Origin of the sequence: Vogesella oryzagri (assembly GCF_040148885.1) — a bacterium.
Taxonomy (GTDB): domain Bacteria; phylum Pseudomonadota; class Gammaproteobacteria; order Burkholderiales; family Chromobacteriaceae; genus Vogesella; species Vogesella oryzagri.
This window is the reverse complement of record NZ_JBEFLD010000001.1, coordinates 457,096-514,766: the sequence shown is the minus strand read 5'-3', so window position 1 is coordinate 514,766 and position 57,671 is coordinate 457,096. Positions and strand designations below refer to the sequence as shown.

Genomic DNA, 57,671 nt, shown 5'->3' with positions numbered 1-57,671 from the left:
CCACCGACATCACCCGCGTGGTGGCGGTGGGCCAGCCCAGCGACGCGCAGCGTCGCGATTTCACCCTGGTGCTCAAGGGCATGATCGCGCTGAGCATGGCGCATTTCCCGGTGGGCACGCCGTCGCCGATGCTGGATGCGCTGGCGCGCTCGCCAATCTGGCAGGCAGACATCGACTTCGGCCACGGCGTGGGCCATGGCGTGGGCTACTTCCTGAATGTGCACGAAGGCCCGCAGAGTATTTCCCGCTCGCAGCCGGAGGCCACCATGGCGATGCAGCCGGGCATGATCACCTCCAACGAGCCGGGCATCTACCGCCCGGGCCAGTGGGGCGTGCGCATCGAGAACCTGCTGCTGAACGTGCCGGCCGCCGACAACAGCTTCGGCAGCTTCCTGAAGTTTGAAACGCTGACGCTGTGCCCGATCGACAGCCGCTGCATCGTGCACGAGCTGCTGAGCCCGGCCGAGCTGGCCTGGCTCAACGATTACCACGCCGAAGTGCGCGAGCGCATCGCCCCGCTGGTCAGCGGTGAGGCGCTGGCCTGGCTGCAGCAAGCCACTCAGCCGATCTGAGTGTCGCCAGCACCAGCAAAAAGCCCGGCTTGTGCCGGGCTTTTTGTTGCTTTGCCACGCAACAGCTCAGACCGCCTGCTCTTGCTGCCATTGCGCCACGATATGACTGATGGCGCGCTGCCAATCGGCCTTTTGCGCCGGCGCCAGCCAGCTGGCTTCGAAGCTGTTGCGCACCAACTGCACGATCTCGTCGGCGCCCAAGTCCAGCGCACGGCGGCAGGCCAGCAGGTTATCGCCCAAGTAGCCACCAAAATAGGCCGGATCGTCGGAGTTCACCATCGCCACCAGCCCGGCCTGCAGCATGCTGCGCAGCGGGTGCTGGCTCAGATCGGCAAACACTTTCAGCTTGATATTGGACAGCGGGCACACCGTCAGCGGCATGCGCTCTGCGGCCAAGCGGTACACCAGCGCCGCGTCCTCCAGGCTGCGCACGCCGTGGTCGATGCGACACACCTGCAGCAAGTCCAGCGCCTCACACACATAGGCGGCCGGGCCTTCCTCGCCGGCATGGGCGACGCAGGGCAGCTCCAGCTGGCGGCAGCGGGCGAACAGGCGCTGGAACTTGGACGGCGGGTGGCCGGCCTCGCTGGAGTCCAGCCCGAAGCCATCGATGCCGGACAGGTAGGGCATCGCCTGCTCCAGCACGGCAAAGCCGTCTTCCTCGCTGAGGTGGCGCAGAAAGCTCATGATCAGCCGCGAAGTCATGCCCCACTCTGCCTCGGCCTCTTCCAGCGCGCGACTGATGCCGTGGTAGACGGTAGCAAAGGCAATGCCGCGCGCGGTGTGGGTCTGCGGATCGAAGAAAATCTCGGTGTGCACGATGCCGTCGGCGTGAGCACGCTGCAGATAGGCCCAGGTCAGATCGTAGAAATCCTGCTCAGTCTGCAGCACGCCGGCACCGGCGTAGTACAGATCGAGGAAGGACTGCAGATTGCTGAAGTCGTAGGCGGCGCGCAGGCTGGCGATGTCGGCATACGGCAAGGTGATGCCGTTGCGCGCGGCCAGGGCGAACATCAGTTCCGGTTCCAGCGTGCCTTCGATATGCAGGTGCAGCTCGGTCTTGGGCAGTTGCGCGATCAGCGCGTCGATGGGGTGCAGGGCAGACATGGATAACTCCGAGCAGGTTGGCCGCAGCGGCGGGGTGCTTTGAGCATGGCGCAAAGCGGCGGGCAAAAAAAGCAAAAAGCCCCAATTGCTCGGGGCTTTTTGAGAGTATTGACCAAGTTCTTTCGCTACGCGGAAGGACTTGGTTTTGTAAACGGAAAGGCTGCCGATGCAAGCACTTGGCTGGAGCGGCCCGGCTTTGCCGGGTCCGGTGATGCATAAATGGGTAGTTTCCCAGCAGCCAGCAAAAAGCCCCGATTGCTCGGGGCTTTTCACATTCTGGCGGAGAGGGGGGGATTCGAACCCCCGTCAGGGTATTACCCTGAACACGCTTTCCAGGCGTGCGACTTAAACCACTCATCCACCTCTCCAGAATTCTATAAAACCGGAATTTGATAAAGCAGGCGTTGAACCGGCTTTATGAGGCAATTTGGCGGAGAGGGGGGGATTCGAACCCCCGTCAGGGTATTACCCTGAACACGCTTTCCAGGCGTGCGACTTAAACCACTCATCCACCTCTCCAGATGGCTTTGACAACGGCGCTAGGCGTTTCGTCGTCAGAGGCTGCGCATTTTAGGGGACGTACCCTGTATTGGCAAGCTTTTTTGCAGAAAAAAGTACAGCATGCGGCAACTTGCGGCCAACCCTGCGCCGTGCCGGCAACAGCGACGGCGGCAAGCGCTTGATCCGGCAGGCAAAGCGCCAATGATCATGCCCTGCCCGCCGCAGCAGCGCCGCCACATGGGCCGGCGCAGGCTGGCGGCCGATCAGGTAGAATCCCCCCGTTAACTTACAACAAGCTGTCTTTAGCCATGCGTATTGCTCTAGCCCAGTTCAACCCGGTGGTGGGTGACATCCCCGGCAACACCCAGAAGATTCTCGAACTCGCCCGCACGGCCATGGCGCAAGGCGCCGACGTGCTGGTTACCCCGGAGCTGGCGCTGACCGGCTACAGCCCGGAAGACCTGCTGCTGCGCGACCAGTTCTATCGCGACATCGCCCACGGCATCGACGAACTGGAGATGCTGGACGGCATCACCCTGGTGATCGGCCACCCGGTCAAGCTGGGCAACGAGCGCTTCAACGCCGCTACCGTGCTGCGGGATGGTCATAGGTTGGGCCAGTACCACAAGATGCTGCTGCCGAATAACGAAGTATTCGACGAATGCCGCTACTTCACCCCCGGCGCCGCGCCGCTGGTATTCGAGCAGAATGGCGTGCAGGTGGGCGTGCTGATCTGCGAGGACGTATGGTCGGTGGAGCCGGCGGCGGAAACCGCCGACGCCGGTGCACAGGTGATCGTGTCGCTGAACGCCTCGCCGTTCCATCGCAACAAGATCGCCACCCGCCACGAAGTGCTGCGCTACCGGGTGGAAGAAACCGGCGTGCCGATGGCCTACGTCAACCTGACCGGCGGTCAGGACGAACTGGTGTTCGACGGTGGCTCCTTCGCCGTGAACCGGGCTGGCGAGGTAGTGGCACAGGCCGCCGCCTACGACGACGAGCTGCTGCTGCTGGATGTGGTGGACGGCGACATCGCCGCGGCCAACATTACCCCCCTGCCGGACGAGCTGGAAAGTATCTACCGCGCGCTGGTGGTGGGCGTGCGCGACTATATAGGTAAAAACCGCTTCCCCGGCGCCCTGCTCGGCCTGTCCGGCGGCATCGACTCCGCGCTGACGCTGGCGGTGGCAGTGGATGCGCTGGGCGCCGACAAGGTACACGCGGTAATGATGCCGTCGCGCTACACCGCCGACATCAGCGTGCTGGACAGCCGCGACATGATTGGCCGCCTGGGCGTGAAGTACGACGAAATCGAAATCTGGCCGATGTACGAAAGCTTCATGGCGGCACTGGCGCCCTCCTTTGCCGGCCTGGATGCCGACACCACCGAGGAAAACCTGCAGGCGCGCATTCGCGGCACGCTGCTGATGGCACTGTCCAACAAGAGCGGCAAACTGGTGCTGACCACTGGCAACAAGTCGGAGATGACCACCGGCTACTGCACGCTGTACGGCGACATGGCCGGCGGCTTTGCGGTGCTGAAGGATGTGGCCAAGACCCTGGTGTTCGCGCTGTGCCGCTGGCGTAACAGCGTCGGCGAAGTGATTCCGGAACGCATCATCACCCGCCCGCCCTCCGCCGAGCTGCGCCCGGACCAGAAAGACCAGGACAGCCTGCCACCGTACGAGGTGCTGGACGCCATCATGGAACGCTACGTGGAAGGCAACCAGTCCGCCGCCGATATCGTCAAGGCCGGCTTTGCCGAGGCGGACGTGAACAAGGTGGTGCGGCTGCTGAAGATCAACGAATACAAGCGCCGCCAGGCGCCGGTAGGCCCGCGCATCACCCACCGCGGCTTCGGCAAGGACTGGCGCTACCCGATCACCAACCGCTTCATGTAAGCACTGGCAACAAGGTTGGCCGCAGGCTGGCGGCCAACGGTACGCATTCGTTAACAGAATCACACGAACAGTCACCGCGAGGCATGGTCTGATCGGCCATCCCCTCACTGACAGGAACCCCATGAAAGCATTCGCCAGTTTCGCACTGTGCTGCGCGCTGATCGCCCCGGCCAACGCCGCCGCCATCGCCCAGCTCAAGGCCTTTGTCGCCGGCACCAAGACCCTGTCCGCCAGCTTCAGCCAGACCGTGACCAACAAGAACGGCCAGGAAAAAGCCAGCGGCCAGATGGAGATCCAGCGCCCGGGCAAGCTGCGCTGGAGCTACACCCAGCCGTACGAGCAACTGATCGTCGGCGATGGCAAGACGCTGTGGGTGTACGACAAGGAACTGGCACAGATCACCAAGCGCAACCAGGCCGGCACGCTGGGCAGCAGCCCGGCGGCACTGCTGGCTGGCAGCAATGCCATCGAGCGCGACTACCTGCTGCGCGAGGTTGGCCGCCAGGGGCAGGTGGAATGGCTGGCTGCCACGCCGAAAAAATCCGACAACACCTTCGACGCCATCAAGATGGGCTTTAGCGCCAACCAGCTGGTGGCCATGGAGCTGACCGACAGCTTCGGCAATACCACCCGCATCAGCTTCAGCAACATCAAGAAGAACCCGCCGCTGGGTGCCGAACACTTCAGCTTTACCCCGCCCAAGGGCGTGGATGTGGTCAGCGAGTAAGCCATGGACCTGTTTGCGCGCGAGCCGATAAAACCGCTGGCCGAGGCCATGCGGCCAACCTCGCTGGACGAGGTTATCGGCCAGCAACATTTGATCGGTGCCGACAAGCCGCTGCGGCTGGCGGTGGATGCACAGGTGCCGCACTCCATGATCCTGTGGGGGCCGCCCGGCGTGGGCAAAACCACGCTGGCGCGCATCCTGGCCAATGCGTTTGACGCCGAGTTCATCCCGCTGTCGGCAGTTTTGTCCGGGGTAAAGGAAATCCGCGAGGCGGTGGAACGCGCCCATGCCACGCTGCAGCAGAGCGGGCGGCGCACCATCCTGTTCGTCGATGAAGTGCACCGTTTCAACAAGAGCCAGCAGGATGCGTTCCTGCCGTTCGTGGAATCCGGCCTGCTCACCTTCATCGGCGCCACCACCGAGAACCCGTCGTTCGAAGTCAACGCCGCCCTGCTGTCGCGCGCCCAGGTTTACGTACTGAAATCGCTGCAGAACAATGATCTGCTGGCACTGCTGCAACGAGTGCAGACCAGCGGCCGGCTGGACGGCATCAGCTTTGCCGACGGCGCCGCCGAGGCGTTGGCCGGCTATGCCGACGGTGACGCGCGTCGCTTCCTCAACCTGCTGGAACAGACCATCACCGCGGCGCGCGCACGCAAGGTCGCCAGTGTCGATGCCATGTTTCTGGCCGAGGTGCTCACCGTCAGCGCCCGCCGCTTCGACAAGGGTGGCGACAACTTCTACGACCAGATCTCCGCACTGCACAAATCGGTGCGCGGCTCCAACCCGGATGCCGCGCTGTACTGGCTGACGCGCATGCTGGATGGCGGCGCCGATGCACGCTACCTGGCACGGCGCATCGTGCGCATGGCGTGGGAAGACATCGGTCTGGCCGACCCACGCGCGATGCAGATCGCCAACGACGCCGCCGCCACCTACGAGCGGCTGGGCAGCCCGGAAGGCGAGCTGGCACTGGCGCAGGCGGTGATCTATCTGGCCATCGCCGCCAAAAGCAATGCCGGCTACATGGCCTACAACCAGGCCAAAGCCTTCGTGCAGCAGGACAAGAGCCGCGAGGTGCCGGTGCACCTGCGCAACGCCCCCACCAAGCTGATGAAAGAGCTGGGCTACGGCCACGACTACCGCTACGCCCACGATGAGCCGCACGCCTACGCCGCCGGCGAGACCTATTTCCCCGACGGCATGGCCGAACCCGGCTGGTACCAGCCGGTACCCCGCGGGCTGGAAAGCAAGATTGCCGACAAACTGGCCTTCCTGCGCCAGCTGGACGAGGACGCCGGCAAGAAATGACGCCGTCGGCTTGGCCGCAGCCCTGCCATGCGGCCAACCATGGCGCCGCAAATCGCCATCCCGGCATTGCCGGACAGGACAAACCCCACAGCTAGCCAGTACACTTGCGGTTTGCGTCGCCCGCCCCATGTCGGCGGCACTACCCGGCCAGCAACCACTGCCATGTCGGGTACCGCAAGTACAAGATGACGGACCCGCTCGCGCCGGGCGCGGGTGTAATCGACAAGCCAATTCAAAAAAAACAGGATTGAACCATGCTGGACATTCAACTGCTGCGCAGCAATATCGAAGAAGTGGCCGCCAGTCTGGCGAGCCGTGGCTACACCCTGGACGTGGACGCCTTCAATGCGCTGGAAGCCGAGCGCAAATTCCTGCAGACCCGCATGCAGGAGCTGCAATCCAAGCGCAACACCGTGTCCAAGCAGATCGGCATCGCCAAGAAAAACGGTGAAGACGTGTCCGCCATCATGGCCGAAGTCGCCACCCTGGGTGACGAGCTGAAAGCGGCGGAAGACGGCTTCGCCGCCGTACAGAAGCAGCTGGATGGCTGGCTGATGAGCATCCCCAACCTGCCGCACGAATCGGTGCCGGCCGGCAATGACGAAAGCGGCAACGTGGAAGTGCGTCGCTGGGGCACCCCGCGCAGCTTCGACTTCGCGGTCAAAGACCACGTGGACGTGGGCGCGCCGCTGGGGCTGGATTTCGACACCGGCGCCAAGCTGTCCGGCGCCCGCTTCACCGTGCTGAAAGGCGACATCGCCCGCCTGCACCGTGCGCTGGCGCAGTTCATGCTGAACACCCACACCGGCGAGCATGGCTACGTTGAGCATTACACCCCGTACATCGTCAACGACACCGCACTGCTGGGCACCGGCCAGCTGCCCAAGTTTGCCGAGGACATGTTCAAGGTGACCCGTGGCGGCGAAGAAGGCAATGTCGACCAGTACCTGATCTCCACCTCGGAAATCACCCTCACCAACACCGTGGCCGACAGCATCCTGAAACTGGAAGAGCTGCCGCTGAAGATGACCGCGCACTCACCATGTTTCCGCTCCGAAGCTGGCAGCTACGGTCGCGACACCCGCGGCATGATCCGCCAGCACCAGTTCGACAAAGTGGAAATGGTGCGCATCGAGCACCCGGACAACTCGTTTGCCGCGCTGGACGAGATGGTGAACCACGCCGAAAACATCCTGAAAGCGCTGGGCCTGCCCTACCGCGTGATCACCCTGTGCACTGGCGATATGGGCTTTGGCTCACACAAGACCTTCGACCTGGAAGTGTGGCTGCCGGCGCAGAACACCTACCGCGAGATCAGCTCCTGCTCCAATATGGGCGACTTCCAGGCACGCCGCATGATGGCCCGCTTCAAGGATGCCGATGGCAAGAACCGTTACGTGCATACCCTGAACGGCTCCGGCCTGGCAGTTGGCCGCACCCTGGTGGCAGTGCTGGAGAACTACCAGAACGCCGACGGCAGCGTAACCGTGCCGGAAGTGCTGCGTCCGTACCTGGGCGGCAAGGACAAGATCGGCGCCTGATGACCGCCAGGTTGGCCGCATGCGGCCAACTCCTGATGACAAAGCCCTTGCGCAATGCGCAAGGGCTTTGTTGTATGGGCAGGGAAGCGACCAACGCAATCACCTGACCACGGTGGCCGATAAGCGTGCGTAGTCATGCCGGCAGATTGTAGAGCGAAGCCGCCGTTCAAATAACAACTCAGCCAGACTCCGAACGGCACCGGCTGGCCAGCCGCTGCTAACCACCCCGTGGCAACAGCCGACCCGAAGAAGCCATAGCCTGACATTAGAAGCAGAAATTCACAACGTCAAATTTACGGAAATCAGTTTGACAAGAATTCTTTTATTACTACGTAGCCTGAATCCGTTCCAACTGCGAATTTTCGACCACTGCCATCGAATGAAATTGAATTAGCACTTTTGGGCAAGGCGCTTTCTTCTAGCAATACTTTCGAAATTGCATCAAATATGAAAAGTCGATTAGAAGCGGCGACAATGTAACGACCATCTGGTGAATATGTTGCCAACCGAATGTTTTTACTCTCAATTGGCAAGGTGAACGTTTGAATCCCAGTCGCTGCACTGTGGATTTTTGCCCCTTTCTCGTTAACAACCAAAAGCTCAGAGCCATCGTTAGAAAATGCCAACTTCATAAACGGATCAAAAGTGCCGCGGTTTTTTTTATTTTGTAAGGTTTGCTCCCATTCTGCCCCCCCTCCGGTCGCAGACCATATTTGCAGTCCACCAAATCCCCCAGACACGATTCGTCGACCATTTCGAGAGTAACTTACAGAATATGATAAAGAGGTTCCGAAGCCACTTATGCTTTTCTTTTCTAATTTAATAAGAAATAGGTAGCAGCATTTTTTATACGGATGGAGTGAATACATTGATACAAGAAGATTTTTACCGTTGGGAGAAAAAACTAAATCGTTAACGTCATTTTCTGCGCTTTTCCCGGCAATGAAGCCAGCCGGCTCCCATAGCAGCGCACCAGTGTCCGAATTCCAAAGGCGTATGCTATTGCGATTCTCTATTAGTCTTGAAAATTCACTACCAGCCGCTAATGTCTTGCCGTCAGGTGCGAATGAAATTGCACTCACGCCCCCTTGTTTTTTAATGATTCTGAGCAGATCAAAACTTGGCACGGAGAAGATGCGAATTTCATTACTTAATACGTTGGCTACCGCTAGGCGTGTACTATCGCGATTAAGTGCAACAATTGCCGGGTGATTCGGCTTGGGTTGCCATTGTTTCAAGGTTTTTGTTAGTGCGGGGTGATCGTTGGCGAAAAAATAGTATGAAGCGCATAGGCTAATAAAAACTGGCAGCGCTGAAATTTTTACCATTGTCGAGAGTTGTATTTTCATGGTATGCCTAATTTTTTAATAGGTGGCCAGTAAATTAATTTGGCGAATTTCTGTGCGAGTACTGAGTGTTTATAATCACCAACATTGAATTAATGGGTCTGACTTGAATTATCAAAATGACCGCTTTATGAACACAACTTTTGCCGACCGCTCCTGGCCGAAAGCTGCCCCTGAGCGAAAGTTGGTTACTGGCTATGGCAGCAATGATACTACCCACCTATTAGGTATACCCGCCACATGATCTTGCAATCTATCCTGCAGATGTAATGCCGACCATACAGCAGCCGACTCAAGTCCAATGCATTGCTCTTTTGTAGCTGGGCTTTCGACACCATCTATGTAAATTGTGTACTGACCCGAAATTTTATCCTTTTTGAAGCGAGGAGTTGCCTGCAGGAGATTTTTTGGAATGTCTGTCACTACCGCTATAGGCTGCCAGCCCGGCTCTTTTGACACATGTTTCATGACCCAGAGCCGCCACAATACACCTGATTTCAATATCTCTTGGATGGTGGCATCTGGATTAAAGCAATTGAAAAATGCGAACTCGGGAAACTCTAAAGCCAAAGCAAAGGCAGCCCCCCCATTGCTCAATTTAATTTTGAACAGCCTTCCTGTTTTCCAGCGCATCTCAAAGAATCCCGTGTTAAATAGCCAGAGCCAAACTGTTGGTTTAACGGCCGCTTTGCGGTGATGTTTCCAAGTGTCGGCTCCTAGCCGATAACAGCCATGCTAACACATTGACATGATAAGCTGCTTTGGCCCGCCCAGCACGCAGGCGGCAGATATTGAGCCGGCTCTTGGTCTACCGCCCGAAAGGTTGGCCGCATGCGGCCAACCTTGGCACAAACAAAACAGGCCTCTGCATGCAGAGGCCCGTTGTCATGGCTGCAACAGCCTGCGGCCTTACGCCGACTTCAGCGTGTTGTGCGGGTCGATCACGAATTTCTTCGGCGCGCCGCCATCAAACGCGCGGTAGCCTTCCGGCGCCTGATCCAGCGAAATCACTTCCACGTTGACGATGTCGGCGATCGGCAGGCGGTCCCACAGAATCGCCTGCATAAGGTTACGGTTGTACTTCATCACCGGGGTCTGCCCGGTGTGGAAGCTGTGCGACTTGGCCCAGCCAAGGCCGAAGCGGATGCTCAGGCTGCCCTTCCTGGCTGCAGCATCCACCGCGCCCGGATCGTCGGTCACGTACAGGCCGGGGATGCCGATGCCGCCGGCTACCTTGGTGATTTCCATCAGCGAGTTCAGCACCGTGGCCGGGGCTTCTTCGTGGCTGCCGGCACCGTGGCCGCGTGCTTCGAAGCCTACGCAATCCACCGCGCAGTCCACTTCCGGCACGCCCAGCAGCGCGGCGATCTGCTCGCCCAGCGAGGCATCCAGCGACAGGTCCACGGTTTCGAAGCCCACGGCGCGGGCGTGCGCCAGGCGGTCGGCGTTCATGTCGCCCACGATCACCACCGCGGCGCCCAGCAGGCGGGCGGAAGCGGCTGCCGCCAGGCCTACCGGGCCGGCACCGGCGACGTATACGGACGAGCCCGGCTTGACGCCGGCCATCACCGCACCGTGGTAGCCGGTAGGCAGAATGTCGGACAGGCAGGTCAGGTCGCGGATCTTGGCCATGGCGCGATCCTTGTCCGGGAACTTCAGCAGGTTGAAGTCGGCGTACGGCACCATTACGTATTCGGACTGGCCGCCGATCCAGCCGCCCATGTCCACGTAGCCGTAGGCGCCACCGGCACGCGCCGGGTTCACGTTCAGGCACACGCCGGTATGCTGCTCCTTGCAGCTGGTGCAACGGCCACAGGCCACGTTGAACGGCACCGATACCAGGTCGCCCACTTGCAGGGTTTCCACGTCGCGGCCAACCTCGATCACCTCGCCGGTGATCTCGTGGCCCAGCACCAGGCCGATCGGCGCGGTGGTCCGGCCACGCACCATGTGCTGGTCGGAACCGCAGATATTGGTCGTTACTACTTTCAGGATCACACCGTGACCGATTGCGCGCCCGCTGGGGTCGATCATGCGCGGAGATTCGATCTCCCGCACTTCGACCTTGCCCGGCCCCATGTACACCACACCGCGATTGTCACTCATTGCTTGTCTCCGCCTTGTTGGATGGGCTGTGATTGTTTGCAACGGCGCCACCCGGGACGGGCCACGCCAACACGGCCTGGAAGCTGCCGTGCCCGCGAGAATACGCGCCCAACATGGGCTGCCAACGAAAGGGAAACGGTCTGAATCGGCCCGATTGCGACATCTGCGGTGCGGCCGGCCGCCAGACACGGTACCGCGGCAAAAATACTGCAAAATCAAGCCGCAACCGACGACAAAAAAAGCGACACCCGGTCGCAGCGGCGGCCGCCTGCAGCCGGCAATCCGTCGCGCAGCGCCGGCTGCGGGCGACTGCCGCCATACACGGCACAAACGCCAGAGTCGGTGTCAATGACACCGACTCTGTGGTCTGCGGCCAACGTTATACCGCCTGCACTACCCCTGCGCCTCGAACGTCTGCACATAGCGGCGAAACGCCTCAGCCGGCATCGGCTTGCCGTACAGATAACCCTGCGCCATATGACAGCCCTGCGCGCGCAGGAAGTCGCGGTGCGCCGGCAGCTCTACCCCTTCGGCCACAATGGACAGGCCCAGGCTGCGGCCCATGGAGATCACCGCCGAGGCGATCGCCGCGTCGTCCTTGTCCTGATGCAGATCGGCGATAAAGGAGCGGTCGATCTTCAACACCTGTACCGGCAGGCTCTTGAGGTAGGCCAGCGAGGAGTAACCGGTGCCGAAATCGTCGATCGCCAGCGTCACGCCCATGCTGCGCAAACCTTCCAGCGCGCGGCCAACCTCCTGGTCGCTGTCCATCGCCGTGCTTTCGGTGATTTCCAGCTCCAGGCAGCTGGCCGGCAGGCCGCTGTCCTGCAGGATCTGCTGCACGGTATCCACGATATTGCCAAACTTGAGCTGGCGGCCGGACAGGTTCACCGCCACGCGGCCGCTAAAGTCGTAATCCGCCTGCAGTTGACGGGTAAAGCGGCAAGCCTCGCTCAGCACCCACGCGCCCAGCGGCACGATCAGCGCACACTCTTCCGCCACCGGGATGAAATCCACCGGCGACACCAGCCCCATCTCCGGATGCTGCCAGCGCACCAGCGCCTCCATGCCCTCCAGCCGGCCGCTGGCCAGATCCACCTTGGGCTGGTACCAGACCTGGAATTCGTCGCGCGTCAGCGCCCGGTGCAGGCCGTACTCCAGCTTCAACCGTGCCATGGCGCTGGCATTCATGTCGGCGGTGTAGAACTGGAAGGTGTTCTTGCCGCGGTTCTTGGCGCGGTACATGGCGGCATCGGCGTTGACCAGCAAGGAATCGGCCGTGGTGCCATCTTCCGGATACATGGCAATGCCGAGGCTGGCGGAAATGAACACCTTACTGCTACCAGCCAGCACCACCTCACCGGCTATGCCGTCCAGCACGTCCTGCGCCAGGCTGGCGACACTGTTGAGCGAACCGACATTGGGCAGCAGCAGGGTGAATTCGTCGCCGGCCAGACGTGCCACGGTACTGCCGGCCGGGGCTTCCGTCTGCAACCGGGCGGCGATCTTGACCAGTAGTTCGTCGCCGGCCTGATGGCCGAGGGTGTCGTTGATCAGCTTGAAGCGATCCAGGTCGATGAACATCAGCGCCAAACGTTGGCCGTGTTCCTGTGCCTGCTCGATGGCACTTTGCAGTTTTTCGCCGAACAGCGTGCGGTTGGGCAGCCCGGTCAATGCATCGTGGTTGGCCAGAAAGTGCAGCCGCTCCTCCGCCTGCTTGCGCTGGGTGATGTCGGAGAACACCGCGACGTAGTGGCGGATACCGCCAAAGCCATCCGGGATGCCGGTAATGGTGAGGTGCTCGGTATACAGCAGGCCGCTCTTGCGGCGATTCACCACCTCGCCCTGCCAGTAGCCGTCGTTTTTCAGCTGCCGCCACATGTGTTCGTAAAAATCCGCCGACTGGCGGCCGGATTTCAGGATCGCCGGTGTCTTGCCCAGCACTTCCTCCCGGCTGTAGCCGGTGATGCGGCTAAAGGCCGGATTTACCGACTGGATCACCCCGTAGTGATCGGTAATGACAATGCCTTCCAGCGTGGACTCGAACACCTTGTCGGCCAGCTGCAGGCTCTGACGCGACTGCAGCAGCGCCTCATCGCGCTCACGCAGCGCCGAGCGCAGCTCGATCAGGAACTCCTGCTCCATGGTGGCAAGGATGTCGGACATGCCGATGATGGCCACCAGTTGGCCATCGTCACCATCCACCCCCAGGTGGCGGGTACGCCCTTCCTGCAGCATGCGGCGGGCGTTGAGCAGGGTCATCTGCCGCGGCACCGTGCGCAGCGGGTGGCTGGCCAGCGCCGCCACCGGCAACGCACTGTCGCCGCCGGCGACAAAGCGCACCACGTCACTCTGGGTCAGGATGCCCCAGCTGCCGTCCGGGTAGCGCACCCCCAGTGCTTCCACCGTGAAATCGCGCATCTGGTGCATGGCCTCGACCACCGGCTGGTCGGCATTCACGATCACCAGTGGCCGGTGCAGCATGCTGTCCAGCCGCTTCAGGCGCAGGAAGAACTCGGCATCCTGATTGACCACGATATCGGTGGCCGACACCAAGCCCAGCAACTGATGGCTGACCGGGCTGGTCACCAGCAGGTGGCGCACCCTGTTATCGTGCATGTGCGCAGTGGCCTCCTGTACCGACATATCCGCCGGGATGCTCAGCACCGGAGAACTCATGAACTGCCGTACCGGACACCGCGCCACATCCGGATGGAACAGGTCCAGCTTGACCACATCGCTTTCGGTCCAGATGCCCAGCGGGCTCCCCTGCGCATCCACTACCACGATGGAGCCGCAATGTGCACGGCACATCGCCTGTGCGGCTTCGCTCACCGGAGTGTCCGGGGTACACGTCAGCACATTGCGGGAAATGATCGATTCAACGACATGGGGAAACGTCACACCCTACTCCAGACAGTATTCAAATCAGAAAGCTTTATATTTCACATATTGATTTGATAGGCATTGATAAAAGACAAATCGGATAACACTTGTCATTTGCATTATTCGATAATGCACGCCCATTGATCAAGCGTTTGGTTCCATAGCAAAAACCTTAAAATAAGACGCTTGACCCATTTGCCATGGCGGCGTTTACCTGGCCGCAACAAGCCGCCGCAAATCATATCGCCGAAACGGCATTCAGACCTGCAAAAAACCGGGGCTTGGCCGATAAAGAACTATCCCCTTTTTTGCCCCGGAGCCATCCATGGACATCTCGCGTATCAATGCCCCACCTATTACCCCGCCAGGCCGCCAGGTCAGCAGCGATGCCCACGCCCGTGCCGACGCCAAGCAGGCCGAGCAGCGCGAAAAGCAGCAAGAAAAAGTGACGCTGGGCCAGCAGGATGACACCGCGGCGCTGACCTACGACAAGCCGCGCAAGAGCGACGCGCCGCAGCAGGTGGACTTGGCCGCCATGCTGGAAGAATCCGACCGCAAGGCCGGTGAAATGTTGCAATTGCTGGGCAACCTGATTCAAACGCAGGGCTTGGAATGGAAGAAGGTGGTTAGCGGCGAACAAAAACTGACCGCCGACCCGGAAACCATCAAGGCGGCACAGGCCGCCATTGCCGAGGATGGCGAATTCGGCGTGCGCAAGACCGCCGAGCGCATCCTGAGCTTTGCCCGCTCAATGATTGGCGACGACCCATCGCGGCTGCAAGCCGTGCGCGATGCCGTCAGCCAGGGCTTTGATCAAGCCAAGGAGGCGCTGGGCGGCGCCTTGCCGGACATCAGCAACCAGACCTACGACACGATCATGGCCGAGTTCGACCGCTGGGCCAAGGATGGCCTGCCCAGCGCTACCACCATCAGCCTCAAGCCCGCGGAACAGGCAAGCGATAACGCCTGATCCGGCCACCGCCCACGCCGGCCGCCGTCTGCCCATTGCGGCCAACCTCAAGGTTGGCCGCAATGCGTTGCCGGGCTGGCGATAGCCCTCTGCTATACTGCCCGCCTTGTCGAATTCCGTGCTCTTTCCCGCCGCATGACCACCCCCACCCTGCCCGAACTCAAAGCCGCCCTTGCCACCTGCCTGATCCGCGACCGCCATGGCCTCAAGCGCAAGCTGCAGGACATCGAACAGCGCCTGCGCAAGAACCAGCCATCCGACCGCCTGCTGGCCGACATCGCCGCCCACATTGCCCGCTCCGCCAGCCGTGCCGCCGTGCGCGCCCAGCACCTGCCGCGGCCAACCTTTGACGATGCGCTGCCGGTCAACCAGAAGCTGGACGACATCAAGGCAACGATCGCGGCCCACCAGGTGGTGATCATCTGCGGCGAAACCGGCTCCGGCAAAACCACGCAGATTCCCAAGATCTGCCTGGAACTGGGCCGCGGCGTGTACGGGCTGATCGGCCACACCCAGCCGCGCCGCTTGGCCGCACGCTCGGTAGCCACCCGCATCGCGCAGGAGCTGGGCAGCGAGCTGGGCAACCATGTTGGCTTCAAGGTGCGCTTCAACGACAAGCTGTCGGAGCGCAGCGTCATCAAGCTGATGACCGACGGCATCCTGCTGGCGGAAACCCAAACCGACCGCCACCTGGAAGCCTACGACACCATCATCATCGACGAGGCGCACGAGCGCAGCCTCAACATCGATTTCCTGCTGGGCTACCTGAAGCAGCTGCTGCCGCGCCGGCCGGACCTGAAGGTGATCATCACCTCGGCCACCATCGATGCCGACCGCTTTGCCCGCCACTTCAACAACGCACCGGTGATCGAAGTCTCCGGCCGCACCTACCCGGTGGAAGTGCGCTACCGCCCGCTGAAGCAGCGCGACGAAGACGAGCGCGAGATGGAGATGGAAGACGCCATCGTCGAGGCGGTGAGCGAGATTTCGCGCCACGGCCCCGGCGACATCCTGGTGTTCCTGCCGGGCGAGCGCGAGATCCGCGATACCGCCGACAAGCTGCGCCGCAGCGGCATCCGCCACTACGAGGTGCTACCGCTGTTCGCGCGGCTGAGCAACGAGGACCAGCAGAAAATCTTCAAGCCGTCCGGCGGCCGCCGCATCGTGCTGGCCACCAACGTGGCGGAAACCTCGCTGACCGTACCCGGCATCAAGTACGTGATCGACACCGGCCAGGCGCGCATCAAGCGCTACAGCCCGCGCGCCAAGGTGGAACAGTTGCAGGTGGAGAAAATCTCGCAGGCCGCCGCGCGGCAGCGGGCCGGCCGTTGCGGCCGGGTGGAGGCCGGGGTGTGCATCCGGCTGTACGACGAGGCCGATTTCAACGCCCGCAGCGCCTTTACCGATCCGGAAATCGTGCGCAGCAGCCTGGCGGCGGTGATTCTGCGCATGGCCGCGCTGCGGCTGGGCCAGGTAGACCAATTCCCCTTCATCGAGCCGCCATCCAGCCGCCTGATCGCCGATGGCTACCAGGTGCTGCAGGAGCTGGGCGCGGTGGACGAGGCGCTGCAGCTCACCACGGTGGGCAAGGAGCTGGCGCGCATTCCGGTAGACCCCAAGGTTGGCCGCATGCTGCTGGCCGGCCGCGACTACCACTGCGTGCGCGAGGTGCTGATCATCGCCGCTGCACTGTCGGTGCAGGACCCGCGCGAGCGGCCGTTCGAGGCGCGCGAGGCCGCCGACCGCGCCCATGCCCGCTTCAACGACGAGAAATCGGATTTCCTGTCCTTCCTGCACCTGTGGGATTTCTTTGCCGCCGCGCTGGCCAGCAAGAGCAGCAACCGCCAGCTGGTGAACCTGTGCCACGAGCATTTCCTGTCGCACCTGCGCATGCGCGAGTGGCGCGAGCTGCACGCGCAGCTGGCCGAGATTGCCTCGGACCTGAACCTGATCGAGAAAGAACTGGCGCATGCGCCGGCGGCTGCGGCTAACCCCGAAGCCACGCCGAAGAAGCGCGCCCAGGCCGAGGCGCTGGCCTACGAGAAGCTGCACAAAGCGCTGCTTACCGGCCTGATCGGCAATATCGGGATGAAATCGCAGGAAGGCGACGACTACACCGGCGCCCGCGGCGGCAGCTTTCTGGTGTTTCCGGGCTCCGGCCTGAAAAAGGCCAAGCCGAAATGGCTGATCGCCGCCGAGCTGGTGGAAACCACCAAGCTGTACGCGCGCTGCGTGGCCAAGATCGAGCCGGACTGGGTGGAGGACGTGGCGCCGCACCTGGTCAAGCTGCATCACTTCGAGCCGCACTGGGAGAAGTCGCGCGGTGAAGTGGTGGCCAGCGAGCGCGTGACGCTGTTCGGCCTGACGCTGATCGCGCGCCGCCCGGTGAGCTACGGCCGCATCGCGCCGCAGGAAGCGCGCGAGCTGTTCATCCGCGGGGCGCTGGTGGCGATGGAATACGTCAGCAATGCGCCGTTCTTCCAGCGCAACCAGCAGCTGATCCGCGAGGTGGAACAGCTGGAGCACAAGGCGCGCCGCCAGGACGTGCTGGTAGACGAGGAGGCGCTGTTTTCCTTCTACGCCGAGCGCATCGGTAATGAGGTGGTGGATGCTGCTAGCTTCGAAGCCTGGCGCAAGGAAGCCGAGGCGGCCAACGCCAAGCTGCTGTTCCTCACCCGCGAGGAGCTAATGCGCCATGCCGCCGAGCATGTGTCGGAAAACCAGTTTCCGGAGTACCGCGAGATCGCCGGCAGCCGTTGCCGCCTGCGCTACCGCTTCGAGCCGAACCATCCGCTGGATGGCGTCACCATCGACCTGCCGCTGGCGGCACTGAACACGCTGGAGCCGGCCGAGTTCGAATGGCTGGTGCCGGGCATGATCCGCGACAAGCTGCAGGCGCTGATCAAGGGGCTGCCCAAGCAGATTCGCCGCAGCTGCGTGCCGGTACCGGACTTCGTCACCCAGTTTCTGCTCAGCGGCCCGGACCAGTTCAAGCCGATCGGGCCGCAGCTGGCGCATTTCATCCTGCGCCACACCGGCGGCGTGAAGGTGGACCCGCTGGAATTCGACACCCTGGAGCTGCCACCGCACCTGCTGTTCAACTTCCGCATCATCGACGACGGCAAGCAGGAAATCGGCATGGGCCGCGACCTGGTGGTGCTGCAGAAGCAGTTCGGCCAGGCGGCACAGCTGACCTTCCGCGACACCAGCGCCGAGTTCGAGCGCGATCAGGTAGAAGCGTGGGACTTTGGCGAGCTGCCGCAGGCGATCCAGTTCGCGCGCGGCCGCCAGCAGCTCACCGGTTTCCCGGCTCTGACGCTGGAAACCGATGCCAAGGGCGAGCAGGTGGCCATTCGCCTGTTCGACACCGAGGGTGCGGCCCACCATGCCCACCGCCAGGGCGTGGTACGGCTGCTGCAATACCAGCTGAAGGAGCACATGAAGCAGCTGAACAAGGGCCTGCCGGGCATGACCCAGCTGGGGCTGCAGCTACGCACGGTGTGCAATGTGGACGAGCTGCTGCAGGACGCCATCGCTGCCATCTGCGACCGTGCCTTCATCGGCGACGACGAGCTACCGCGCACGGAAAAAGCCTTCAACGAACAGAAGGCCCGCGCCCGCACCCGCCTGCCGGCCGTCACCCAGGCGGTGACCAGCTATCTGAACCAGATCGCCGCCGAATACCAGGCGCTGGCGCCGCGACTGCAAAAACACAAGCTGGGCTTCGAATTGACCCAGCAGCTGGGCCGCCTGGTGTACAAGGGTTTCCTGGCCGCCACACCATGGCCGCAGCTGCCGCAGCTGCCGCGCTACATGAAGGCGATGGGGCTGCGCATGGACAAGCAGCCGACCAATGCCCAGCGCGACGGCCAGCGCGGCGCGGAGATCCGCGAGCTGTGGGCCAAGTGGGAGGCACGCATGGCGGAAGAAGCCGAACGCGGCCAACCTTCGGACGCGCTGCAGGCTTTCCGCTGGCACATCGAGGAATTGCGCGTGAGTTTGTTTGCGCAGGAACTCAAGACCCCGTATCCGGTGTCGATGAAACGTCTGCAAAAGCTATGGGATGAACTGCCCCGCAACTATTGATGCTGGACTCGCCCCGCCCTAGCCGGGATTTGTGCCACAATCAAATGAGTATTGTTGCAGCTACTTACATATGGGTGCCATGGGGAAATCCGATAACACGCCGCCGCTGGCGCAGGTCCTGAAAGTCGGCGAAGCATTGCCGACGGACATCTATGCCCGCAACGGCCTGCTATTGCTGAAAAAAGGCCATTACGTGCTGAACGAGCGGCAGCGCGAACGGCTGGTCAGCATGGGTGTGACCCAGCCCGCCGGCCGCCTGCCGCCGCTGGAAAGCGACCTGACGCGCATCGGCGACTTCAGTCCGTTTGAGGAAGTCCGGCACGCCACGCGGCATCTGGATTTTCTGCTCGGCACCGGCCTGTCGGCCGCGGGCTTCGAGCAGCGGGTACGCGCGCTGGTCAGCCGCCTCACCGCCTTTACCCTGCGCGCGCCGGACGGCATGTTGGCCGCAGTGCTGTTGGTGCCGATGAGCAAGTACGCGTCGGCGCACAGCATCCACGTCGCCATCATCCTGGCCGTACTGGCCGAGAAGCTGGAGCTGCCGGCCGAGGTCAGGGGCAGCCTGCTGTGTGCCGCACTGACCATGAACCTGTCAATTGCCAGCCTGATGGACAGCCTGCACCACCAGAGCAGCCCGTTGACCGACGAACAGCGGCAGCAGATTGAAGCCCATCCGCTGCTGTCTTCGGCCATGCTGCGTGAGCTGGGCGTCCATGACGAGGTGTGGCACCAGCTGGTGCAGACCCATCACGAGCAATGGAATGGCAGCGGCTACCCGTATGGGCTGAACCGCGAGCATATCGAGCCGCTGTCGCACTTGCTGCACTTGGCCGATGTCACCGCCGCAAAACTGGCGCCGCGTGGCTACCGCGCGGCACTGAAGCCCAACAAGGCGCTGGCGCATGTGTTTCTGGAAGCCGACCGCTCGTTCGATTACCGCTTTACCGCCTTACTGGTGAAAGAGCTGGGCATCTACCCGCCCGGCTGTTTTGTACAGCTGGCCAATCACGAGATGGGGGTAGTACTGCAACGCCGCAGCCGCGCCAATGAGCCCTGCGTTGCGGTGCTGCGCAGCAACAACGGCAGCTCCTATAACAAACCGCAACTGCGCGAGGCCAATAATTCGCAGTACAAGATATTGCAGGCCCTGGACCAGCAGCAGATCGGCATCCGCCCCCAGTATCTGGCAGACCTGTGGAAGCGCCTGCGCACCAGCGCCCCACTGATTCGCTAACGCGTCCCACACTGCCGCATCGCGCTTTAAGGCAAGACCACCATGAGCAAGCCCACCACCCCGCTGCCACCCAACATGATCACCATCGGTGCCGAATTGCCGACCGATGTGTTTGCCAAGAACGGCATGTTGTTCATCAAGCGGGGCCACTACGTCCTGACTGAAGCACAAAAGCAGCGCCTGCTGGATCATGGCCTGATCACCGGGCATGATCGCGCAGCGCAGATAGAAAAGGAGCTGCGCGAGCGTCGGGAGAAACACGAACAGGAACGCCGCGAGCACGCCAATCGGCAGAACAATCCCATCATCGAGATGGATCGTCTAGCGCACAAGATGGGTGGTCTGCTGAACCGCTTTTTCCAGTTCCGCAATTTTGGCGAAGAAATCGAGCATGTTGCCGAGCAACTGATCCGGCTGGCGCAGCAGCACCCGGATGGGCTGATTGCCGCCTGTCTGCTGGTGCCATACAAAGACTATGGCAGTATGCACAGCCTGCATACCGCCGCCATTCTGGCGGTGCTGGGCCGCCGCCTGAACCTGCCAGCGGCCGAGCAACAGATCCTGCTGTGTGCCGCACTGACCATGAACATCTCGACCACCGCGATGCACAGCGAGCTGAGCCGGCAGGAACAGCCGCTGGATGATGCACAGCGCTCCGAGATGTACGCACACCCGCTGCTGTCGTCGGCCATCCTACGTGATCTGAAAATCGAGGATGAGCGCTGGCACCTGCTGATACAGCAGCACCATGAAGAATGGAATGGCAGCGGCTACCCCTATGGGCTGAAGAAAGAACAGATCGACCCCGGCGCCCACCTGATTCGCCTCACCGACGTGCTGACCTCGCTCCTGACCACCCACGCCCATCGCCCCGGCCACCTGCCGTCCATTGCGCTGGGCAAGCTGTACCGGGGCGACTTCAGCGAGTTCGATGCCCGCTTTGTCGCCATGCTGATCAAGGAAATCGGCATCTACCCACCCGGCAGCTTTGTCCGCCTGGGCAATGGCGAGATCGCCGTGGTGGTACAGCGCCCCGCCGAAGGCAGGGGCAACACGCCGCGCGTGGCCGCGGTACGTGCCGGCAGCGGCGATATGTACGGCGAGCCGTTACCACGCAATACTGCACTTGCCGAATACACCATCACTGGCCCCGTCTCGTTGAAAGACGCCGGCATCCGCCCCGGATTTCTGGTCAAACAATGGGGATGAATAAAAAAAACCTGCCGCTTGGCAGGTTTTTTTATCAGCTGAAACTTTCTTCCGGCGACAAGTAACGCCACTGTCCGGTTGGCAGATCGCCGAGCATGATGTTGCCGATCCGAATCCGCTTGAGGCCCACGACCCGCAAGCCGACCAGCTCGCACATGCGGCGGATCTGCCGCTTCTTGCCTTCGCGCAGAATAAAGCGCAATTGATCCTCGTTCTGCCACCACACCTTGGCCGGCTGCAGCGGCTGGCCATCTAGCGCCAGGCCATGATTGAGCAGGCGCAGGCCTTCGGCATCCAGCTCGCCAGCAACCCGTACCAGGTACTCTTTTTCCACGTCGGAGTTTTCGCCAATGATCTCTTTGGCTACCCGACCATCCTGCGTCAATACCAGCAAGCCGACCGAATCGATGTCCAACCGCCCTGCCGGCGCCAGACCTTTCAGATGCTCGCGCGAGAAACTGATATTGGCCTGATCCGCGCTCCAGTGGTTCTCCGGCCGCACCAGCACCACGGCGGGCTGGTAGCCGTCCTCAGCCTGCCCGGACACATAACCCACCGGCTTGTTCAGCAGAATGGTAACGCGCTGCGACTGCGCCGCCAGTGCCTGCTTTTCCACCACGATGTGGTCTTCCGGCCCCACCTTCTGCCCCAGCACGGCGGCAACACCGTTTACCTTTACCCAGCCTTTTTCAATGTAAACATCCGCTTCGCGGCGCGAGCAGACGCCCATTTCTGCCAGGCGCTTGGACAAACGCATTGTTTCCATATCATTCCCACCGCCATGCCGACAAAGGGCGGCATCATACCACTAAGTCACACCGATCACAGATAGTTGAAGAGCGACAGCTTGCTGATGCTGGAGAACGTCTGCTGCGATGCCTGTAGCGCCGTCAGCGCCTGCTGGTAGGAGGAAATGGCTTTTACGTAACCATCTTCATCCAGCCCCACCAGCTGCTGGATACGCTTGGTGTAGTTGATATCCAGTTCGGTACCGATATCCTTTACCGTTTGCGCCGCATTCATGCGCGAACCGATCACGGTATTCACCGACACCACCTGTTCAAAACCGGCATCCAGCCCCTTCAACACCTCGGCCATACCCTTGGAGTAATAGGCGCTGCCACTATCCGGAGTGGGCGGATTGGGAATGTTCCAGTCCGGGGTGGCGGCAAAGTCTTCATAAGCCTTGTACGGATTCGGTGTGGTGCCAGCGGCAGTCAGCTGTCTCGATTCATACAGCATGCGATCGAACTCTGCCGTACTCGCTGGGTCATTGGGACCAACGCGCAGCAGCACGTCCAAGCGGGAAATGGCCTGAAACAATTCATTGCCGGCAGTGAAGGCATCCGGGTCCTTGCTGACCGCGGGCAAATTACCGGGAATCGCCGGCGGCGCGGCTGGTACCGCCGCCAGTGCGGTCGTCAGCAGCGGCACGGTACTGGTCTGCCCGGCCACCAGGTTACCCGGCTCGGTCAGCGCCAGCGTGCGCGAGGTACCGACAGCCACCTCCTGACGCTGCATATTGCCCTGGTAATCCACCTGGATGACGGGCTCCCACGACAGCTCAAACGGCTTCGAGCCAGTCGCGGTACCGCCAAAGATGTAATTGCCTTCGGCACTGGTGGTATTGAACAGCCCCACCAGGTTCTTGGTCACTTCCACCAGCTCGCTACGCATCGCCGCACGGTCGGTCTGCGACAGCGCCGGTTTGCCGGCCTGTACCGCCAGTTCGCGCACCCGGGTAATCACGTCCGACACGTTCTGCAAAGTGGTATCCGTCGTCGCCAGTTGGTCGTATGCCAGGCTGGCATTGCTGACAAAGCGACTGCTGCGATCGGCAATCGCGGTGACTTCAATCGCCAGCGAGGCGGCGGCAGGATCATCGGACGAGGTGATAACCCGCTGCTTGGAGGAAATCTGTTCATACAGCTTCTGCAGGCTCTGCTGCTTCTGCTGCATGTAAAACACCCCCAGACCGAATTGTGTGGCGTTGGTAACTCGCATGACTCAGTCCTTTACTTACGCTACGGCATCCAGGATAGCCTGGAAGGTTTCCTGGGCAACCTGGATCACCTTGCTGGATGCCTGATAGGCCTGCTGGAACTTCACAAGGTTGGCCGCTTCTTCATCCAGATCCACCCCCGACAGCCCCTGCTTTTTCTTGGTGACTTCCAGGTTGAGGTTTTGTTGCGCCTTCAACTGCACATCGGTAATGCTGCCGCGGCTACCCACATAGCTGACTGTCTGCGCAAAAAACACCTCCATGGTCGACGTGCGGGTGAAGCCCGGATCAGTGATCTTGGCGAGCAAGGAGGTTGTCCCGGTCTTGGTACTGGCCAGAATCGGCTTGGACTGCAGGCTGTTGATGGCCAGCATATTGCTGTTATCCATGCCGTTTACGCCGTCGGTGGCCGGATCGCGGGCGCGAATCGTCAGGCTCTGGGTACCGGTCAGCGGCAACGACTCCGCCTTGAATGCCAGCTTCACCGTCTGCGACGGAGCCGCGGTACTGGTCAGCTCGAACTCCCACACCCCCTGCTGGGTAGTCGACTTGCTGATCGCCGTGGCGGTATAGCCGGCAACCGATACGGTGGGCGTGCCGAACACTGGGTTGGTACTGGCATCGAACGGAATCTGCACGGTAGCCGGCGGGGGCAACACGTCGAACAGCCGCGCGTTGGGTTCCTTGCCGACAAACGGCGTGGTGTTGTCCTGGTGTAGATAGGCCTCCTGCCACACCGAACTGATCACCGGCTTGGTGATGGAACCATCGGCACTGACCTGCGAAGTGGCAATCACGCCAGAAGACATCGCCAGCTGCGCCGGGTTGCCGACTTTCACCGCCATGTGTGCAACCGCCAGCTGCATTGCCAGCGCTTCGTCGGTGATGTTGGTGGCGTTTTCCGCCGTCAGCCGCTCCTGGCTCAAGTCCTGGAACAAACCACCATCCTGCGCCATGTACGGGCCAGAAGGCGTGGCCGGATCAAGATAATGCTGCGTGGCCGCCTGCTGGTACTGGCCGGTCAGATCCACCCCCAGCGCATGCTGGCGGTTCACCGCATCGGTAAATTCGACAGCCAGGTTGCCCAGGTCGATCTGCACGCGCGGAATATCCTGCTCCAGCAGCTGCAGATAGCCTTGCAGTGCACCGCCCCGGATATCCGTGTAACTGATCTGGGTATCCGGTGTGAACTGGTTATCCAGCATCACCTTGGTCGAGCTCTGCGTGGTCTGGGTATACAGTTTGGACGAGCTCGGCCCCACCACCAGCGCCTGGCCGCTGTCGAGGAAGACGTTGTAGTTGCCGTCATCCGACTGCACCACGTTGACGTTAACCAGCTTGCCAAGATCGACCACCAGCTTGTCGCGCTGGTCCAGCAGATCGTTCGGCACCTTGGCAGAGCCATCCGACAGGATGGTGATCTGGCGATTGATCTTGGCCAGATTCTCGGTCAGGGTATTGATCTGGTTGACCGACACATCCACCGAGCTGCGCAGGTTCTGGCGCAATTCCTCAATCTGGCTGTTGGTGGTCTGAAAGCGGTCCACCAGCGCCTGCGCCTCGCTCAGCACTACCTGGCGGGTGGCAATCGAGGTCGGGTTGGCCGCCGCAGTCTGCATGGCGGTAAAGAACTGCTGCACCGAGGCCATGATGCCGGTGGAGCTGTCGGTCAGCATATTGTCGATGGTGCCCAGCGCATTCTGCTGCGCCTGCAGCGAGCTGATGGTGGAGGTGGAGGTACGCAGCTCCACCTCGACAAACTGGTCGAACATGCGGCTGACGCTGGCGATGTCGGCGCCCTGCCCCAGAAAGCCGAAACCGTTGTACTGTGGCAAGGCAGCTTTTTGTGACACCACCTGACGCGAATAACCATCGGTATTCACGTTGCTGATGTTATGGCTGGTGGTTTCCAGGTTCACCCTGGCCGCAGATACGCCGCTCGCACCCAGATTCAACAGATTCATCTTGCTCTCCTTACTACTTTATATCGGCAGCGTGGCCGTAAATTGAAGCCTTACAGGGCGACAACACTCTTGGCCACTGCCTGCAGCTTGGCGGCGTAAGCCGGATCCGTGGCATAACCGCCACGCTGTAGCGCTTGCGCATAAGCGCCGAAATCATTGCCTTGATTCAATGCCGACCGATAGCGCGGGCTGGTTTCGATCAGCTGCGCGTAGTCGTCGAAGGCCTGGCCATAGGACTGGTAGGCACGGAAACTTTCCACCTGCTTTTTCGCCTTGCCCGACTCGTACTCGGTAGTCAGCGCCGCCACCGAGCCCCCCTGCCAGTTACCAGCAGCCTTGATACCAAACAAATTGAAGCTGTTCTGGCCATCCGGCTGTCGCAGCATGCGCCGTCCCCAGCCGGACTCCAGAGCAGCGTGCGCCACCAGCACTTCCGGCGCTACCCCCAACCGTTCCGCCGCACGGCGGGCATGCGGCAGCATGGCCGCCACAAAGCCATCCTTATCGCCGGGCAGCGGATCGCCCGCAGCAAGTTGTGCCGTGGTGGCTGCCGCGGCAGCACCCGCATTGACACTCTCACCATAGGCCTGGCGCAGCTGCGCCTGGGATACCACCGGCGGCAATTGCACGGCAACCGGCGGCAGATCTTGCTGGCCGTCGGACAGATTTGCCGCTCGCATCAGCTGCTGCGTCAGCACATTGGCCAAGCCCATACCGCCGGACTGGATCATGCCCTGCACCAGCTGCTGGTCATACATGCCGCGGAACGTGTCCATCTCGCCGGAATCCTCATCACCGCCCAGCGAGTTCTCCCGCATGGCCGACATCAGCTGGCTCAGCAGCAGGCCCTCGAATTGCCCAGCCACCGCCCGCATCGCCGCCTTGGGGTCTTTGCGCGTCAGCTCGGCAATGCCCTGCGTTGAGGCAGGGTCCATTACCAATCGGTTGGGAAGTGTGGGCAGGGCCATACGAAGGTGCTCCGGTAACAGTCACCCGTTTACAGCAAAAAGCGGGCCAACAAAAAACAGCACCCGCAGGTGCTGTTTTTTGTTGGCCGCAAGCCGTGTCAGATGATCTGCAGATCGGCCTTCAGCGCGCCGGAGGATTTCATCGCCTGCAGGATGGAAACCAGGTCCTGCGGCGTCGCCCCCACGGTGTTGAGCGCGTTCACCACCTGCGACAGCGAGGCACCGCCCGGCAGGTTGATGACCTTGCCGGCATCCGCCTTGATCGCGACATTGGCCTGGTTGGTGGTGACGGTATTGCCACCACTCAGCGGCGGCGGCTGGCTGACCCCGGGAGTATTGCTCACGGTGACAGACAAATTGCCGTGCGCAATGGCACACGGCTCCAGCTTCACCGCCTTGTTCATCACGATGGAGCCGGTACGGGCGTTGATAATCACCAGCGGCGTATCCTCGCCCGGCTCCACGTTAATGTTTTCTAGCCGAGACAAAAACTGGATGCGGCTGTTGCTGTCCTGCGGCGCCCGCACCTCTACCGAGGCGCCATCCAGCGCGCGGGCGGTGTTGGCACCAAACTCGCGGTTCACCGCCATCACCACGCGGTTGGCGGTGGTGAAATCCGACTCCTGCAGGTTCAGCATCACCACTTCGCTGCTGGCAAAGGCATTCGGCACTTCGCGCTCGATGGTGGCACCCGCCGGGATGCGGCCAACGCTCAGGTGGTTGACCTGCGCCTTGCTACCGCCCGAGGCGGCACCGGCGCCGCCCACCACCACATTACCCTGCGCCAGCGCATAGATCTGACCATCCGCGCCCTTTAGCGGCGACAGCAGCAGCGTGCCGCCCTTCAGGCTCTTGGCATCGCCAATCGACGATACCGTGACATCCAAAGGTTGGCCGCGCCGGCCAAACGGCGGCAGCACGGAGGTCAGCGACACCGCGGCCACATTCTTGGGGTCGAGCTTGGTACCAACCGGCACCTGAACCCCCAGCTGGTTGAGCATATTGGCCAGCGACTGGGTGGTGAACGGCGACGAGCCGGACTTGTCACCACTGCCATCCAGCCCCACCACCAGACCGTAGCCAAGCAGCGGGTTGGAACGCACCCCCGCCACACTGCTAATTTCCTTCAGCCGCTGCGCCGCCTGTGCATTGACACACAGCAGGCTTGCCAGCAACAGCACCAGCCATCGTTTCATGTTTGTTTTCCGCCTCAGAACGGCATCACCGCCAGGAAGATCTTCTGCAGCCAGCCCACATCGTTGTAAGAGCGGCTGCGCCCCTGGTTGATCTGCTCGATGCGCGCATCGGCCAGCCGCGTCGATTCAATCGTGCGGTTCTGGGCAATGTCACGCGGATTCACCACCCCGGACAAACGCACGAACTCGTGCTCGCTGTTGACCTTGACCTGTTTTTCACCACTGACCAGCAAATTGCCATTCGGGTAGACATCGATCACCGTCACCGTAATCGTGGCCTGGAAGCGGCTGCTATTGGAGCTGCTGGTCTTGCCAGATTCACTGGCCGAGCCGCTGCCCGTCAGCGAGGTACCGGCCAGTTTTTTCTCCAGCGCACCCGGCACAAACGGCAGCGACAGCGAGGCACCGACGGAGCCATCGATGCTGGATTGGCGGTTGCCGGCCGAATCTTCCTTGTTCGAGGAGGTCGAGCTTTCGCTGATGGTAACGGTCAGGATGTCGCCGACACGCAATGGTACCTTGTCCTCGAAAAACGGCTGAAAACTGCCGGACTGGAAGATGGAGCCTTGCGGAAGAACCGCCGCCGGCTGCCCCTGCGGGCGCAGCGACATCGGTTGCTGGGTAATGGGTGGCGCCTGGGTACTGCATGCCGTCAGCACCAGCAGAGACAACAACAACGGCAGCAGTTTTTTCATCACCATCCCCCTAATCGATTACAGCTGCGTCAGGCGCTGCAGCATTTCATCCGACGTCTTGATGGCACGCGAGTTCATTTCGTACGCCCGCTGCGCCTGAATCATGCCCACCAGCTCCTCGGCCACGTTGACGTTGGATTCCTCGAGAAAACCGGATTTGATTGCGCCAAAGCCCAGCAAGCCGCCGGTACCGGCAACCGGCGCACCCGATGCGGTGGTTTCGCGGTAAAGATTGCCGCCCAGGCTTTCCAGCCCGGCCGGATTGATGAAGTCCGCCAGCTCCAGCTGGCCGGCATCCACTCGCGTGGTATCACCCGCCGGGATATAGGAAATCGTGCCGTCGGCAGCCACCTGGAAGCCGGTGCCGTCCGGCACCGTGATTTCCGGCTGCAGCGGGTAACCTTCCGCCGTTTCCAGCCGGCCGGTGGGGCCGCGCTGGAACTGGCCATTGCGGGTGTAGGCGGTTTCGCCATCCGGGGTGGTGACCTTGAAGAAGCCGCGGCCATTCACCGCCAGATCGAACACATTGTCGGTAGTCGACAGGCCACCCTGGGTATGCACCCGCGCCGTGGCCGTGGCCGCCGAGCCCAGACCGACATGCAGGCCGGTCGGCAGCTCTTCGCCAGTCTGCAAACGCGAGCCGGGTTCACGCAGCGTCTGGTACATCAGGTCTTCGAACACGGCATTGCTGCGCTTGAAGCCCTTGGTGCCTACGTTGGCCAGGTTGTTGGAAATCACGTCCAGCCGAAACTGGCTGGATTCCATACCGGTCTTGGCGATGTAGAGCGAACGCATCATGGTGTCGTTACCTGGCAATTTTTATCGTTACGCGTTCAGCGACAGAATCTGTGTCGCCTGGCGAGCATCCTGATCCGCGGTTTGCATCATGCGGACATTCAGGTCGTATTGTTTGGCGTGGCTGATCATCTGTACCAGGCTATCAACGGCATTGACGTTGCTGGCCTCCAGAAAACCGCTCTTTACCCGCACCGCCGGATCGGCATCGGCATCCTCGCCGTTGCTCTGGCGGAACAGGCCGTCGTCGCCTTTGTACATGGTGTTGGCCGGCGGGTTGACCAGCTTGATGCGGCCAACCTCCTGCGGTGCGCCGCCGTTGGCGGGGATGGCATAGACATAGCCGTCCTGACGCACATCCACCTTGTAGCCTTCCGGAATCTGCAGCGGGCCGGTTTCACCAGCAATTGCCATGCCAGTGCGCGTACGCATGGTTCCGGTCGCATCCAGCTCAAAACCGCCATTACGGGTGTAGGCTTCGCCGCCATCCGGCAACTGCACGGCAAAAAAACCCGGTGTGGTCACGGCAAAATCGAAATCATTGCCGGTTTGCTGCAACACACCCTGCGACATGTCATGGCCGATGGTGTTGTCCACCTGATAGATGCGGGTCGGCGCGCCATCGCCAACGACTGGCAGCGCGCGGAACGAGGCGAGGTCGGCCTTGAAGCCATTGGTGTGAACGTTGGCAAGGTTGTTGGCCGTGGTTGCCTGTTGCAAATCCACGTGCTTGGCACCATTCATTGCCAGATACAGCATCTTGTCCATTTAGTTCACACCCGTCAGATCAGTGGTTAGCGGAGGTTCAGCAGTGTCTGCAGCACCGAGTCCTGCGTCTTGATGGTCTGCGCGTTGGCCTGGTAGTAACGCTGTGCCACGATCATGTTGACCAGTTCCTGCGTGGTATCCACGTTGGAGTCTTCCAGCGCGCCGGACTGCAACGCGCCCAGGCCAGCGGAGTCGGGGCTGCCGACGGTCTTGGCACCGGCGCTGTCGGTGTACAGCCAGCGGTTGTCACCCACCGGGCGCAACCCCTGAGGATTGACGAAGTTGTACAGCTTGATGTGGCCAACGTTCTGTACATAACCGTTGGAGAAACGTGCACTCACCAGGCCGTCACCGCCGACGTTAACGCTGGCCAGACTACCCAGCGGGTAACCGTCATTATTCAGGCCGGTCACCGCAAACTCGCCAGCATATTGCGTGGTTTTGCTCAAATCGATGGTAATCGGGTTGGCCAACGTCACACCTTCAGCGACACCAATCTGGAAGGTCGGTGGCGTCGGGCTATTTAATTGCCCCAACGAATCGAAGGTGATCTGGTATGGCGCAGTAGCCGGTGCGGCAGTGCCATCAGCGTTGGTAACGGTACCACCATCAAGCTGGCGATACACATCCCAGGTATTGGTCCCGGCATTACGCTTCACGAAGAACACCGTCACTTCATGTGGCGAGCCGAAGTTGTCATAGAACTTGCTGGTATTGGTGTAGGAGTAGGAGCCACGCACCGTCACATCCGGCACATCGTAACCACCACCAGCCGTATAGGCGATTGCCGGGGTGCGGGTACTGTCGGCGTCCAGGTTGAAGCTCCAGTCGATATTGGTGGTGGCCTTGGCCACGCCCTGCGCCAGGTTGGAAATGCTCAACGGCCCTTCGGCGCCGATTTCGTTGCCGAAGGAGTCCAGCTGGTAACCAGTCAGGAAGTAACCGTTGTTTTCAAAGTAGCCATCCTTGTTCAGCTTGAACTGGCCGTTACGGGTATAGGCAGACACACCATCACCCGATTCGGCGGAATTCACCTGGAAAAAGCCCGGGCCGGAAATCGCCAGATCCAGCGGGTTTTGCGTGGTGGTGACGTTACCCTGGAAAAAACTCTGCGCCACGTTCACCGTCTGCACACCAATACCCACCTGGGTATTGCTGATCGCCGACAGGCTGTTGGCGTAGATATCGGCAAACTCGGCACGCGATTGCTTGAAACCAACCGTATTGGCGTTGGCAACGTTGTTACCGATCACATCCAGCGATTTACTGGCTGCATTCAGACCACTCAGACCTTGCTGAAAACCCATGATTCTCTCCTCGAACGCTTAAGCCGTAATCAATTCCACATCCGACAGGCCAACTCGCTGTCCGGAAGAAAGAACCAACTGGGGTTGTCCACTTTCAAATGCCACCGCACTGACCATATAACCTTGCAACGACGTTGCCTCCACTGCCGCACCGGCGTTGCTGGCGCTCACCTGCACGCTGTAGCTGCCGTCCGCTACCGTCGCGCCATTCATGTCCTTGCCATCCCAGCTGTAGCTGAGCATGCCGGCATCGCCACCCGCGATATCCATCGAGCGCAGCAACTTGCCATTGCTGTCGCGGATATCGATCGACACCTTGTCCGCCGGAGCCGACAGCTTCAGCAAGCCGGGCGCCGCACCATCCTTCAAGTTGAGCGCATTACCCTCCGCCAGCACCTTCTTGCCGATGACGCTGACCGCCGCCATCGACTGGCTGGCCAGCTGCGAATCCATCATCACCTTCAGCGTCGAATTGAGCTTTTCCAGGCCGGACACGGTGCTGATCTGCGACATCTGCGTCGTCATCTGGCTGTTGTCCATCGGATTGAGCGGATCCTGCGACTTCATCTGGGTGGTCAGCAGCTTCAGGAAGCGGTTCTGGATCTCTTCGGCGGAGGTCACGTTGGCCGCATTGTTCGACTGGCTACTGCCGCCGTTGATCTGGTCCAGAACCGTCTGGTTGTACTTGGTATTAGCAATGGTGGACATCACACTCTCCCGGCATCAGCTTACTGCCCCAGCTGCAAAGTCTTTTGCAGCAGGGTCTTGGCGGTATTCACAATTTCGACGTTGGTCTGGTAGGAGCGCGAGGCGGAAATCATGTCTGCCATTTCTTCCACCAGATTGACGTTGGACATCTTCACGTAGCCGTTCTCGTCTGCCAGCGGGTGGCCCGGCTGGTACTTCATGCGGAACGGCGAGGTATCTTCCTCTACCGCAGTGACACGCACACCAGCCACCTGCGGCACGTCGGCCTTTACCGGCGTGGCGGTAAACACCGCATGGCGCGCACGATAGGGTTCGCCGGTAGAACTGGTGGAGCTTTCCGCGTTGGCGATATTACTGGCCACCAGGTTCAGGCGCATCGACTGCGCGGTCATCGCCGAGCCGGCAATATTGAAGACATTAGACAGAGACATGATTATTGGCCGCCCTTGATGGCATCCATCAGACCGCTGATACGGCGGCCGAGGAAAGTCAGCGTGCTTTGATACTTGAGCGCATTGTCGGTATAAGCCGCGCGCTCGATATCCATATCCACCGAGTTGCCGTCGATGCTGCGCTGTACCGCGCTGCGATACTGCAGCTCGCCACCCGCGGCCTGGCTGCCGCGGCCGTTCAGGTGGCGGCTATCGGTCAGCGCCATGCCCAGCGAACCATTCTGCTGGCTGGTCTGCGCCTGCAGCGCCTTGGCAAAATCGAAGTCAACCGCCTTGTAGCCGGGGGTGTCCGCGTTGGCGATATTGCCGGCAATCACCTCTGCCCGCGCGGCACGCAAATCCAGCGAGCGCTGCAGAAAGTCGAGTTGCTGGGACATCTTGTTCAACATGGCACGGCACCAGGGGTGGAATAGCCGCGTTTAAAGCACGATGCGTGCCAACATTTTTTGGTGATTAACCCTCAAGAAAATCAGGCTTCTGCCGACAGGCGCGGGCGGCGGCAAAGCGGCAGGCGGCAAGATTTGCCGCCCAGCCAAGCAAAACGCCACCGTTTGCCGGTGGCGTTGCTGCTCCCGCGCGGCGCTCAGCTACCTGGCAGGGTCAGCGCAACGGCGGGGAAGATGACGACAGACCGCCGCCATTACAGGAAAGACAAAGCCCGGCAGTGCCGGGCCGGTAGAACTTACTGTGCGACCCGCGGCAATCGCCGCAAGGTTGGCCGCATCAATCGTCGCTGCGAATTTCGAAATCGTGGGTAATGTCGGCGGTTTTGCCCAGCATGATGGAGGCAGAGCAGTATTTGTCCGCCGACAGCGAGATGGCGCGCTCCACCACCTCGGGCTTCAGGTTGCGGCCAACCACCACAAAGTGGAAGTGAATGCGGGTAAACACCTTGGGGTCGACCTCGGCACGCTCGGCATCCATTTCCACCCAGCAGTCACGCACGTCCTGGCGCGATTTTTTCAGGATGTTGATCACGTCGTAGCTGGTACAGCCGGCGGTACCCAGCAACAGCAATTCCATCGGGCGCGGGCCCAGATTGCGACCGCCGCCTTCCGGCGCGCCATCCATCACCACCGCATGGCCGCTACCGGTTTCCCCCATGAAACACACCCCGTCCACCCACTTCAATCTGGCCTTCATTGTTGTTCTCCGCTCAAAACAGGCGCCTAGCCTAACATTGCCGATTTGGGCGGACAAAGAATCACCGGTAAAATGAAAAGATTGATTTGTTTTGAAGCCCGATAATGCTTGTACTTGGTATTGAATCGTCCTGTGACGAAACCGGCGTCGCCCTGTACGACACCGAACGCGGCCTGATCGCCGACCAGCTGCACAGCCAGATGGCGATGCACGCCGAGTACGGCGGCGTGGTGCCGGAGCTGGCCAGCCGCGACCACATCCGCCGCATCCGCCCGCTGACCGACGCCTGCCTGGCCGATGCCGGCGTCAGCCTGCAGGATATCGACGCGGTGGCCTTTACTCAGGGCCCGGGCCTTGGCGGCGCGCTGCTGGTGGGCGCCAGCTTTGCCAATGCGCTGGCCTTCGGCCTGGGCAAGCCGGTGATTCCGGTGCACCACCTGGAAGGCCACCTGCTGTCGCCACTGCTGGCGGAGCCACGGCCAACGTTTCCGTTCCTGGCGCTGCTGGTTTCCGGCGGCCACACCCAGATCATGGCGGTGCGCGGCGTCGGCCAGTACGAAATCCTCGGCGAAACGCTGGACGATGCCGCCGGCGAAGCCTTCGACAAGACCGCCAAGCTGCTGGGACTGCCCTACCCCGGCGGCCCGCTGCTGTCGAAACTGGCCGAGGAAGGCGACCCGGCGCGCTTCACCCTGCCGCGGCCGATGCTGCGCTCCGGCGATCTGGACATGAGTTTTTCCGGCCTCAAGACCGCGGTACTGACGCTGAGCAAGCAGGTGCAAGCCGAGCATGGCGGCATCGACGAGCAGGCGCGCAAGGACATCTGCCGCGCGTTCCAGGAAGCCATCGTGGAGGTGCTGGTGAGCAAATGCCAGCAGGCGCTGAAGCAGACCGGCATGAGCCAGCTGGTGGTGGCCGGCGGCGTCGGCGCCAACAAACAGCTGCGCGCGGCACTGGATGCCGCCGCCAAGCGCCGCAAGTTCGCGGTGTATTACCCGCCCCTGAAACTGTGCACCGACAACGGCGCCATGATTGCCTTTGCCGGCGCCATGCGCCTGTCGCAGGCCCAGCCGGCCGGCAGCTTCACCGTGAAGCCACGCTGGGATCTGTCCAGCCTGCCGGCGGTATAACCCTGAATTTTTGCCACGGAACCCCACGGCAGCCACGGAAAACACCGCGCCCGCCCCCGACACCGCAACATGGTTGGCCGCATCCGCCGATTGCGTTGCGCCGGGACACCCGGGCGCTGCCGTAGCCCCAAGAAAACATGATCCAGCTAAAGAACCTCACCCTGCGCCGCGGCCTGAAAGAATTGCTTGTTGCGGCCAACCTCACCATCAACCCCGGCAACAAGGTCGGCATGGTTGGCGCTAACGGCGCCGGCAAGTCCAGCCTGTTCGCACTGCTGCGCGGCGAACTGCACGCCGAGAACGGCGACGCCATCGTGCCGGCGCAGTGGACCATGGCGCACGTGGCGCAGGAGACTCCGGCGCTGCAGCGCAGCGCGCTGGACTACGTGCTGGACGGCGATGCCGAACTGCGCAACCTGGAGCAACAACTGGCCGCTGCCGAACACAGTGGCGACGGCCATGCCATCGGCCATCTGCACGAAGAACTGGCGCGCATCGACGGCTACGCCGCGCCCTCGCGCGGCGCGCGGCTGCTCACCGGACTGGGTTTCAGCCAGGAAGGACAGCAACGCCCGGTGGCGGAGTTTTCCGGTGGCTGGCGCATGCGCCTGAACCTGGCGCAGGCGCTGATGTGCCGCTCCGACCTACTGCTGCTGGACGAACCCACCAACCACCTGGACCTGGAAACGGTGCTGTGGCTGGAAGACTGGCTGAAAGCCTATCCGGGCACGCTGCTGGTGATCTCGCATGACCGCGATTTTCTGGATAGCGTGACCACCCACATCGTGGAAGTCGCTTCGCAAACGCTGACGCTGTACACCGGCAACTACAGCCAGTTCGAAGTGATGCGCGCCGAGAAGCTGTCGCGACAGCAAGGCGCCTACGAGAAACAGCAGCGCGAGATTGCGCACCTGGAATCATTCATCACCCGCTTCAAGGCCAAGGCCAGCAAGGCGCGCCAGGCCCAGAGCCGCGTCAAGGCGCTGGAGAAGCTGGAGCGCGTGGCGCCGGCGCATATCGCCTCGCCGTTCGATTTCCACTTCGACACCCCGGACAACCTGCCCAACCCGCTGCTGCGGCTGGACAGCATCAGCGTCGGCTATTGCGCGACGCCGATCCTGCAGCGCATCAGCCTGTCGGTGATGGCCGGCAGCCGCATCGGCCTGCTGGGCGTGAACGGTGCCGGCAAATCCACGCTGGTGAAGCTGCTGGCCGCCGAGCTCAAACCGCAGGCCGGCGAGCTGATCAGCGCGCAGATGCTGAAGATCGGCTACTTCGCCCAGCATCAGCTGGACACCCTGCGCTCCGACGAATCGCCGCTGTGGCATATGCAGAAACTGGCGCCGGACACCCGCGAGCAGGAACTGCGCAACTTCCTCGGCGGCTTCAACTTCCGCAGCGACAACGTCACCGACCCGGTGGGACCGATGTCCGGTGGCGAAAAGTCGCGGCTGGCGCTGGCGCTGATCGTGTGGCAAAAGCCCAACCTGCTGCTGCTGGATGAACCGACCAACCACCTGGACCTGGAAATGCGCCACGCGCTGACCATGGCGCTGCAGGACTTTGCCGGCGCGCTGGTGGTGGTGTCGCACGATCGCGCACTGCTGGAAGCCACCACCGACGATTTCTGGCTGGTGGCGGACGGCACCGTCACCGCCTTCGATGGCGACCTGGAAGACTATCGCCAGTGGCGACTGGCACAGCTGGCGCAACAGGGCCAGAGCGGCAGCCCGAGTAGCGGCGATGCGCAGAACGTTGGCCGCAAGGAACAAAAGCGACAGGAAGCGGAGGCGCGGCAAAAACTGGCCGCGGCCAAAAAGCCGCTGCTGAACAAACTGACCAAACTGGAAAAACAGCTGGACGCTTTGTCGCAGGAAAAAGCCGCGCTGGAAGCGTTTCTGTCATCGGAAGATGCCTACAATGACGCCAATCGCCAGCAGTTGAGCAACAGCGTCAAGCGCCAGGGTGAGGTCTGCAGTCAGCTGGAAGAGGTGGAAATGGACTGGCTGGCGCTACAGGAAGAAATCGACAACCTGGAACAGGCACACGCCCAGTAAGCAATTGTTCAAACACTTGATCGCGCCTGCGGCCAACCATGACGGCAGCCGCCAAGCGGTCTACAATCCCGCCCTTGATCAGGAAGGATGCACCACATGAAAATCAGCAGCAATTTCGATGCCGGCAGCATTGAGGTAGTTTCCGCCACCAGCTTTGACGATATCCAGCTGCGTATCCGCAAGGACAATGCCTCGGACTTTGCGCAATGGTTTTATTTCCGGCTGCAGGGTGCCGCCTACGAGACTTGCAAGCTGCGCTTCCTCAACCTGAACGAAACCGCCTACCCCAATAGCTGGGATGGCTATCAGGCGGTGGCTTCCTACGACCGCGTGAACTGGTTCCGCGTGCCGACCTACACCGACGGCAACGAGCTGGTGATCGAGCATGCCCCGTTGGCCGGCAGTATCTACTACGCCTACTTCGAGCCGTATTCGCATGAGCAGCATCTGAACCTGATCGGCATGGCGCAAAGCTCCGGCCTGTGCCAGGTCTCCGATCTGGGCTCTACCGTGCAGGGTCGCGACATTAACCTGCTGACCATCGGCCACGAAGTGGAATCGGACCTGAAAGTATGGGTGACCGCGCGCCAGCATCCGGGCGAAACCATGGCCGAATGGTTTGTCGAGGGCCTGATCACCCGCCTGCTGGACACGCTGGACCCGACCTCGCGCGCGCTGCTGGACCGCGCCACCTTCTACATCGTGCCGAACATGAACCCGGACGGCTCGGTACTGGGCAATCTGCGTACCAACGCCGCCGGCGCCAACCTGAACCGCGAATGGCTGAACCCGAGCGCAGAAACTAGCCCGGAGGTGTTCCACGTGCGCAACAAGATGCAGGAAACCGGCGTCGACCTGTTCCTGGACATCCACGGCGACGAGACCATCCCCTACATCTTCGTGGCCGGCACCGAGGGCGTGCCCAGCTACGACGAGCGCATCGCGCGGCTGGAAGACAAATTCAAGCACCTGCTGCGCCTGTCTTCGCCGGACTTCCAGGACGAATACGGCTACGACAAGGATGCGCCGGGTACGGCCAACATGAGCATGGCCACCGCCTGGGTCGGCGAGCAGTTCAAGTGCCTGGCCTACACCCTGGAGATGCCGTTCAAGGACAACGACAATCTGCCGGACGACGACTACGGCTGGAACGGCCAGCGCAGCCTGCGCCTGGGCGAAGCCACCGTCAGCGCCATTTATGGCGTGCTGCAAGAACTACGCTGATTGCATTGCGCCCAATAAAAACGCCGGCAAGCCACTTTGGCCTGCCGGCGTTTTTATTGCATGAACAGCCTAGTTCGCCTTGATCAGATCGATCTCCACCTGGCACCAGTCCACTCCTTTTTCCAGCACCCGTCCCAGACGCACCTGAAAGGTCTTGCCCTTGGCACGCATTTCCAGCTCGCGCCCGGCAGTGTAAGAGCTGACCGACAGCAGCAGGGTATTCAGCTTCTTGTCGTCGCGCAGGAACGGCACAAACAGGGCAATCTCGCCCTTGTTCCAGATCAGCTCGGCCGGTAGCACGCTGTCGGGTGGCACACCGTCGCTACGGTGCAGCGAGGCTGCCACCGGGCGATTGGACAGCACCTGTATCCCCAGGTAGACCCGCTCGACCTCGGGGCGCTGCAGACGCCGGATCAGGCCCAGCGTCCAGCCCGGATCTTCCACTTCGCGGAATGCCATCAAGCCACCCAGCGCCACCCACTCGTTACCGTGTGACGGCAAGTTGACGCCGATGCCGGAGGCACTCTTGTTATCCAGCTCCCAGAACGGAAACACCGACGGTGCCTGCACCTGGCTGTAGATATTCTTTTCGCGGCGGCGGCTGCTGACAAAGCCATACACCCGGAACTGCTCTTCTTCGCCGCCATCCTGGGCATAGGCGATCTGCTTGGCCGCCTCATCGGCATCGCGCACCAGACGATGGATGACCCCCAGCCGGTGCGCCACTTCCACGCGCTGGCAACCACTGCGCACCCGCTCGGCGCGCTGGTAATGAAATGGCCGCTCGGCCCACTCCCGCGCCAGATAACGCAGCAGCGACGTTTCGCTGGTGGTCATCATCAGGCCCTTGAGCTCCAGCGGCAGCACGCCGGATTCGCACACCACATGCCAGCGGTCGATCTGTTCGATGATATCGACCGTATTCCAGTAGCGCAGATTGCCCTGCATATCCACCTGCCGCACCCGGCTGGGCGGTACGCCCTTGTCCAGATCAACCACAAAACTGGGGTAGCTGCTGACACTGCGGCGCAAGGTGGCACGATTGGAGACCAGCAGCGCCAATTGATGGGACAGCGAGACCTGTCTAGCCGACAAATTGCCGCTGGACAGTGCCGCCACCAGCAGCAACGACAGGTAAAGATCATGGACCGTCGTCACCTGCCCCTGCTTGAACAGCTCTACCGGGCGCGCATCCAGTCCCAACTGCTCGGCACGGGCAAACAGCCGGTTCAGCGTTTCCCAGAACACTGTATCCGGCTGCGCGTGGCGGTAGTACTGCCATAGCGCCTGCTCTGCTAGGTAATGCATGGTGCGGGCAATCGCCAGCAGCAGGCTATCGCCCAACAGGCGGATGTCTTCCTCCCCCAGCGCCAGGAAGCGCTGGTAGGCCGCAACGATCTGACGGTCATAGGCAGTGATGCGGCTGCGCAATTGCTCTTCCAGCACTTTGGGCAAACGGCCGTTCAGCAGGTACTGCGCCCCCAATTGCTGGTGCTGCTGGGCCGCTAGCCCGTCCAGCGCCAGCAATGCGGCCAACGTTTGCGGCGCCAGGCTCTCTCCGTGCAGATTGTATTGCCCCAGCAGCTCCACCACCTTCTGGTGTGCGCCGGCGCCGTGCTCTTGCACGATCTCACCATACCAGGCGGCGGCGGCTTCTGCGTCATCAAGCGGCGGGGCTTTTTTCTTGCTGCCAAAAGATAAAAAATCGAGCTTAGCCATTTGTCATTGTCTCGAATATCAAACCGGTGAAGAGTCTGCCGACTAATTGATAACCGCCAGTATAGTGCAGCCGCCTTATGGTCGTTGCCAAAAACAAAACGCCATGCAAAAGCATGGCGTTTCTATTAGCGGCAAGCGCTGGGCTGCTTACTTAATCAGCAGTTCATCCAGCGAACGGCCAGCATCCAGCCAGGTAACTACCCACAGCGGTTTGCGGCCGCGACCGGTCCAGGACAGAGAGGCATCGTCCGGATGACGGTATTTGGCATCCACCGGTTTTCGGGTCGCGGTTGCAACCGCTTTTACCGACTTGGTAGCCAGTTCCTGCAGATCCAGACCATGGGTGCGAATCAGCTCCATTACCTGCTTGGCGGCTTTTGCTTTTTCTTCGCTTTCACGGCGGCGAATTTCAGCATCTACGTCGGTACGCAATTGCAGCAGAGCGGAAAAATCCAGCGTCGACAGATCCATTTGATTCCCCTTGGCGTTTGAGTTTTTAGATTATCGCAAATTAGCTCTTAATCTGAAATGCGTCAAGTGCATTTACAATCGCACTAACCGCATATTCAATCCGCATCCGGAAAAGAATAAGGCAATGGCAATTGTGCCAATGTCCCACGCGTATCCGATGCCAGTTTAGGCTGATCATCCCAAGCGCCGGACTGCATCACTAGCAAACATTCGCTACTGCCGTCAGTAAAGGGCACCACCATGACAATACGGCCAATGGTTTGTTCCCCACTACTGGCGGCAATCAAGGCATCGCCTTCATTTACCGTCGCCCCGGTGATACGGGCGCGATAGAGCCGACGTTTCACTTTGCCCAGATACTGGGTGCGGGCCACAATTTCCTGCCCCGGATAACAGCCTTTTTTAAAGCTGATCCCCCCCAGTAAATCTAGGTTAGCCATTTGCGGCACAAATTCCTCATAGGTCGCCTGGCTCACCCACGGCAATCCCGCCTGCACAAACACCAAATCCCACGCCTGACTGCCCACCGCCCGGTGCAATGCCTGCCATTGCGCCAGCAAGGCGGCCGGCGCAGCCGTCAGTACGATTCGGACATTTGGCGTAAGCGCCGCCACCAGGCTTTCCCCGGCAACGACGTCACGCAGTGGCAACGCACCATGGCTGGCGGTTGCCTGCATTACCCCTAATGCCAGCATTGAATCATCGACGTTTTCGATTTTTACCTTGGCGCGCAGCACAAACATCGACAAACGCTTGCGAAATGTTTCGGCAATATCGCGACGCAACAGCAGATGGAATACACCTTGGCTACCAAACAGCAAGAAACTGGCTTGCATGCGCCCTTTGGCAGTGGAGTAACTCCCCCAGCTCACGCCATTTTCAGCCACGGCCGCCACATCGCAGGAAAACTGCCCCTGCAGGAATGTAGCAGCATCCTCACCCGAAATACGCAGGACGGAAAACTTGCTTAACCAGCTGCAGGCCGTACCTGCCGCCACTGCGGCCAACTGCTCGGCATACGCCGGCAGACTCAATTCACCGGCTTCATTTACGGTGGCCTGGTTTTGTTGCAACCAGTCGGCAATTAATTGCTGCTGCATGATTCGACCTCTTACTTTGCCGCCAATGCGGCCTGACATGATACTCCACCCGGAAACTTGACCGGCCACTGTTCTGCGGGGATAGTGTGCGCCCTCGCAGCGATTACAGATTTACAATGAAGCAACATCCGTTATTCGCGGCATTCATGGCCATTCTGCTGTGGTCCACAATTGCCAGTCTTGGTGTGTTTACTCAGCGCCTACCCCCATTTCTAGTCACCGCCATTGCCTTGGGCATTGGCAGTCTGCTCTCGATCCGCCATTACCGGCAATGGCGAGTGCCGGCCAAAGTGCTGGCCATTGGCGTTATCGGCATCTTTGGCTATCACTGCCTGCTATTTACCGCCTTCCGCACCGCACCGGCTCTGGAAGCCAATCTGTTGAATTACCTATGGCCCCTGCTACTGGTGCTGCTCAGCCCGCTGTTTCGCCTCGGTCGTTTGCACTGGCTGCATATCGTGGCCTCCATTGCCGGCTTTGGCGGTGCCGTGCTCATCGTCACGCAAGGCAAGTTGCAATTACCAGCCACGCTGCCTAGCGGTTATCTGTTCGCCATTGCCGCGGCGTTGACCTGGTCATGCTACAGCCTGCTGCTACGCAAGCTCCCCAGCTTCCCCAACAGTGCAGTCAGTTGCTTCTGTCTGCTCTCGGCCGTACTGGCGGGTATTTGCCATTGGCTGTTCGAGCCGGCGGCACTGCCTACGGCGCGAGAATGGCTGGCATTGGGCGTGATTGGTCTGGGTCCACTGGGACTGGCATTTTTCCTGTGGGACAAAGCCATGAAACGGGCAGACCCGCGCCAGGTAGGCACCCTGTCATACCTCACACCCTTGTTATCCACCTTGCTGCTGGCACTTAGCGGGCTCGGCAAGATGACCACCATCAGCTGGTTGGCTGGCGCGCTGATTCTGGGCGGAGCCACCATCGGCAGCCTGGCGTCCAGACGCGGCTAGAGAACAGCCCACCATAGCCGAGTCAAAGACGGTGCCAGACGACTTGTCCGGCAGAGCAGCTCGGGCACGCTCGCAATAGCGTCAAGCCCGGCCACAAGCACTGCCCGCCATTCTAGAGGCTCGCCAGCCGGATAAACACGGCGGTGGCTGCAGGGTTATTTACCCTGATGATGATAGACGCGCTGGGCACCGCGTATCGCATGCAGCGGCGCAGTGGACAGGCGAGTAGAAGCAAAATGATGAATTTGCCGCGAAGCGCGGCTGGCAATCAGACAGCCAGACAAGCTGGCTTCCAGTGGCATCAGGCAGGGCGTTACTTGCTGCGGCAAGGCAGCAACATACTGCTGCCAGTGCTTTTGCTGCTGCCCCAGCCAGCGCTCACCCAACACCTGCAGGTCGTGGTGCATGTCGGCAGAAGCCCGCCATAGCGAGGCCCCTGAGGCCAATGAGCTTTCCAGTTGCAGCGATAGCTGCTGGCGGCTGGCCATGGGTGGCTTGCTCCACAGCTGCTGCCAGTAATCACCATTGGTCTCCAGCCAGCGCTGATGCGCGGCCTGAAAAACATCCAGGTACTGCTGCAGCACATTGGCCATAGACCCTCCGCGGTTTGCGCATTGTCACAACAGAAATGATCCGGCTATTGCAACTCCGGCACCGGAATATGCCACACCGGCCCCAGCTCACCGACCAGGGCCTGCAGCACCGGATCCGTCGCTTTGTCGGCCGCGAATACAAACTGCAGCTCGGCAGTCTTGACCAGATCGGGCCACAGTTCCAGCTCGCCGGCGGCGGCGGCGGCCAAGGCATCCTCTTCGCGCAGCAGCGCCACGCCGACCCCGGCCTTAACCAGCTCCATCGAGGTCAGGAAGTAATCGCTTTCGGAAACCTTCTTCGGCGAGATGTTCAGCTCACGCCACAATTCGCTGACGATCTTGGACAGGCTGGAGAACTGTGACACCCCCACCCACGGCAAGCGCCCCAGCTCCCGGGAATTGTCCGGCTGCACCCGGGCCAGCCAGCCCGGCGGCAAGGCGACGCGCAGCCGCATATTGTCCAAGAGCACGGTATGCACGTTCACATACGGGTTTTTGCCGAGGTAGAAGCCGCCATCCAGCTCCTTCTTGCGTACCGCGTTGAGCACATCGCCGGTAACGCCCTGGTGCAGACAGACTTCCAGCAAGGGGTAGCGCTCGGTCAGCCGCGCGACCCAGGGGCCGATGCGCAGCAGATCGGGCATCAGGGTGATACCCAACTGGGCCTTGCCGGTAAGCTGCCCCTTCAGGCTACGCGCCTGATTCAACAGTTGCTTGGCCGCGGCGAGTATCTCCTGCGCCTGCGGCAGCAACTCCTGCCCCGCTCGGGTCAGCACCACACCGCCGGCAGTGCGCTCGAACAACGGCATGCCCACTTCTTCTTCCACCGCCTTGATCTGGGCGGTCACAGCAGGTTGCGACAAATGCAGTACTTCAGCGGCCTGAGTCAGGTGCCCTTGCTGGGCCACGGTGACAAAGGTTCTCAGCTGATAGATTTCCATCCTGCTACCACCCTCCCGATGCGGCCAACCTGTATGCGGCGGCCTGCCAATTATTGGCCCCCATTCTGTACAAGCGCTCGTGCCGCGACAAGGAAAACCGCACGACTTCTGGATAAAAATCACTTATGCCTGGCATAAATAAAGCAAATGCTCGATTGCAATTCATTGATATAACAGTGTTTTTTTGCTAATCAGACAAAACCTTATCCAGCACATCAAAAAAAACGATTAGCCCCTACTCCTGACGCGCCTTAATTTCCCAGCACGCGATCACGGTCGTTCGATCTTTCGCGATGACAAAGGAGGAAACAATGAACGAGGACATCCTGAAACGGGTGCAAGCCAATCCAAAGTTCGCACAACTGGTACACAAGAAAACCAGCTTCGGATGGCTGCTCAGCATCATCATGCTGGCAATCTACTACGGCTTCATCCTGGTACTTGCCTTCTCCCCAGCCACGCTGGGTGCGTCGCTGTCCGGCGGCATCACCACGGTTGGCATCCCAGTCGGCGTCGCCATCATCCTGTCCGCCTTCGTGCTGACCGGCATCTACGTGCGCAAGGCCAACACCGAGTTCGACGAACTCACGCAGCAGATCGTTGAGGAGGCAAAACAATGAACAAATGGCTGAAACATGCAGCGTTTGCCGCGCTGGCCACCCTTCCGGCCGTTGCCATGGCTGCGGGTGCCATTGACGGCGACGTGACCAAGCAGGCGACCAACTGGACCGCCATCATCATGTTCCTGGTATTTGTCGGCGCCACGCTGTTCATTACCTACTGGGCGGCTCGCCGCACCCAGTCTGCCTCCGACTTCTACACCGGCGGCGGCGGCATTACCGGTTTCCAGAACGGCCTGGCGATCGCCGGCGACTACATGTCCGCAGCCTCGTTCCTGGGTATTTCCGCCATGGTGTTCGAGAAGGGCTATGACGGCCTGATCTACTCCATGGGCTTCCTGGTTGGCTGGCCAATCATCCTGTTCCTGGTGGCCGAACGCCTGCGCAACCTGGGTAAATTCACCTTTGCCGACGTGGCCTCCTACCGCCTGCAACAGGGCCCAGTGCGCACTTTTGCTGCCACCGGCACTCTGGTGGTGGTAGCGCTGTACCTGATCGCGCAGATGGTCGGTGCCGGCAAGCTGATCCAGCTGCTGTTCGGTCTGGACTACAGTGTGGCCGTGGTACTGGTCGGTGTGCTGATGGTGATGTACGTGATGTTCGGCGGCATGCTGGCTACTACCTGGGTACAGATCATCAAGGCTGTCATCCTGCTGTCCGGCGCCTCCTTCATGGCCTTCATGGTGCTGGCCTCGGTTGGCTTCAGCCCGGAAGTGATGTTCCAGAAAGCCACTGAAATCCACGCCAAAGGCATCGCCATCATGTCCCCGGGCAAGGCTGATCCGATCGACTCCATCTCGCTGGGTATCGCGCTGATGTTCGGTACTGCCGGCCTGCCGCACATCCTGATGCGCTTCTTTACCGTGTCCAACGCCAAGGAAGCCCGCAAATCGGTGTTCTTCGCTACCGGCTTCATCGGCTACTTCTACATCCTGACCTTTGTGATCGGCTTCGGCGCCATCATGCTGGTACTGAACCAGCCGGGCCTGATGGAAACCATCACCAAGAACGGTAAAGAAGTAACCCAGCTGGTAGGCGGCAACAACATGGCGGCCATTCACCTGGCGCACGTAGTTGGCGGCAACGTGTTCTACGGCTTCATCTCTGCAGTTGCCTTCGCCACCATCCTGGCTGTGGTTGCCGGTCTGGCACTGTCCGGGGCTTCCGCGGTATCGCACGACCTGTACGCCTCGGTCATCAAGAAGGGCAAGGCAGACGAGAAGAGCGAAATGCGCGTCTCCAAGATCACCACCCTGTGCCTGGGCGTGCTGGCCATCGTGCTGGGTCTGGTGTTCGAGAAGCAGAACATCGCCTTCATGGTAGGTCTGGCGTTCTCCATCGCCGCGTCGGCCAACTTCCCGGTGCTGTTCCTGTCCATGTTCTGGAAAGGTCTCACCACCCGTGGTGCCGTGATCGGTGGTTTTATCGGCCTGATCTCCGCTGTTGGCCTGATCGTGGTTGGCCCGACCGTATGGGTAGACGTGATGAAGCACGAAGCCGCCATCTTCCCGTACAAGAACCCGGCGCTGTTCTCCATGACCCTGGCCTTCTTCTTCACCTGGCTGTTCTCGGTACTGGATACCTCCAAGGCCGCGGCTGAAGAAAAAGAGAAGTTTGATGCACAGTTTGTTCGCTCCATGACCGGCATTGGTGCCTCCGGCGCGTCCAAACACTAAGTAAGCAACACGCAGTATGGCCGCACCGTAAACGGTGCGGCCAACCAAGAAAGCAAAAAGGAGCCAAATATGTCTACCCTCGAATCGATCCTCAAGGAAACCCGCAGCTTCCCGCCCAGCGAAGACTTCCGTCGCAAGGCCACCATCGCCGGCATGGATGCCTACAACGCGCTGTGCGAGCAGGCTGACGATCACTACCTCTCCTTCTGGGGTGACCTGGCTCGTGAACTGATTACCTGGAAAAAACCGTTCAGCCGCGTGCTGGACGACAGCAACGCACCGTTCTTCAAGTGGTTCGACGACGGCATGCTGAACGTGTCCTACAACTGCCTGGACCGTCACTTGGCCGAGAACGGCAACAAGATTGCACTGATTTTTGAAGCAGACGATGGCGAAGTCACCCGCGTCACCTACGCCGAACTGCATCGCCGCGTCTGCCAGTTTGCCAACGGCCTGAAGAGCCTGGGCATCGGCAAGGGCGACCGCGTGGTGATCTACATGCCGATGGTGATCGAAGCCATCGTCGCCATGCAGGCTTGCGCCCGTATCGGCGCCATCCACTCCGTGGTGTTCGGCGGCTTCTCCGCCGGCGCCGTGCGCGATCGCATCCAGGATGCCGGCGCCAAGCTGGTGATTACCGCCAACGAAGGCCTGCGCGGCGGCAAGACCGTCCCACTGAAGGCCACCGTGGACGAAGCGCTGGCGCTGGAAGGTTGCGAATCGGTACAGAACGTGGTGGTTTACCAGCGCACCAATGGCGGCGCGCAGTGGACCGAAGGCCGCGATGTATGGTGGCACAAGCTGGTCGAAGACCAGGCCGAAACCTGCGAACCGGAATGGATGCTGGCGGACGACCCGCTGTTCATCCTGTACACCTCCGGCTCCACCGGCAAGCCCAAGGGCATCCAGCACAGCAGCGCCGGCTACCTGCTGGGCGCCATCAACAGCTTCCGCTGGGCCTTCGACTACAAACCGAATGACGTGTACTGGTGCACCGCCGACGTGGGCTGGATCACCGGTCACTCCTATATCTGCTACGGCCCGCTGGGCATTGGCGCCACCCAGATCGTGTTCGAGGGTGTGCCGACCTACCCGGATGCCGGCCGCTTCTGGCGCATGATCGAGAAACACAAGGTTTCCATCTTCTACACCGCACCGACCGCGATCCGATCGCTGATCAAGCTGGGCAACGACCTGCCCAAGCAATTCGACCTGTCCAGCCTGCGCCTGCTGGGCACCGTGGGCGAACCGATCAACCCGGAAGCCTGGATGTGGTACTACGAAGTGGTGGGCGGCGGCCGTTGCCCGATCGTGGATACCTGGTGGCAGACCGAAACCGGCTCCGCCATGATTGCGCCGATGCCGGGCTCCGTGCCGACCAAGCCGGGCTCCTGCACCCTGCCGCTGCCGGGCATCATGGCCGACATCGTCGATGAATCCGGCGCCCAGGTCGAACCGGGCCGCGGTGGCTTCCTGGTGATCAAGAAGCCGTTCCCGTCGCTGGTGCGCACCATCTGGAACGACCCGGAGCGCTTCAAGAAAACCTACTTCCCGGACGAATTCAACGGCCAGTACTACCTGGCCGGCGACTCCGCCAACCGTGACGAGAACGGCTACTTCTGGATCATGGGTCGTATCGACGATGTGCTGAACGTATCCGGCCACCGTCTGGGCACCATGGAAATCGAATCGGCACTGGTGGCCAACCCGCTGGTGGCGGAAGCCGCCGTGGTCGGCAAGCCGCACGATGTGAAAGGCGAAGCCGTGGTGGCCTTCGTGGTACTGAAGGGCGCCCGCCCGCAAGGCGACGAAGCCAAGAAGATCGCCGCCGAGCTGAAAAACTGGGTGGCGCACGAAATCGGCAAGATCGCCCAACCGGACGACATCCGCTTTGGCGACAACCTGCCCAAGACCCGCTCCGGCAAGATCATGCGTCGTCTGCTGCGTTCCATTGCCAAGGGCGAGGAAATCACCCAGGACGTGTCCACGCTGGAAAACCCGCACATCCTGGAGCAGCTGCAACAGGCTGCCATTTAAGCCCCGCGGCGGTGGACGCCCCCCCGCTGTATCGTCCACCGCCACGGCAACCGAGTAGTACCCTGCTGAAGTAGTAGTAACAGTACCCTCCTTCGCCACACGCGTGCTGCAATCACCGTGTGGCGGTTTTTTTGGGGCCGATACCCCGCTCACGATATAAATCCCGGTTATTAACACTGCGGCCAACCTTGCCATGCCGGCATGAAGGTTGAAGCCATGCCGGCGAACACGGATAATTCGCGCATTCTCCGCTGGCAATGGCATCAATGGATTTCTCGCATTACCTGCTGATTCTGCTCAGCACCGTACTGGTCAACAACGTGGTGCTGGTACGCATCCTGGGCCTGTGCCCGTTTATGGGCGTGTCCAAGAAACTGGAAGCCTCCATCGGCATGGGCGCCGCCACCACCTTCGTGCTCACCCTGGGCGCCGGCAGCAGCCATCTGATCAACCTGCTGCTCACCGCCGCCGGGCTGGAATACCTGCGCACGCTGTCCTTCATCGTGGTGATCGCCGGCATCGTGCAATTCACCGAGCTGGTGATCCACAAGACCAGCCCGGTGCTGTACCAGGTACTCGGCATCTACCTGCCGCTGATCACCACCAACTGCGCGGTGCTAGGCATTCCGCTGCTGAACGCACAGGAAGGCCACACTTTCGCCGAATCGCTGGTCTTCGGCTTTGGCAGCGCACTGGGGTTTTCGCTGATTCTGATCCTGTTCAGTGCCATGCGTGAACGGCTGGAAGGCGCCGACGTGCCGGCGGCGTTCAAAGGCACGCCGATCGCACTGGTCACCGCAGGACTGATGAGCCTGGCCTTCATGGGCTTTGGAGGGCTGGTGAAATGACAAGCCTGCTGCTTGCCCTGTTGGTCATGATTGCCCTGGCGCTGCTGCTGGGGGCGGTGCTGGGCTTTGCCTCGGTACGCTTCCGCGTGCAGGGCGATCCGCTGGTCGCCAAGATCGACGCCATCCTGCCGCAAACCCAGTGCGGCCAATGCGGCCACCCGGGTTGCCGCCCCTATGCCGAGGCCATTGCCGACGGCAGCGAGGACATCAACAAATGCCCACCGGGCGGCGAGGACGGTATCAAGAAGCTGGCCGAGCTGCTGGGCGTGGAATTCAAACCCTTCGCCGCCGATGCTCCGCAACCCAAGCCCAGGGCGGTGGCGCTGATCGACGAGGCCACCTGTATCGGCTGTACGCTGTGCATCCAGGCCTGTCCGGTGGATGCCATCCTCGGCTCGGCCAAGATGATGCACACCATCCTCGCCAGCGAGTGCACCGGCTGTGAGCTGTGCCTCGCCCCCTGTCCGGTGGACTGCATCCGCATGATTCCGGTCGGCACCGATCTCACCAACTGGAAATGGCGCTACCCCACCATTCCGATCAAGTCGGTCAAAACCCCGGCGGAGCCGCGCGCATGAGCCGGCTGTACGATTTCCACGGTGGCATCCACCCCCCCGAGAACAAACAACAGTCGAACGGCACGCCGATTCGTCAGCTGCCGCTGCCCCCGCTGCTGCATATCGCACTGGCACAGAGCGTGGGCAATGCCGCCCTGCCCTGTGTGCAGCCGGGGCAACAGGTGCTCAAGGGCCAGCTGATTGCCACGCCGGACGGCCGGCTGTCTGTCGCCGTACACGCCCCCACTTCCGGCACCGTGCTAGCCATTGGCGAACACGCCTTTGCCCACCCTTCCGGCCTGCCGGCCACCACCATCACCCTGCAACCGGATGGGCGGGAGCACTGGCAGCCGCGGCAAAACCTGCCGCACTGGCGCGAGGCAGCCGGCAGCGAGCTGCGCGACTTCCTGCAGCAGATGGGCGTGGTCGGGCTGGGTGGCGCCGTATTCCCCTCCCACCTGAAGTTGGCCGCAGGCAGGCTGCAAACACTGGTGGTGAACGGTGCCGAGTGTGAGCCTTACATTACCTGCGACGACCGTCTGATGCAGGAGCGCGCTGTCGACATCGTCGCCGGCATCGGCATTGCCGCGCATGCACTGCAGGCCGGCGAGGTGCTGATTGGCATCGAGGACAACAAGCCGTTGGCCATCGCCGCGATGCAGACCGCCTGCCACGGCAGCACGTTCCGCGTGGTCGCCATCCCCACCAAGTACCCCAGCGGCGGTGCCAAGCAGCTGATCCGCATCCTCACCGGCAAGGAAGTGCCGCACGGCGTGCGCGCCACCGAGCTAGGCGTGCAGTGCCTGAACGTGGCCACGCTGTACGCCATCGCCCGCGCCGTGCTGCACGGCGAGCCGCTGCTCAGCCGCATCGTCACCCTCACCGGCGCCGTGACGCATGCGGCCAACGTAGAAGCATTGCTCGGCAGCCCGCTGGACTGGCTACTGGCGCAAGCCGGCCTGCCAGCCCCGGCCACGGAAGTCATCATGGGCGGCCCGCTGATGGGCTTTACCGTACCGGACCTGGCCGCCGGCCTGAGCAAGGCCGGCAACTGCCTGATCGTCAAAAACGCGGCCGAATTCCCGCCGCGCCCCGCCGCCATGCCCTGCATCCGCTGCGGCGACTGCGCCAGCGCCTGCCCAATGGAGCTGCAGCCGATGGACCTATTCTGGTTTGCCAAGGCCAAGAATTTCGGCAAGGCACAGGAATGGCAGCTGTTCGACTGCATCGAATGCGGCGCCTGCAGCTACGTCTGCCCCAGCCAGATACCGCTGGTGGACTACTACCGTTTTGCCAAGAGCGAAATCTGGGCCGCCGAGCGCGACAAGAAAGCGGCCGATCTGGCACGGCGCCGGCACGAATTCCGTCAGTTCCGCATCGAGCGGGAGAAGTCGGAAAAAGCCGAGCGCCTGGCCGCCCGCGCCGCCGAACAAGCCGCCAAGTTGGCTGCCAGCCAGCCACCGGCCAGCGCCACCCTGGTCGCCAGTGACGACGACCCGAAAAAAGCCATCATCGCCGCCGCCATGGCCCGCGCCGCCGCGCAACAGGAAGCCAAGCCACTGTCCGAAAGCCACATCCAGGCGCTGGACGACGCCAAACAGGCGGCGATCAAGGCGGCCATGGAACGCGCCGCCGCACGCAAGGCCGCGGCACAGCCCGCGGCCGGCGCTGCAGCCGACAGCCGCGTTGCGGCCAATCCGCCCCCCGCCAGCGGCATGGATGACGCCAAGCAGGCGGCGGTCGAGGCGGCACTGGAACGTTCCGCCGCACGCAAGGCCGCGGCTCAGCCAGTTGCCGGCGCGGCTGCCGACAGCAGCGTTGCGGCCAACCCGCCCCCCGCCAGCGGTATGGATGACGCCAAGCAGGCGGCGATCAAGGCGGCTATGGAGCGCGCCGCCGCGCGCAAGGCCGCGGCACAGCAAGCGAATAGCGAAACTGCCGCCAACAGCGTTTCGGCCAGCCCTCCCCTCGCCAGCGGCATGGACGACGTTAAACAGGCGGCGGTCAAGGCGGCCATGGAACGCGCCGCAGCACACAAGGCAGCGGCGCAGCAAGCGAATAACGAAACTGCCGCCAACAGCGTTGCGGCCAGCCCACCCCTCGCCAGCGGCATGGATGACGCCAAGCAGGCAGCGATCAAGGCGGCCATGGAACGCTCCGCTGCACGCAAGGCGGCGGCACAGCAAGATCAACAAGACCCGACATGACCCGACACGCCACCCACATTGCCAAACCGGCCACCGTGTCTACGGTGATGCTCAAGGTGTTGACCGCCCTGCTGCCGGGCATTGCCCTGTCCGTGTACTGCAACGGCATTGGCGTGCTGCTGCAGCTCGGCCTCGCCACCGTCACCGCGGTAGCCGCCGAGGCCGCCATGCTGCGCCTGCGTGGCGTGCCGCTGGCGCCGTTCCTGAAAGACCTGTCGGCAGTCGTCACCGCCTGGCTGCTGGCGCTGGCAATGCCGCCGCTGGGCGCTTGGTGGTTGATCGTGGTAGCCACGCTGTTCGCCATCGTGGTGGCCAAGCAGCTGTACGGCGGGCTCGGCAACAACCCGTTCAACCCGGCAATGGTCGGCTTTGCGGTGGCCATCATTTCCTTCCCGGCGCAGATGGCGGCCTGGGGTAGCCCGCTGCTGCCACTGGATGCCATGGCCCAGCTGCAGTGGATTTTCAGCCATAGCCTGCCGGCCGGCGCCGCACTGGATGCGGTGTCCAGCGCCACACCGCTGGACCTGCTGAAAACCGGGCTGCTGCAGGGCGGGCAGGACGTGCCCCAGCTGCTGACCGGTACCCGCTTCGGCCAGTTCGGCAATGCCGGTGGCGAGTGGATTGCGCTGGGTTGGCTCATCGGCGGCCTGTGGCTGTGGCAGCAGAAGCTGATCCCGTGGCAGACGCCGCTGGCGATGCTGGCCGGCGTGATCGGCATGGCCGGCGCGTTATGGTTGGCCGCACCGGCGCAGTTCGCCAGCCCGCTGTTTCATCTGCTCAACGGCGCCACGCTGCTGGCAGCGGTGTTTATCGTCACCGACCCGGTATCCGGCTCCACTACCCCGCGCGGACGGCTGATCTTCGGCGGACTGGTCGGTGTGCTGACGGTGCTGATCCGCGTGTTCGGCGGCTTTCCGGATGCGGTGGCGTTTGCGGTGTTGATCATGAACATCGCCGTGCCGTTCATCGACCAGTACACCCAGCCGAAAGTGTTCGGCCGCAAGGGAGCGCGCCGTGCGTAGCGCCTCGCACCAGGCGCGCCGCAGCGCGCTGATTCTGGCCTGCTTCGCCGCCATCATCACCCTGCTGCTGGCCGGCACCTGGCTGGCAACCCGCGCTCGGGTGGAAGCCAATCAGAATGCGGCTCGCGCCGCACTGCTGGCGCAGGCGCTGCCCGCCGGATTGTTCGATAACGACCTGACCGCCAGCCGCCAGCCGCTACCCGAGGCGGCGGCCTGGCTGCTGAACGGCCATGCTGCGGCCAACGTTTACCGTGCCAGCAAGGCCGGCCAGCCCAGCGGCGTGGTGTTCGAGGCCGCGGCACCCAATGGCTACGGCGGCCGCATCGAACTGCTGGTCGGCATTGCCGCCGATGGCAAACTGCAGGGTGTGCGCGTGGTCAACCATAAGGAAACGCCGGGACTGGGCGATTACATCGACCTGTCGGTCAGTAGCTGGGCACGGCAGTTTGTCGGCCGCGACAGCGACACCCAGCGCAGCTGGCAGGTGCGCAAGGATGGCGGCGACCTCGACTACGTCAGCGGCGCCACCATCTCCGCCCGCGCCGTGGCCGCCACAGTTGGCCGCGTGGCCGATTACTTCCGCGACCATCGCAGTGCCCTGCTGCAAGGAACACCATGAGCAACTGGCAAGACATCAGCCGCAATGGCCTGTGGCGGCAGAACCCGGGGCTGGTACAGCTGCTGGGGCTGTGCCCGGTGCTGGCAATCAGCAATAACGTGGTCAACGCCCTGGCCCTGGGGCTGGCCACCACGCTAGTTACCGCACTGTCCGGCACGGCCGTGGCCAGCGTGCGCAAGCTGGTACCGCACGAGATTCGCAACCCGATTTTCATCATGATCATCGCCGCGCTGGTGAGCTGCGTGGATCTGGCGATGAACGCCTGGCTGCACGAGCTGTACCTGGTACTGGGTATTTTCATTCCGCTGATCACCACCAACTGCATCGTGATGGCGCGTGCCGAAGCATTTGCCGCCCGCAATGGCGTGGCGGACGCGGCGCTGGATGGCCTGATGATGGGCCTGGGGCTGACCGGCGTGCTGGTGGTGCTGGGCGGCCTGCGCGAGCTGCTCGGCAAGGGCACGCTGCTGGCTGGTGCCGACAAGCTGTTCGGCGAGGCCGGTCACGCCATGGTGCTGCAGCTGGCACCGGCCAATTACCAGTTCCTGCTGGCGCTGCTGCCGCCGGGCGCCTTTCTGGGACTGGGCCTGCTGATTGCCGGCAAGAATATGCTGGATGCGCGCCAGCGCCGTATCGCCGCCGCTGCGGCCAACCCTGTTACCCTGCCAGCCCGCCAGCCATGAACGCCGCCAAACGCCTGCAAATCTTCGAGCGCCTGAAGGCGCAGAATCCGCATCCCACCACCGAACTGGAGTACGACACGCCGTTCCAGCTGCTGATCGCCGTGCTGCTGTCGGCGCAGGCCACCGACGTCGGCGTCAACAAGGCCACCCGCGTGCTGTTCCAGGTGGCCCCCACCCCAGACAAGATGCTGACACTGGGTGAAGAAGGCGTAGCCGACTTCATCAAGACCATCGGCCTGTACCGCACCAAGGCCAAGAACACCGTGGCCACCTGCCGCATCCTGCTGGAACAGCACGGCGGTGAAGTGCCGCAAACGCGCGAGGCGCTGGAGGCCTTGCCCGGGGTTGGCCGCAAAACAGCTAATGTCGTGCTGAATACTGCCTTCGGACAGCCTACCATTGCAGTAGACACCCATATTTTCCGGGTCGCCAACCGCACCCGCATCGCCCCGGGCAAGGACGTGCGCGAAGTGGAGGACAAACTGTTACGTTTCGTACCCACAGAATACAAACTCGATGCCCACCATTGGCTTATCCTGCACGGACGTTATGTGTGCAAAGCGCGCAAGCCGGAATGCCAGCGCTGCGTGATAGTCGACCTCTGCGAATATCCGGCAAAACCGCTATGATGGACCCCTGCCTGTTGATTTTTGCGACTTTGTCGCCACGTACCGGGTACGTGCGTCGCCCGCGATAGTCGCCGCTCGGCATGGCGGGGTCTACTTCTGTAAAAAAGGATGTTTCAGGTGAATAGCTATACACGCGTGGCCATCGCCAGCGCGCTGCTGCTGGCCCTGGGGGGCTGCGGCAAGATCGAAGCCCTGTTCAAGGATGACAAGGGCGCACCGGTTGCGGTGCCGGCCAAGGCGGACGGCAGCGTGGCCATGCTGTTGCCGGACTTTACCCAGCTGGTGGAGCGCGAAGGCCCGGCCGTGGTCAACATCCAGGCGGTCCGTGCCGAATCGACGCGCCAGTCCACCCCCAGCAGCGATCTGCCGTTCCCGATTCCGGAAGACGACCCGTTTTACGAGTTCTTCCGCCGCTACATGCCCAACCCCAACCAGCAGCAGGAACCGCAGCCTTCCGAGAGCGTGTCGTTCGGCTCCGGCTTCATCCTGTCCGCTGACGGCTATATCCTGACCAACGCCCACGTGGTGGCCGGCGGCAACCTGATCAAGGTCATGCTCACCGACAAGCGCGAACTGCGCGCCAAGCTGGTGGGTCTGGACAAACGCACCGACGTGGCGGTGCTGAAGATCGATGCGGCCAACCTGCCGATCGTGAAAATCGGCGCGCCGGAAGCCCTGAAAGTAGGCGAATGGGTCGCCGCCATTGGCGCTCCGTTCGGCTTTGAAAACACCGTTACCGCCGGCATCGTGTCCGCCAAGGGCCGCAGCCTGCCGGATGAAAGCTACGTGCCGTTCATCCAGACCGACGTGGCGATCAACCCCGGCAACTCCGGTGGCCCGCTGTTCAACCTGCGCGGCGAAGTAGTCGGCATCAATTCGCAGATCTACAGCCGTTCCGGTGGCTTCATGGGCATTTCCTTCGCCATTCCTATCGATCTGGCAATGAAAGTGGCCGAGCAGCTGAAGAGCAGCGGCAAGGTCAGCCGTGGCCAGCTGGGCGTGCACATCCAGGAAGTAACCCAAGAGCTGGCACAATCGTTCGGACTGGACCGCCCGCGCGGCGCGCTGGTGGTACGCGTGGAGCCGAATGGCCCGGCCAGCCGCTCCGGCATCCAGATCGGCGACATCATCCTGCGCCTGAATGGCCAGACGGTGGAAAACTCGCGTGACCTGCCGCGCATGGTCGGCGATCAGCCGCCGGGCACCCGCATCAAGCTGGGGGTATGGCGCAAGGGCAACGAACAGAATGTGGAAGCCACGCTGGCAGAGCTGGCCGCCGAGCAGGCCGCGCAAGCCAGCGAGCCCGCCGCCCCGTCGCAGCCGCAGAGCTACCAGTTCGGCAAGCTGGGTCTGACGCTGGCCGAACTGACCGCGGACGACAAGGAAACGCTGGGCATTCGCGGCGGACTGGTGATCCAGAAAGCCCAGGGCGCCGCCGCCCAGGCCGGGCTCACCAATGGAGACGTGATCATCGGCCTGAACCAGACCGAGATCACCAATATCCGCTCTTTCGAGCGTGCGCTGTCTGCGGCCAACGGTAATATCGCGCTGCTGGTGCGGCGCCAGGACAGTACGCTGTTCGTACCCTTGCGCATCAACTGATACACGCCGCCCGCTGGGGCGGTTTTTTTTCGTCCCGCAATACCATAGAGAGCAATACAAAGGAGCAAGCATGACCTTCCTGACCACCGATCTGTACGATGCCAACGAAGACTGCGTCGCCGTGCTGGCGCCGCTGCTGCAAAGCTATGGCGCCCGGCCGCGCTTTTACGGCCAGATCGTCACGCTGAAGCTATTCGAGGACAACACGCTGGTGCGCGAAGTGTTGGGCGAGCCGGGCAAAGGCAAGGTCTTGGTGGTGGATGGCGGTGGCTCGCTGCGCTGCGCGCTGCTGGGCGACCAGATCGCCGAGCTGGCAGTGAAAAACCAGTGGGAAGGCGTGGTGATCCACGGTTGTATCCGCGATTCGGTGGCCATCAATGCGCTGCCACTGGGGGTGCGCGCACTGGCCACCAACCCGAAGAAGTCTGTGAAGCGCAACGAAGGGAGCCGTGATCTGAGCATCAATTTCGGCGGCGTGGATTTCGTGCCGGGCCAGTGGCTGTACGCTGATGAAGATGGCGTACTGGTGGCGGCCAAGCCGCTGCTATAACACGCGCTAGGCGCTACGGTTCAGCTGGCGGTGGCGCCGGTGCCGCGGCAACAGCGGCAGCATGCGCACCCAATCCAGCATGTTGTCCACCCAGGTGTGATCTTCCGGTGTCAGCAGGGACGGATTTTCCAGCGTGGCCGCAGTCAGATCGATCTCGTCCGGTGCGGACTCGTGGCGGTAGCTCAGCGTGGTGCCGCAGCGCGGGCAGAAACCGCGCTGCACCCCCATGGATGACTGGTAATGCCTGACTTCCCCACGCCATTCCAACTCCAGCGCCCGGATGGTAAACCAGGTAACAAACGGCGCTCCACTTGCCAGCCGGCAGGACAGGCAGTGGCAATGCGTGACGTGGTAGGGTTCGCCGCGCAGACGATAGCGCACGGCACCGCACAGGCATCTTCCTTGCATTGGCGTCTTCCCGGTAACAGCAGCTGGTTAAAAAACTATAGCTGCCGACGGCACGATTACCAGCTTCAAAGTGCGGCACCAGCAGCGATAAAGCCCTGGCTGCAAACGAAAAAGCCCGACAATGTCGGGCTTTTCTGTGGCGTAGAGCAGGCTCAGGCCGGCTGTACCGGGGTGACACCGGCCAACTCGGTAATCACATTTTTCTCGTCCACGAACACCAGCTTGGGCGAATGGTTCGCCAGTTCGCTGTCTTCGTAGGCGGCGAATGAGGCGATGATCAGCAGGTCGCCAGGCGCGGCACGGCGCGCGGCCGAACCGTTCACCGAGATCACCCCGGAGCCGCGTTCGGCACGGATGGCGTACGTGGCAAAACGCTCGCCATTGGTCACGTTCCAGATCTGCACTTCTTCATATTCCTTGATATCGGCGGCTTCCAGCAGGTTTTCGTCGATAGCGCAGGAGCCGATGTAATGCAGTTCGGCGTGCGTGGTGGTGACACGATGGAGTTTGGATTTCAGCATCGAACGCTG

Annotated in this window: 50 protein-coding genes and 2 tRNA genes (2 of these 52 only partly in view); 25 read left to right on the top strand and 27 right to left on the bottom strand. The window is 61.7% G+C overall.

Going from position 1 to position 57,671, the window contains the following annotated elements:
* Window positions 1–572, top strand: partial view of an aminopeptidase P family protein gene (locus ABNW52_RS02525; RefSeq protein WP_349583560.1) — the 3' portion only. 1,216 nt of this gene lie to the left of the window's left edge; only the last 572 of its 1,788 coding nucleotides appear in the window; the start codon falls outside the window, past its left edge; it ends in the stop codon at window positions 570–572.
* 66 nt (window positions 573–638) lie between these two features.
* Here the strand turns inward: ABNW52_RS02525 and ABNW52_RS02520 are convergent, their stop codons facing one another.
* The 3 genes from ABNW52_RS02520 to ABNW52_RS02510 all read right to left on the bottom strand — a co-directional run bounded on the left by ABNW52_RS02520 (window position 639) and on the right by ABNW52_RS02510 (window position 2,198).
* On the bottom strand, window positions 639–1,679 hold the full coding sequence (locus ABNW52_RS02520) for an adenosine deaminase (RefSeq protein ID WP_349583557.1): 1,041 nt from the start codon (window positions 1,677–1,679) through the stop codon (window positions 639–641).
* A 277-nt stretch (window positions 1,680–1,956) separates the two neighbouring features.
* Window positions 1,957–2,047, bottom strand: a tRNA-Ser gene (locus ABNW52_RS02515).
* Between the two features lie 60 nt (window positions 2,048–2,107).
* Window positions 2,108–2,198: transfer RNA gene (locus ABNW52_RS02510), tRNA-Ser, on the bottom strand.
* 290 nt (window positions 2,199–2,488) lie between these two features.
* Between ABNW52_RS02510 and ABNW52_RS02505 the strand changes: the two genes are divergently transcribed.
* The 4 genes from ABNW52_RS02505 to serS all read left to right on the top strand — a co-directional run bounded on the left by ABNW52_RS02505 (window position 2,489) and on the right by serS (window position 7,660).
* Complete coding sequence (locus ABNW52_RS02505; protein ID WP_349583554.1) at window positions 2,489–4,081, top strand: NAD+ synthase; 1,593 nt, start codon at window positions 2,489–2,491, stop codon at window positions 4,079–4,081.
* A 121-nt stretch (window positions 4,082–4,202) separates the two neighbouring features.
* Window positions 4,203–4,808 carry an outer membrane lipoprotein periplasmic chaperone LolA gene (lolA, locus tag ABNW52_RS02500; RefSeq protein WP_349583551.1) on the top strand — a complete coding sequence of 202 codons (606 nt, stop codon included), beginning with the start codon at window positions 4,203–4,205 and terminating at the stop codon, window positions 4,806–4,808.
* Between the two features lie 3 nt (window positions 4,809–4,811).
* Window positions 4,812–6,119, top strand: a complete 1,308-nt coding sequence (locus ABNW52_RS02495; protein WP_349583548.1) for a replication-associated recombination protein A — start codon at window positions 4,812–4,814, stop codon at window positions 6,117–6,119.
* 254 nt (window positions 6,120–6,373) lie between these two features.
* The gene (serS, locus tag ABNW52_RS02490; protein ID WP_349583545.1) at window positions 6,374–7,660 is read left to right on the top strand and encodes a serine--tRNA ligase; all 1,287 of its coding nucleotides are present in this window, start codon (window positions 6,374–6,376) and stop codon (window positions 7,658–7,660) included.
* A gap of 302 nt (window positions 7,661–7,962) precedes the next feature.
* On the opposite strand, the gene ABNW52_RS02485 is transcribed toward serS, so the two are convergent.
* From ABNW52_RS02485 to ABNW52_RS02470, 4 genes are all read right to left on the bottom strand, one after another.
* Complete coding sequence (locus ABNW52_RS02485; protein ID WP_349583542.1) at window positions 7,963–9,009, bottom strand: WD40 repeat domain-containing protein; 1,047 nt, start codon at window positions 9,007–9,009, stop codon at window positions 7,963–7,965.
* A gap of 192 nt (window positions 9,010–9,201) precedes the next feature.
* Window positions 9,202–9,639: a hypothetical protein gene (locus ABNW52_RS02480; RefSeq protein ID WP_349583539.1), complete on the bottom strand. Its 438-nt coding sequence runs from the start codon at window positions 9,637–9,639 to the stop codon at window positions 9,202–9,204.
* A 276-nt stretch (window positions 9,640–9,915) separates the two neighbouring features.
* Entirely contained in the window at window positions 9,916–11,112 is a 1,197-nt protein-coding gene (gene fdhA / locus ABNW52_RS02475; RefSeq protein WP_349583537.1) for a formaldehyde dehydrogenase, glutathione-independent, read from the bottom strand.
* Window positions 11,113–11,505: 393 nt separating this feature from the next.
* Entirely contained in the window at window positions 11,506–14,016 is a 2,511-nt protein-coding gene (locus ABNW52_RS02470) for an EAL domain-containing protein (RefSeq protein ID WP_349583534.1), read from the bottom strand.
* Between the two features lie 307 nt (window positions 14,017–14,323).
* Between ABNW52_RS02470 and ABNW52_RS02465 the strand changes: the two genes are divergently transcribed.
* From ABNW52_RS02465 to ABNW52_RS02450, 4 genes are all read left to right on the top strand, one after another.
* Window positions 14,324–14,968, top strand: a complete 645-nt coding sequence (locus tag ABNW52_RS02465; protein WP_349583531.1) for a hypothetical protein — start codon at window positions 14,324–14,326, stop codon at window positions 14,966–14,968.
* A gap of 135 nt (window positions 14,969–15,103) precedes the next feature.
* The gene (gene hrpA / locus ABNW52_RS02460; protein ID WP_349583530.1) at window positions 15,104–19,054 is read left to right on the top strand and encodes an ATP-dependent RNA helicase HrpA; all 3,951 of its coding nucleotides are present in this window, start codon (window positions 15,104–15,106) and stop codon (window positions 19,052–19,054) included.
* Window positions 19,055–19,133: 79 nt separating this feature from the next.
* On the top strand, window positions 19,134–20,288 hold the full coding sequence (locus tag ABNW52_RS02455) for an HD-GYP domain-containing protein (protein WP_349583528.1): 1,155 nt from the start codon (window positions 19,134–19,136) through the stop codon (window positions 20,286–20,288).
* 42 nt (window positions 20,289–20,330) lie between these two features.
* Entirely contained in the window at window positions 20,331–21,497 is a 1,167-nt protein-coding gene (locus ABNW52_RS02450) for an HD-GYP domain-containing protein (RefSeq protein WP_349583525.1), read from the top strand.
* 34 nt (window positions 21,498–21,531) lie between these two features.
* Here the strand turns inward: ABNW52_RS02450 and ABNW52_RS02445 are convergent, their stop codons facing one another.
* The 13 genes from ABNW52_RS02445 to ABNW52_RS02385 form a co-directional block, all read right to left on the bottom strand.
* Window positions 21,532–22,263 (bottom strand): pseudouridine synthase, encoded by a 732-nt coding sequence (locus ABNW52_RS02445; protein WP_349583522.1) that lies wholly within the window; start codon window positions 22,261–22,263, stop codon window positions 21,532–21,534.
* Between the two features lie 56 nt (window positions 22,264–22,319).
* Window positions 22,320–23,501 carry a flagellar hook-associated protein FlgL gene (gene flgL / locus ABNW52_RS02440; RefSeq protein ID WP_349583519.1) on the bottom strand — a complete coding sequence of 394 codons (1,182 nt, stop codon included), beginning with the start codon at window positions 23,499–23,501 and terminating at the stop codon, window positions 22,320–22,322.
* A gap of 15 nt (window positions 23,502–23,516) precedes the next feature.
* Complete coding sequence (gene flgK, locus ABNW52_RS02435; RefSeq protein WP_349583516.1) at window positions 23,517–25,463, bottom strand: flagellar hook-associated protein FlgK; 1,947 nt, start codon at window positions 25,461–25,463, stop codon at window positions 23,517–23,519.
* Window positions 25,464–25,513: 50 nt separating this feature from the next.
* Complete coding sequence (gene flgJ, locus ABNW52_RS02430) at window positions 25,514–26,398, bottom strand: flagellar assembly peptidoglycan hydrolase FlgJ (protein WP_349583513.1); 885 nt, start codon at window positions 26,396–26,398, stop codon at window positions 25,514–25,516.
* A 131-nt stretch (window positions 26,399–26,529) separates the two neighbouring features.
* Window positions 26,530–27,627 (bottom strand): flagellar basal body P-ring protein FlgI, encoded by a 1,098-nt coding sequence (locus tag ABNW52_RS02425; protein WP_349583510.1) that lies wholly within the window; start codon window positions 27,625–27,627, stop codon window positions 26,530–26,532.
* Window positions 27,628–27,641: 14 nt separating this feature from the next.
* A complete protein-coding gene (locus tag ABNW52_RS02420) occupies window positions 27,642–28,322 on the bottom strand; it encodes a flagellar basal body L-ring protein FlgH (RefSeq protein WP_349583507.1) in 681 nt (226 codons plus the stop codon).
* Window positions 28,323–28,340: 18 nt separating this feature from the next.
* Window positions 28,341–29,120 (bottom strand): flagellar basal-body rod protein FlgG, encoded by a 780-nt coding sequence (gene flgG / locus ABNW52_RS02415; protein WP_349583504.1) that lies wholly within the window; start codon window positions 29,118–29,120, stop codon window positions 28,341–28,343.
* Window positions 29,121–29,147: 27 nt separating this feature from the next.
* On the bottom strand, window positions 29,148–29,885 hold the full coding sequence (gene flgF / locus ABNW52_RS02410) for a flagellar basal-body rod protein FlgF (protein WP_349583501.1): 738 nt from the start codon (window positions 29,883–29,885) through the stop codon (window positions 29,148–29,150).
* Between the two features lie 26 nt (window positions 29,886–29,911).
* Window positions 29,912–31,192, bottom strand: coding sequence for a flagellar hook protein FlgE (flgE, locus tag ABNW52_RS02405; RefSeq protein WP_349583498.1), 1,281 nt, complete (start codon window positions 31,190–31,192; stop codon window positions 29,912–29,914).
* 18 nt (window positions 31,193–31,210) lie between these two features.
* Entirely contained in the window at window positions 31,211–31,900 is a 690-nt protein-coding gene (locus ABNW52_RS02400) for a flagellar hook assembly protein FlgD (protein WP_349583495.1), read from the bottom strand.
* A gap of 20 nt (window positions 31,901–31,920) precedes the next feature.
* Window positions 31,921–32,331, bottom strand: coding sequence for a flagellar basal body rod protein FlgC (flgC, locus tag ABNW52_RS02395; protein ID WP_349583492.1), 411 nt, complete (start codon window positions 32,329–32,331; stop codon window positions 31,921–31,923).
* A 2-nt stretch (window positions 32,332–32,333) separates the two neighbouring features.
* Window positions 32,334–32,729: a flagellar basal body rod protein FlgB gene (gene flgB / locus ABNW52_RS02390; RefSeq protein WP_349583489.1), complete on the bottom strand. Its 396-nt coding sequence runs from the start codon at window positions 32,727–32,729 to the stop codon at window positions 32,334–32,336.
* A 346-nt stretch (window positions 32,730–33,075) separates the two neighbouring features.
* A complete protein-coding gene (locus ABNW52_RS02385; RefSeq protein ID WP_349583486.1) occupies window positions 33,076–33,495 on the bottom strand; it encodes an OsmC family protein in 420 nt (139 codons plus the stop codon).
* 104 nt (window positions 33,496–33,599) lie between these two features.
* Here ABNW52_RS02385 and tsaD point away from each other — a divergent pair, with 104 nt between their 5' ends.
* The 3 genes from tsaD (at window position 33,600) to ABNW52_RS02370 (ending at window position 37,906) form a co-directional block, all read left to right on the top strand.
* Entirely contained in the window at window positions 33,600–34,625 is a 1,026-nt protein-coding gene (gene tsaD / locus ABNW52_RS02380) for a tRNA (adenosine(37)-N6)-threonylcarbamoyltransferase complex transferase subunit TsaD (protein WP_349583483.1), read from the top strand.
* Between the two features lie 137 nt (window positions 34,626–34,762).
* Entirely contained in the window at window positions 34,763–36,682 is a 1,920-nt protein-coding gene (locus ABNW52_RS02375) for an ATP-binding cassette domain-containing protein (protein WP_349583480.1), read from the top strand.
* A 96-nt stretch (window positions 36,683–36,778) separates the two neighbouring features.
* Window positions 36,779–37,906 carry a M14 family metallopeptidase gene (locus tag ABNW52_RS02370; protein WP_349583477.1) on the top strand — a complete coding sequence of 376 codons (1,128 nt, stop codon included), beginning with the start codon at window positions 36,779–36,781 and terminating at the stop codon, window positions 37,904–37,906.
* Between the two features lie 69 nt (window positions 37,907–37,975).
* Here ABNW52_RS02370 and ABNW52_RS02365 read toward each other — a convergent pair whose 3' ends face one another.
* From ABNW52_RS02365 to ygfZ, 3 genes are all read right to left on the bottom strand, one after another.
* On the bottom strand, window positions 37,976–39,625 hold the full coding sequence (locus ABNW52_RS02365) for a hypothetical protein (protein WP_349583474.1): 1,650 nt from the start codon (window positions 39,623–39,625) through the stop codon (window positions 37,976–37,978).
* 147 nt (window positions 39,626–39,772) lie between these two features.
* Window positions 39,773–40,096, bottom strand: coding sequence for an H-NS histone family protein (locus ABNW52_RS02360; protein WP_349583471.1), 324 nt, complete (start codon window positions 40,094–40,096; stop codon window positions 39,773–39,775).
* A 95-nt stretch (window positions 40,097–40,191) separates the two neighbouring features.
* Entirely contained in the window at window positions 40,192–41,196 is a 1,005-nt protein-coding gene (ygfZ, locus tag ABNW52_RS02355) for a CAF17-like 4Fe-4S cluster assembly/insertion protein YgfZ (RefSeq protein ID WP_349583468.1), read from the bottom strand.
* Window positions 41,197–41,312: 116 nt separating this feature from the next.
* Between ygfZ and ABNW52_RS02350 the strand changes: the two genes are divergently transcribed.
* Window positions 41,313–42,149 (top strand): DMT family transporter, encoded by an 837-nt coding sequence (locus ABNW52_RS02350; RefSeq protein ID WP_349583466.1) that lies wholly within the window; start codon window positions 41,313–41,315, stop codon window positions 42,147–42,149.
* A 155-nt stretch (window positions 42,150–42,304) separates the two neighbouring features.
* Here ABNW52_RS02350 and ABNW52_RS02345 read toward each other — a convergent pair whose 3' ends face one another.
* Both ABNW52_RS02345 and ABNW52_RS02340 read right to left on the bottom strand, forming a co-directional pair.
* Window positions 42,305–42,742: a hypothetical protein gene (locus ABNW52_RS02345; RefSeq protein WP_349583463.1), complete on the bottom strand. Its 438-nt coding sequence runs from the start codon at window positions 42,740–42,742 to the stop codon at window positions 42,305–42,307.
* Window positions 42,743–42,786: 44 nt separating this feature from the next.
* Complete coding sequence (locus ABNW52_RS02340) at window positions 42,787–43,683, bottom strand: LysR family transcriptional regulator (RefSeq protein WP_349583460.1); 897 nt, start codon at window positions 43,681–43,683, stop codon at window positions 42,787–42,789.
* Between the two features lie 311 nt (window positions 43,684–43,994).
* On the opposite strand from ABNW52_RS02340, the gene ABNW52_RS02335 reads away from it, so the two are divergent.
* From ABNW52_RS02335 to rraA, 12 genes are all read left to right on the top strand, one after another.
* A complete protein-coding gene (locus tag ABNW52_RS02335) occupies window positions 43,995–44,303 on the top strand; it encodes a DUF485 domain-containing protein (RefSeq protein ID WP_349583457.1) in 309 nt (102 codons plus the stop codon).
* Window positions 44,300–45,979 carry a cation acetate symporter gene (locus tag ABNW52_RS02330; RefSeq protein WP_349583454.1) on the top strand — a complete coding sequence of 560 codons (1,680 nt, stop codon included), beginning with the start codon at window positions 44,300–44,302 and terminating at the stop codon, window positions 45,977–45,979. Before ABNW52_RS02335 ends, ABNW52_RS02330 begins: the two co-directional genes overlap by 4 nt.
* A 69-nt stretch (window positions 45,980–46,048) precedes the next feature.
* Entirely contained in the window at window positions 46,049–48,016 is a 1,968-nt protein-coding gene (acs, locus tag ABNW52_RS02325) for an acetate--CoA ligase (protein WP_349583451.1), read from the top strand.
* A gap of 266 nt (window positions 48,017–48,282) precedes the next feature.
* Window positions 48,283–48,864, top strand: a complete 582-nt coding sequence (gene rsxA, locus ABNW52_RS02320; protein WP_349583448.1) for an electron transport complex subunit RsxA — start codon at window positions 48,283–48,285, stop codon at window positions 48,862–48,864.
* Window positions 48,861–49,442, top strand: a complete 582-nt coding sequence (rsxB, locus tag ABNW52_RS02315; RefSeq protein WP_349583446.1) for an electron transport complex subunit RsxB — start codon at window positions 48,861–48,863, stop codon at window positions 49,440–49,442. The genes rsxA and rsxB overlap by 4 nt, the downstream gene beginning before the upstream one ends.
* A complete protein-coding gene (gene rsxC, locus ABNW52_RS02310; protein ID WP_349583443.1) occupies window positions 49,439–51,628 on the top strand; it encodes an electron transport complex subunit RsxC in 2,190 nt (729 codons plus the stop codon). The genes rsxB and rsxC overlap by 4 nt, the downstream gene beginning before the upstream one ends.
* Window positions 51,625–52,650, top strand: coding sequence for an RnfABCDGE type electron transport complex subunit D (locus ABNW52_RS02305; protein ID WP_349583440.1), 1,026 nt, complete (start codon window positions 51,625–51,627; stop codon window positions 52,648–52,650). Before rsxC ends, ABNW52_RS02305 begins: the two co-directional genes overlap by 4 nt.
* Window positions 52,643–53,269: an electron transport complex subunit RsxG gene (gene rsxG, locus ABNW52_RS02300; RefSeq protein WP_349583437.1), complete on the top strand. Its 627-nt coding sequence runs from the start codon at window positions 52,643–52,645 to the stop codon at window positions 53,267–53,269. Before ABNW52_RS02305 ends, rsxG begins: the two co-directional genes overlap by 8 nt.
* On the top strand, window positions 53,266–53,952 hold the full coding sequence (locus ABNW52_RS02295; protein WP_349583435.1) for an electron transport complex subunit E: 687 nt from the start codon (window positions 53,266–53,268) through the stop codon (window positions 53,950–53,952). The genes rsxG and ABNW52_RS02295 overlap by 4 nt, the downstream gene beginning before the upstream one ends.
* Entirely contained in the window at window positions 53,949–54,581 is a 633-nt protein-coding gene (nth, locus tag ABNW52_RS02290; RefSeq protein WP_349583432.1) for an endonuclease III, read from the top strand. Before ABNW52_RS02295 ends, nth begins: the two co-directional genes overlap by 4 nt.
* A gap of 108 nt (window positions 54,582–54,689) precedes the next feature.
* Window positions 54,690–56,183 (top strand): DegQ family serine endoprotease, encoded by a 1,494-nt coding sequence (locus tag ABNW52_RS02285; protein ID WP_349583429.1) that lies wholly within the window; start codon window positions 54,690–54,692, stop codon window positions 56,181–56,183.
* A 70-nt stretch (window positions 56,184–56,253) separates the two neighbouring features.
* Entirely contained in the window at window positions 56,254–56,733 is a 480-nt protein-coding gene (rraA, locus tag ABNW52_RS02280; protein ID WP_349583426.1) for a ribonuclease E activity regulator RraA, read from the top strand.
* Between the two features lie 6 nt (window positions 56,734–56,739).
* On the opposite strand, the gene ABNW52_RS02275 is transcribed toward rraA, so the two are convergent.
* Together ABNW52_RS02275 and panD are read right to left on the bottom strand one after the other, a co-directional pair.
* Window positions 56,740–57,141 carry a GFA family protein gene (locus ABNW52_RS02275; protein WP_349583423.1) on the bottom strand — a complete coding sequence of 134 codons (402 nt, stop codon included), beginning with the start codon at window positions 57,139–57,141 and terminating at the stop codon, window positions 56,740–56,742.
* A gap of 152 nt (window positions 57,142–57,293) precedes the next feature.
* A protein-coding gene (gene panD, locus ABNW52_RS02270; RefSeq protein WP_349583420.1) for an aspartate 1-decarboxylase crosses the window boundary here: on the bottom strand, window positions 57,294–57,671 show its 3' portion. It continues 3 nt past the right edge of the window; 378 of the gene's 381 nt are visible here — the last part of the coding sequence; its start codon lies off the right edge, out of view — the gene reads right to left on this strand; the stop codon is at window positions 57,294–57,296.

Coding starts and splice junctions, on each gene's coding strand:
- ABNW52_RS02520 (WP_349583557.1), bottom strand. CDS start 1,679: ATGTCTGCCCTGCACCCCATCGACGCGCTGATCGCGCAACTGCCCAAG.
- ABNW52_RS02505 (WP_349583554.1), top strand. CDS start 2,489: ATGCGTATTGCTCTAGCCCAGTTCAACCCGGTGGTGGGTGACATCCCC.
- lolA (WP_349583551.1), top strand. CDS start 4,203: ATGAAAGCATTCGCCAGTTTCGCACTGTGCTGCGCGCTGATCGCCCCG.
- ABNW52_RS02495 (WP_349583548.1), top strand. CDS start 4,812: ATGGACCTGTTTGCGCGCGAGCCGATAAAACCGCTGGCCGAGGCCATG.
- serS (WP_349583545.1), top strand. CDS start 6,374: ATGCTGGACATTCAACTGCTGCGCAGCAATATCGAAGAAGTGGCCGCC.
- ABNW52_RS02485 (WP_349583542.1), bottom strand. CDS start 9,009: ATGAAAATACAACTCTCGACAATGGTAAAAATTTCAGCGCTGCCAGTT.
- ABNW52_RS02480 (WP_349583539.1), bottom strand. CDS start 9,639: ATGCGCTGGAAAACAGGAAGGCTGTTCAAAATTAAATTGAGCAATGGG.
- fdhA (WP_349583537.1), bottom strand. CDS start 11,112: ATGAGTGACAATCGCGGTGTGGTGTACATGGGGCCGGGCAAGGTCGAA.
- ABNW52_RS02465 (WP_349583531.1), top strand. CDS start 14,324: ATGGACATCTCGCGTATCAATGCCCCACCTATTACCCCGCCAGGCCGC.
- hrpA (WP_349583530.1), top strand. CDS start 15,104: ATGACCACCCCCACCCTGCCCGAACTCAAAGCCGCCCTTGCCACCTGC.
- ABNW52_RS02455 (WP_349583528.1), top strand. CDS start 19,134: ATGGGGAAATCCGATAACACGCCGCCGCTGGCGCAGGTCCTGAAAGTC.
- ABNW52_RS02450 (WP_349583525.1), top strand. CDS start 20,331: ATGAGCAAGCCCACCACCCCGCTGCCACCCAACATGATCACCATCGGT.
- ABNW52_RS02445 (WP_349583522.1), bottom strand. CDS start 22,263: ATGGAAACAATGCGTTTGTCCAAGCGCCTGGCAGAAATGGGCGTCTGC.
- flgL (WP_349583519.1), bottom strand. CDS start 23,501: ATGCGAGTTACCAACGCCACACAATTCGGTCTGGGGGTGTTTTACATG.
- flgK (WP_349583516.1), bottom strand. CDS start 25,463: ATGAATCTGTTGAATCTGGGTGCGAGCGGCGTATCTGCGGCCAGGGTG.
- flgJ (WP_349583513.1), bottom strand. CDS start 26,398: ATGGACCCTGCCTCAACGCAGGGCATTGCCGAGCTGACGCGCAAAGAC.
- ABNW52_RS02425 (WP_349583510.1), bottom strand. CDS start 27,627: ATGAAACGATGGCTGGTGCTGTTGCTGGCAAGCCTGCTGTGTGTCAAT.
- ABNW52_RS02420 (WP_349583507.1), bottom strand. CDS start 28,322: ATGAAAAAACTGCTGCCGTTGTTGTTGTCTCTGCTGGTGCTGACGGCA.
- flgG (WP_349583504.1), bottom strand. CDS start 29,120: ATGATGCGTTCGCTCTACATCGCCAAGACCGGTATGGAATCCAGCCAG.
- flgF (WP_349583501.1), bottom strand. CDS start 29,885: ATGGACAAGATGCTGTATCTGGCAATGAATGGTGCCAAGCACGTGGAT.
- flgE (WP_349583498.1), bottom strand. CDS start 31,192: ATGGGTTTTCAGCAAGGTCTGAGTGGTCTGAATGCAGCCAGTAAATCG.
- ABNW52_RS02400 (WP_349583495.1), bottom strand. CDS start 31,900: ATGTCCACCATTGCTAATACCAAGTACAACCAGACGGTTCTGGACCAG.
- flgC (WP_349583492.1), bottom strand. CDS start 32,331: ATGTCTCTGTCTAATGTCTTCAATATTGCCGGCTCGGCGATGACCGCG.
- flgB (WP_349583489.1), bottom strand. CDS start 32,729: ATGTCCCAGCAACTCGACTTTCTGCAGCGCTCGCTGGATTTGCGTGCC.
- ABNW52_RS02385 (WP_349583486.1), bottom strand. CDS start 33,495: ATGAAGGCCAGATTGAAGTGGGTGGACGGGGTGTGTTTCATGGGGGAA.
- tsaD (WP_349583483.1), top strand. CDS start 33,600: ATGCTTGTACTTGGTATTGAATCGTCCTGTGACGAAACCGGCGTCGCC.
- ABNW52_RS02375 (WP_349583480.1), top strand. CDS start 34,763: ATGATCCAGCTAAAGAACCTCACCCTGCGCCGCGGCCTGAAAGAATTG.
- ABNW52_RS02370 (WP_349583477.1), top strand. CDS start 36,779: ATGAAAATCAGCAGCAATTTCGATGCCGGCAGCATTGAGGTAGTTTCC.
- ABNW52_RS02365 (WP_349583474.1), bottom strand. CDS start 39,625: ATGGCTAAGCTCGATTTTTTATCTTTTGGCAGCAAGAAAAAAGCCCCG.
- ABNW52_RS02360 (WP_349583471.1), bottom strand. CDS start 40,096: ATGGATCTGTCGACGCTGGATTTTTCCGCTCTGCTGCAATTGCGTACC.
- ygfZ (WP_349583468.1), bottom strand. CDS start 41,196: ATGCAGCAGCAATTAATTGCCGACTGGTTGCAACAAAACCAGGCCACC.
- ABNW52_RS02350 (WP_349583466.1), top strand. CDS start 41,313: ATGAAGCAACATCCGTTATTCGCGGCATTCATGGCCATTCTGCTGTGG.
- ABNW52_RS02345 (WP_349583463.1), bottom strand. CDS start 42,742: ATGGCCAATGTGCTGCAGCAGTACCTGGATGTTTTTCAGGCCGCGCAT.
- ABNW52_RS02340 (WP_349583460.1), bottom strand. CDS start 43,683: ATGGAAATCTATCAGCTGAGAACCTTTGTCACCGTGGCCCAGCAAGGG.
- ABNW52_RS02335 (WP_349583457.1), top strand. CDS start 43,995: ATGAACGAGGACATCCTGAAACGGGTGCAAGCCAATCCAAAGTTCGCA.
- ABNW52_RS02330 (WP_349583454.1), top strand. CDS start 44,300: ATGAACAAATGGCTGAAACATGCAGCGTTTGCCGCGCTGGCCACCCTT.
- acs (WP_349583451.1), top strand. CDS start 46,049: ATGTCTACCCTCGAATCGATCCTCAAGGAAACCCGCAGCTTCCCGCCC.
- rsxA (WP_349583448.1), top strand. CDS start 48,283: ATGGATTTCTCGCATTACCTGCTGATTCTGCTCAGCACCGTACTGGTC.
- rsxB (WP_349583446.1), top strand. CDS start 48,861: ATGACAAGCCTGCTGCTTGCCCTGTTGGTCATGATTGCCCTGGCGCTG.
- rsxC (WP_349583443.1), top strand. CDS start 49,439: ATGAGCCGGCTGTACGATTTCCACGGTGGCATCCACCCCCCCGAGAAC.
- ABNW52_RS02305 (WP_349583440.1), top strand. CDS start 51,625: ATGACCCGACACGCCACCCACATTGCCAAACCGGCCACCGTGTCTACG.
- ABNW52_RS02295 (WP_349583435.1), top strand. CDS start 53,266: ATGAGCAACTGGCAAGACATCAGCCGCAATGGCCTGTGGCGGCAGAAC.
- nth (WP_349583432.1), top strand. CDS start 53,949: ATGAACGCCGCCAAACGCCTGCAAATCTTCGAGCGCCTGAAGGCGCAG.
- ABNW52_RS02285 (WP_349583429.1), top strand. CDS start 54,690: ATGTTTCAGGTGAATAGCTATACACGCGTGGCCATCGCCAGCGCGCTG.
- rraA (WP_349583426.1), top strand. CDS start 56,254: ATGACCTTCCTGACCACCGATCTGTACGATGCCAACGAAGACTGCGTC.
- ABNW52_RS02275 (WP_349583423.1), bottom strand. CDS start 57,141: ATGCAAGGAAGATGCCTGTGCGGTGCCGTGCGCTATCGTCTGCGCGGC.